Raw genomic sequence first — 57,671 nt, 5'->3', positions numbered from 1 at the left:
TTACTATTATGTCTTCCGTTGTTTTTATTTGATCCCAAATCATATCGCCAACACCTTTTTCGGTAGCGCTTTTGGCTTTATCTATTTTAAAAAAAGTGATAAAATCAATTTGAGACAGCAAAAACCAAATCCCAAAGAAAACAACCACTATTGATAACCCTCTAAATAGTGCTTTCATAATTGGTCTTGCAGATTAAATTAGTAATATCCGAAAAGAAATACATTTCTATATGATTCCCTTTTCTGGTTTGGGTAGCCAAATAAAGTGTGAAAATAAATTCAACCAAATTAAAGCCAACAATGGTAATAATGTAAGCTATATAGGGGTTCGTCACCTCAGCTCCATCAAAAACAATTGAAATAGTCCACCAAAATCCCACGGTATTAAAGAAAAACATACCCAATTGAGACAATAATGCCTGAGTACAATGCCATTTTACAAAAGCCGTGCTTTTCCTGTTTCCTAAATAAAAGAAAACTGATGCCAGCAAATTCATTATAGGTAATGGCAAACCACAAAGCACTACAACAAGTGACATCAAATAGCTGTTAGATGCTCTTTCCAACTCGCTGTCGTAAGGTTTATAATTAAATTTTTCTATTGTGATCATAAGTGCTTGTATATATTCCAAACCCAATTGAGAATAACCAATATAATCAATGGAATGGCAATTTCTTTTTTTCTAATTATACTCTCAATTTTAATGTAAAAATTGTAAAAAGACTGTCTCTTTGCAATAACATCCCAAAGAATCCAACCTGGAGATACAATCATAATTCCGGCAACTATGATTCCAAAAGGATTTAGAAACAATGACTTCACAATTTCACCATTAAACAAATAAGAAACTGCTCTGGTCGTACCGCATGACGGACATGGTAAACTGGTTACTCTTTTAAACACACAAACCGTCAAATCCAAACCTGAATTTTTCACGGGAGCTAATTTCAAAAAGAGTAACCAACTATAACCCAAAAAACAAGCAAATAAAATCAGTATATAAAGCTTGTTCTTTGACATATTTTAAAGGAATGTATTATTAAAAGCAATTGTGTTTTTTTCTTTTGTAGCTCCTTGGATTAAAAACCAATCCACAATAGCCCAAATCATAAAACCTCCACAGGTAAGTAACTTTCCAACACCCATTCCTGTATCACCAATGTAAAAACGATCAATTCCATAAGCTCCTGCAAAAATCGAAATCAACAATGCAGTAGTTGGGTCTTTAAATTGGGTTAACTGTAATCTTTGCCATTGACTTTCGTCTAAGCTGATTAGTTTTTCTCGGATGATATTTAGATGATGCCCTTCAAAATACTTAGCGTTCATCATCATGAACATGTCAACTTTTTGTGAATCCATTATAATAATTTGGTTATTGGTTAATTTCCTACTCTATTTGGGATTTTCGGATACTCCATGATTTTGCTAATATATAAATATTAACAGAAATGTCTTGTTATTAAAATAATTTATTGTGCTTTAACAAATTAAAATTGGCATAAAAAAATCCCGAAATTTCGGGATTCATATTTTTTTTATTTTTTTTAAAACCAGCCTTTCTTACCTACCTGATAGGTTTGATAAAATTCTTCATCTGTTTTAGTCAAATAAATAATTCCTTCCACAAGGCCAATTATACTCCCAATTCCACAAGTAACAACTCCTATAATAAGTTGGATTATTCCTTCTTGCGTATATCCTAAAATAAATTTGTGCACCCCTAATCCTCCTAATACGATTGCTAGAACGCCCGCTAAAATTTTTTTATTTTCTTGATGAATTGGTTGTGGTTTATTCCAATCTTCTTGTTTTGAATTCTCCATAGTTGAAAATTAAATTGGTTAATTAATAGACAACTAATTTATAAAAAATATCATAAGATTCTATTTTTTAGACAATTAAAAATCTTACAGACTTAATTTTTTCCATATAGGGCCTTAATTTTGTCAACTATCACTTGCGCCAAACGCTCATGACTTTCGTAAGTCCAGCCAGCAATATGTGGAGTTAATATCACTTTTCGGCCATCCAATAAATACTGAAAAGCTTCTGGTGTGTTTTTATCTTGAAATAATGTTTCAAAAGATAATTTCTCGTATTCCAAAACATCTAATCCAGCCCCAAGAACTTTTCCGGATTGCATGGCGGTAACCAAATCGGCAGTTATGATATTCTTGCCTCTAGAGGTGTTGATAATCCAAATGTCTTTTGCGAAAGCATTAATAAAATCCGAATTCACCATCTTATCGGTTTCCGGAGTCCACGGAATGTGTAAACTTAGTACATCTGTTTTTTGCTGTAATTCCTGTAGTGAAACTTGTCTGGCATTAGCATCTCCAACATTCTCTTTAATATCGTAGCACAATACCTCAACATCAAAACCACGAAGTTTTTTGGAAAAAGCTTTTCCCATGTTACCATATCCTATGATTCCAACTGTTTTACCATCAAGCTCATGTCCCCGATTTTTCTCTCTGTTCCATTCGCCGGAACGAATTTCGCTGTCAGCTATGTTCAACTTATTAAAAAGAGACAGAATCATCCCTAAAGTATGCTCCGCAACAGCATTACAATTACCTTCGGGAGCTGCAATCAGTGCAACATTCTTGGAAGTTGCATAGTCGCAGTCGATGCTTTCCAATCCTGCTCCTACCCTTGCGATGAACTGCAGATTGGTTGCTTTGTCTAAAAACTGTTTGTCTATTTTAAAACGGCTGCGAATAACAATTCCGTTGTAATCTTGAATTTTGGATTCAATTTCTTGTTTGGAAGAAGTAAAATCAGCGTGATTAATAAAACCCGCCTGTTCCAATTGTTCCCAAAGAATGGGATTATTACTGTCAATATGAAGGATTTTGATGTCCATATAAAAGGATTACTAAATTAGAGTTTCAAAATTAATTAAAAAATCACGGTTTATGGTTCGAACCCAGATTAATTAGCCTACAATGCTTAAATTAGCATTTATATTTAAAGCAAATTATAGAAATGAAATTAACCAAAACATTTACTGCCTTTTTTCAAAGTGAAAAAGCAAGTGGTCTATTGCTTCTTTTTGTAACAGTTGTCTCTTTATTGCTAGCTAATTCATTAGTTCAAACTGAATATATTGCTTTTTGGAACACCGAAATTGGACACCATTCCATTACACATTGGATAAATGATGGACTAATGACTATTTTCTTTTTAATGATTGGTTTGGAATTGGAACGGGAAATATATCATGGTGAATTAGCCAATATCAAAAACGCCTTTCTTCCCATTTTTGGTGCTCTAGGTGGAATGATTGTTCCAGCTGGAATTTTTTTGGCATTAAATTATGGAACTCAAACGCAAAATGGAGCCGGAATCCCTATGGCTACAGACATTGCTTTTGCTATCGGCGTCTTGTCTTTATTGGGTAATCGAATTCCATCCTCTTTAAAAGTATTCCTAACAGCTCTTGCGGTGATCGATGATTTAGGCGCTATTTTGGTCATTGCCATATTTTACACTCAAACCATTGCATTTGATAATTTATTAATTGCATTTGCCATTTTGGGTTTTCTATTTATCTTGAACAGACGCAAAGTACATCATCTTGCTCCTTACTTAATTGGCGGTGTTTTTATGTGGTATTTTATGCTGAATTCTGGTGTTCACGCGACCATTACGGGCGTATTATTGGCCTTTGTGATTCCGTTTGGAGATGGCGGAAAAAACACGGCGTCCTATAGACTGCAACATTTTCTACACGAACCTGTAGCTTTTATTATCCTTCCTCTTTTTGCTATCGCCAATACCTGTATTGCCATTAATTCGGACTGGCGCGAAGGATTGAGCCACGAAAATTCAATCGGAATTATATTGGGGCTTGTAGTGGGAAAACCACTGGGGATTTGGCTTTTTTCCTTTCTCGCTGTCACATTAGGCATTTGTAAATTGCCTAAAGATTTGAAATGGAAAAACATTTTGGGAGCTGGAATGCTGGGTGGAATAGGATTTACGATGTCAATTTTTATCACCCTTTTGGCTTTCAAAAATGATGGTGAAGAAGTTATTACTTTTTCTAAAATCGCCATTTTGATTGCTTCTTTTCTGTCTGGAATTATTGGTTTTTTATGGTTAAAAATGACATTTAAATCTTCAAAAAAATTCGATTAAAGTCAAATAAATAAGATAAAAAACGTGTTAAATAAATCTAAAAAAGAAATTTAATTCTTTCCTTTGTAGCTCCATTGATTACAGGTATTGGCCTAAAAACCTTGTAACAAAACATACAATGAAAAAAGTATATTTTATCCCCTTATTGTGTTTGGTCTTTTTGTTCCAAAGTTGCTTTGAAGTGATTGAAGAATTAAAAATGAAGGATGATGGATCGGGGCATTTTAATTTCGTGATTAATTTTAGCCAAAGCAAAACTAAAATAAATTCGGTTTTAAAGATGCAAAAAATCAATGGCTACAACATTCCTTCCAAAGAAGAAATAAAAAAAGAAGCATCCAAACTGGAAGCAATAGCTAAAAATACAGATGGAATTTCGAATGTAAAAACCAATATAGATTTAACGAATTACATTTTTGCGATTGATTTTGATTTTCAAAAAATTGCCAATCTGAATACGGTTTTTTTAAAACTAAAAAACAGCAAAAAATTAAACCCAACAATTGCAACGGATTATTTTACATACAGTGACAAAAAGTTTGTTCGCAGCCAAAAAGCTCCAATAAAAGCCCTATACGATAAATTGGAAAAAGCCGACAAGGAAGTTTTTCAAACCGCCAAATACACTTCCGTTTACAAATTTGATTCGACCATCAAATCTTTTTCCAACAAAAATGCAGTTACATCCAAGAGCAACAAAGCCATCAAACTTAATGGTTCTGTCATCAATGTGATTAATGGAAATGAAAAGATCGAAAATACAATCACACTCAACTAAAATAGATATGAAAAAAATTTTCCTATTCCTAGTTATTTGTTTCTACACAACAATGTATTCACAGGATTTAGCCAACAAAGTTCCAGATAATGCTCCTTTTGCGTTATGCTTTAATGGAAAAAACCTAAACGATAAAGTAGCCATCAAAACCATTCAGGAATACCCTTGGATGCAAGCTTTACAGGAAAAAGAATTAAACTTTTTGCCAAAAGATTTAAGCCAAACAGGAATTGATTTTACCAATAAACAATACCAATATTACACCAACAAAGACTCTGTGATGAGTTATGTAGTCTTGCTTCCGCTAAATAATGCTGCATTATTCGAAAAATTGATTCAAAGCAAATATGGAGACAGTGTTAAAGTAAAAAAACAAGGAACATACAATAGCGTAACTACTTCAAAAACGCATCATTTGGCATGGAATGACAAGTTTGCTGTTTTGGTGAATGCAACATATTCAAAACTCAATAAAAACAATTATAACGAAACAGACCCGTACGCTGATTTATCAAGTATGGACACGACAGGATTTCTCACAGACTCAACTGCAGTAGTTGATTCGGTAGATCCTAATTACCGTGAAGAAGTAAATCCAGTTTTAGTTGGTGAAGAAATAAAACCAACTCCTGATCCTGAGAAGAAGGAAAAAAAAGGAAAAGGGAAAAAGGGAAATAAATCCAAAAAAGCAACCGAAGATCTCAAAATTATTGAACCTACCGAAGAAGAAATTTATGCTACACAGGAAAGAGCCAATGCCGAATTAGAAGAAACCAACAGAAAATTATTGGAACTCGAACTAAGAAGAACTGATTCCATCGAAAGTTTAAAAATCAATCCTGTTGTTGATTTGATTTTCATAAAAGCTTTCGATTCCAAAACAGAAACGACAGCGGTAAGTCCCTCTATTTTTAAAAACAATAATCCTAAATCTGACTTTTATATTTTCGCCGATTTGGATGCATTGACAACCCAATTGTATTCTGGATTTGTAGGCTCGAATTCCGCTTTGATGGGAATTTACAAAAACGGATTCCTAAATAGTAATTTTCATATGAATGGCTATTTTGAAAAGGATAGAATTCGATTGAATCAGGTTATGACACCCAAAAACGAAGAAACTAAAAAATCGTATCAGGAAATATGCGATTCGAAAATTGACAAAAACCTATTGAATTATATAGGCAATAATGTTATGGGATATTACTCCATTTCGATGGATACACAAGCCATTATGAACTACGAATACAAAGTCTTAAAAAACACTTTAAATTCTGTTTACCAATCCTACACCAAAGACGCCAGTGGCAACGAAGCAGATGTATTGATTGATGCCGTTGCATTGTTTTTGGACGAAAAAGCCATTGCAGATCTAATTCCAGGTAATGCCATTTTTGTACTTCATGATCTCAAAAAAGTGCAACGAGATTATGTGAAAATCGATTATGATGAAAATTATCAGCAAATAGAAACCAAAGGCATCAAAGATGAACTACAGCCTGACTTTACATTTCTTATAAATACCAGAAATGAATCATTCGTCAACAAATTGCTGCAACTTCCTTTGAATAAAAGTAAATTTACCGCTACCGATTATCAATTAACCAATGGCTATTACACCATTCATTTTGAAAAAGATAATCTGCTCGAAAACTTATACATTGGAATGAAAAACGGCGTGGTAATCTTGACTACATCAAAAATAAATGTAGAAAACTTGATCCAACAAACAGTAATGCCATTACAGGCTGATTTTAAAAAATCCATCTCTAAAAATAATTCTGCTGCTTGGTTTGATATTCAAAAAATAATTTCAGCATCTAAAACGGAATTTGGTAATGATACCAAAAGCAGTTACTATGATATTGCATTGAAAAATGCTGGCGAAATTACAGTAGAATCCAAATTTAAAAATGGTGCTATTGTTTCTGATGCATCGTACACCATTAAAGGGGAACACGCTAATAGTTTGCAATATTTCTTTGATGTAATCAATGAATTATATGCAGAAAGCAAAAAGGAAACAATCGTTACTGAATAATAATGAAAAGCCCAAAAAGCTATCCTTTCAGAATTACCATACTTCTTATTGCCATTGGGAGTATGGTTTTTTTGTATTGGTATGGCTATCATAAAGCTTTTGAAGAAAAATACATTCCGAAGAATGCTGATGCTATCGCAATGGTAGATGTGAAAAACATTCGAAATTATTTTGTTTTTTCCTGTCTAAAGAATCCTTCAGAATGGAAATGGGATAATACAGAATCAGAATTTATAAATCGTTTTGAGTTTTCTAATTTCGGAATAAAACCAACTGATTATTTAGCTTTTTTCCACATTGAAAACCAACCAATTTCCCAGTGGTTTCTCTCTGCCAAAATTGAAACCGAAACTACGTTTGAAAAAGCATTAAACAAAGCACAATTTCGAAAGGATACAGTACAAAATGGAATGAATTTTTATTATTCCAATTCATTGAATCTTTGCATTATAAAATATTCAAACCAAATTCTAGTCTCGAACATTTCTGAGAAGCAAAAGCATATTGCGATAAAAGTAGCCGACGATTTATTTTTGAAAAAGCTTTTTTTAGATGCTAAAAAAACAGAAAAAACGATTAACACGAACAATGCAGTAACGTTTTGGGTCAAAAAAAATGGTTTGCTGAAAGAAGATGGGATTCTAAATCTAAAATTGGAAGACTCCGAAATAACGGTTGATGGACAACTACAATTCAAATCGAAGTATAAAAAAGAATCGCAATTTCTTCAAAATCCAAACGCTTTATTGTCATTGGGTTTTGATTTTGAAATGATTCGGAACCAAGATTTTCTCAAACATCATTCAGATAAAATCAACAAAATGATTGGCTTTGATTTGGACTCTATTTTGGCTCAAAACCCAAGTAAAACAGAATTGTTTCTAAATGAAATAGTTGAAAAGAAAGATTCTGCAATCAGTTACGACTATGATGACGATTTTAATCCAATAAAAAAAGTGATAGTTCATACCAGCCGAGAACCTTCTTTTTACTTCTCGATGCAGACCACGAATTCTAAAAAGGTTTATGATTTCCTGAAAGCCAAAAATGTCATTGACAATCATCAGGTGTTTGTAAATTTTCCTTTGGCACAAACAAAAACTTCAATCCGTAATAATGCCTTGGTATTAGAAGCGAATTCCTTAAAAAATTGGGTCTCCCAATCTTCTGCTCCTAAAATTGGATATTTTCGGATGCAATTCAACAAACTTCAGCCAAAAGATTGGCGATTCATTATTGCTAAGAATAAAAATTTCTCTTTCTTAAAACACTTTGAAACCTTTGAAATTGATCTTTCAAAAGAAAATAAAGCTTCCCGTTTTAAAGCTTGTTTGAAAATAAACACTGAGAAAAGCCTGATTTCGATTGTGAAATAAAAAAAGCGCTACTTACTGCCTCGAATCATGAAATGTATTAAAGTAATGAGACTTACTTATATTAATTCCATAACCAACATTTTTAATCGATTTTAAATTATTCACCAACCCCAGTTGAATTCTTCTTTTATTAATAGATTTTGCCTAAAACTTTCCAAATGGGTTTATTTTTTATTAAAAAAATTATGTTTCCCTAATCTTTTCATTAAAAAACAATTAACATTTATACCAATAAGTAGTCTTTTATTTACCTAATTAATTTTAATATGTGTTTTGTCGATTATTTTCACATTTTAAACGTTCATCCGTAAACTTTTGGCACGGAAATTGAAAATACCATAAAAAATTAAATCTTAGTTTCTCACTTCTTACAAAAGTGTCCTAAACGAAAAACAAAAAATATGAAAAAGATTATTTTAGTAGCTTTTATAGCTCTCGGAATTGTTTCCTGTTCAAGTGAAGATGATTCTCCTGAAGATATCTCAGGAATAAACACAGCCACCGTAACAGCAAAAATTGGTGTAGGAAAAGATGCTTTTCCAGGTACGACAGGTAAGAATGTAAATAGAGGAACGATCCCTACGACTATTAACACCATTACAGTAGATGTAGTTAATAACAATCCTGCCATACCCTCAAACCAAACCATATTTGATTTGGTTGGTTCAGGAGGAGCAAATCAGTTTTTAATAGAAAATGTTGCTTCTGGTTCAAATACATTTACAGCAAAAGCAACTACTACAGGCACGCCTAAACTAACCGTAGAACCTTATAACCATACAAATGATGCCACTACAGATGCAATGCTAAAAGGAGAAAAGGATGCGGTACCATATGCAAAATATGAAGCTGTAGTAGGGATGAGTATCACATTAGGTACACCGCAAGAGATTGTTTTCCCATTATTGACAAATCATGGTAGAATAATTGGTACTGTAGAAACAGCGGCACTGTTATCTGCTACTGACCGTAGAGTAGAAGTAATCGCCGAAAGATTTTATGCAAATAACACCCCTGTATTAGGACCAATCACAATTGATCTTACCGGAAACAAGAGTGTAATTGCTGCATGGAATGATGATACTGCTGTAAAAGGTAATTATATGAAGTACATTGTAAATGTTTATGGCCCTGATGGACTAACTATTGAGAAAACATTTAACAAGACTATTACAATAATAGAATCCACTGGAATCACTTCAAAAATAACCATAACAAATGATGGATTAACAGAATCAATCAACTATGGTACTTTTACAATACCTGCTTGGACTGAAATAAGCCAATAAGTAATACTGAAGAGGATTGAATGTCCGAAACTACCGTCAAAAAACGGTAGTCTATTACAAAGTAGAAACAAAAACAATGAAAAAGGTATTATTAATTATTGTATTATTGATTGCAATACCGTCTTGTTCCAATGAAGATGATGAAACATTCATTGAAACCACAACTGTTGCAATTTCTACAGATAATGAAATCATCGCCTCAACTACAGGAAAAAACGTTCAAAGAGGTTCAATGTTTGCTTGGATTAGCGAAATGCAAATCATAGCTACCCATACAAGTGGTTATGTAAGTACTACAGATTTTACTTTGGTTAACAATGGAACTTCGGGAGCTGGCACTAAATTCATTATGGACAATGTCATGATAGGAAATAATACATTTACAGCCACATCCAAAACTACTGAACCTGAAAGACTCGAAACCTCACAAGTCTATAGAAATGAATCATTTGCTACTACAATTTCCAATTTAAACGCACGTAATCCATATGCTCTTTACGTCAATAAAAATCCCGTCAATTTCAATATCACACTAGGCACTGCCCAAAATGTAAATATCCCCCTGAAAACAGACAACAGTCGTTTTATAGCCTTGTTTAATATTGATGATTTTAATTTAAACACCTACACTGTCACCTGCTATGTAAATGGAGTAAAATTTGGCCCTTCAACAACTTGTACTTGGTTAAGAAATGCGACTTTTTATTGGTCAAACAGTAATTCAATAGCAGGCAAATCCATATATTTTAAAATAGTTAGCGGAAGTGACACTTATACTACAGCTTCAAAAGTACTAATTGCATCAAACACTGCAAAAATGAGATATACTATAGTTAATAATTCATTAGTTACAACTCCAATGTAAAACATTGCACAAATTATTATCAATAACTCTTACTTAATTTTTAAATAACACAAAACTCAAAAAATAATATATTTGTATTATTTTACTTACGTAGTACGTAAAACCACGTGTTTTACCCCCTTTATTATTCCTCTCATACCGATTTCTATATATTTGCGTTTGTATTTTATCATTACGATAAAACACTTAAAATTTGAAATCATCTTTTATTGGAAACATTACTCTGACTAGGCGAGCCTTATTCTCCAAATTACTGAAAAGGCTGTTGGTAAGTGCCCAAGAAAAAGATCCTTTATTCGAAAAATACTCGCGTAAAATATACAATGGAAGACGTTATTCATCCTTAACGAACCCTAAGAAAGAAATAACGGGTAAATCTGGTTTAGAAACTGAAAGAGTTATAAATGTCACAAGCAATCGGAGCTTTTCAGGAAGATTTGAAATTGATGGGGAAAGCAGATATTGTGACCGGAATGACTTTTAGCGAATTTGGACGTAGAATCAAAAGCAATGACAGCTCAGGAACCGATCATGGCTCTGCAGCACCAGTTCTCTTTTTTGGCGCAGCCTTAAATACAGGCAGAGGCACAGTCGAAGGAACACCAAACCCAGTTTCAGGAATGATTGGAACCTCTGCCAATTTGCCCCAAACGGCTACCGTAAATGATCAGGTTCCTATGCAACATGACTTTAGACAAATTTACGCTACCATCATGCAAGATTGGTTGTGTATGACCGAAGTGCAGTAGGATGCGGTTTTGGGAGGTTCATTTGAAAAATTACCCATTTTCAAAACAGACAAATCAATTTATTATCCGAATACCGATTTCGTGAGGATTTTTCCAAATCCTGTGACTACTAGCTAAATAAATCTTCAGTTTTATAATTTTATAAATGCAACAGTTCAAGTTGCAATATATACACTATTAGGTTCCAAAATTTTTGGAAATGCATATGCTGTTGATGGTGATATTCTGAGTTTTAATACCAATCAGATATTATCTTCTGGAGTTTATATTGTATAGGTAGTCTATAATGGGACCAAGTTCAATGCTAAAATGATTGTTCTGTAACTCCGCCTATCTTTTGATGAACACATAGATATTTTTTCTTTCATTCAATAAAAAACGAATAAAGGTAAACTTGTAAAATTCACAGAAATACTCCTATTTTATCCAAAATCAAAAGGGAAGCTATAATAAAATCCTATTTTTGCGTTGTAATTAAAAATTAAAAAATATGAAAAAAATTATTCTAATGTTTGCAATTGGTATTCTATCAACTGGGGCATTTGCACAAGCTCCTCTTGAAGAAGGAAGAACACAATTAAACGCTGGTCTAGGACTTTCAGGCTGGGGTGTTCCTGTATATTTTGGTCTTGATTACGGAATCGCAAAAGATTGGACTCTTGGGGGTCAACTATCTTTTCAAACTGATGAAGATCCATACCATAATAGTAACAATAACAATACCTATTACTATGATAATTCTGTAGTAGGAATTGGAGCTAACGGTAATTACCATTTCAACAGAATATTAGATATGCCAAGCAAATTTGATTTCTATGCCGGTGCCAGTCTTACGTATTACATTTGGGATTACGATGATTACGGTAGTGGCGCACATCCTGACAATGATGCATTAGGACTTGGACTTCAAGTAGGTGGTCGTTATTTCTTTACCGATAAATTTGGTATTAATCTAGAATTAGGAGGAAACACAGGTACTAGCGGTGCAAAATTTGGAGTGACTTTTAAACTTTAGCATTATCAAATATAAATTTCAAAAGCCATCTGAGAAATCAGGTGGCTTTTTTTATTGTATTTCTGAAATCAAGTTCAAAGGATGAGAAGAAACCATTAAAAAGTCTAATATTTTTCCAAAAAAAATAAAATTGGGAACCTATATAGAGTCGTAATATTATTTTTCATTAAGTTTAATAGAATAAGTTCCTGCTTCTAGTTGTATAACTTCATACAATCCCTCATTAACAGTAATAATTTCTTTTGGACTAATACTAAGACTCATTCCATGTTTTAAATACAAACTTGCACTTGCATTTGGTGGGATAGTTACTTTATAAAGGATTTTTCCGTTTTTTCGTTTCCAACTAGACACAATTTCCCCATATGAAGATTGGTATTTGGCTTCAAAAGAATCTAAACCTGTAACAAAGTTAGGTTTCAAAAGAATATGCTTAAAGCCTGGTATTTCTTCATCAGGAAAAATCCCCCCCAAACCTTTGTACATCCATGCACCAATTTCCCCAAACATAATATGATTGAGCGAAGCGTCATTTTTCTCCACATCTAGTGGCCAATTTTCATATAAAGTAGTCGCTCCATTTTTTATCCAATATCCCCAAGATGGAAAATCTTCTTGAGAAGCAATTTTATAAGCAGCATCCGCATAGCCATTTTCACTTAATGCATTGAGTAATGCTTTGGTTCCTAATAAACCAACATCCAAATGAAAATTGGTTTCTTGCACTTTTTTATACAAATTATCGGCAACTTTTTGCCTAAATTCATCAGGAACCAATCCCCAATATAGCGGTCCCGCTAATTCAGTTTGTGTACCACTACAATAAATGGCAGTTGTTTTATTTAAAAACTGATCATTTACAGCATTTTTTATTTTTTGTGCCAAATGAAAATAGTGCTCAGAATCAGTTGTTTTTCCTAACAATTTTGCTGTTTTTGCCAAAATTAATGCATCCGCATAATAATACATTGAGGAAGTAAGAGGCTTGGAACTGGTGCTTTTTACAGGAACCCAATCTCCTAATCCCCAATCAGTAACACCACTTGGGTATCGTTTATCAATCAAATCAACATATTTTTTTATGTTTGGATACATTTTGGTCAGCAAACTAATATCCCCATAAAAAGTATATATTTTCCAAGGAATAATGGCCACCGAGCTAGTCCAATCGGGCCCTGTGGCAAATTCGTAACCAAACTTACCTGGATTGGGAATGATATTAGACAATTCCCCATCCTCTTTTTGTTCATCTTGATGATCAGCTAACCATTTTTCATAAATCGTTATTCCGTCAAAATTATACAATCCTGTTTCTACAGCAGTATGCGCATCGCCAGTCCAACCATTTTTTTCTCGTTGCGGACAATCAGTTGGATAACCAAATAAGTTAGATAAATAACTGCTATTGGTAGCTTCCCAAACCTTATTAAATACCTCATTGGATGTCTTTATAGTACCTACTGCAGGAACATCACTATTAATTACGAATGCCAAAATATTATTTCTATCTAAAGCGAAAGGTTTACTTGATGATATTTCTACGTATTGAAATCCTTTGTAATTAAATTTAGGAGAAAAACTCTCATTCCCTTTTCCATTGGCAATATAAATGTCGGTTTGAAAAGGATCGGAATTATCAGTTGGACGATAATGCAAATCGATATTAGACATATCAACTCTTCCATTTTTGTACAAACGCTCTCCATGCTTAATCCTGAAAACAGTTCCTGCAACAGCATTTTTTATCGAAAGTTGAGTTGTTCCGGCTATATTTCTAGGAAACGTAAACACATACAAAGTGTCGTTAATTTTTTCAACTTTGGCTGGCTTTAGTTTCGAAATTACGCGGATAGGATGTAGTTGTTGCGAGACCAAATTTGATGAAGGAGCTAAACTAATTTCAGCTTTTTTCCAACTGGTATCGTCAAAATTCGGTTTATTCCAATTGCTTATTTCTTTTCGAGCATCATAATGTTCGCCAGTGTAAATACTATTAAAAATTACAGGACTATCAGCTGTTTTCCATGATTCATCTGTCACTATTGTTTCAGAAGTATTATCCGTATAAGTAATTCTGATATTCACCAAACAACGAGGACGATTACGCCAAATTGCTTTATCAAAATTCCAAACAGCAGTCGATTGATGATTGTACCAACCGTTCCCTAACAGCATCCCAAAAGCATTTTTTCCTTTTTTTAAATCGGCCGTAATATCTAAAGTAGTATATAAATTTCGGCGATCAAATCTAGTATACATAGGATCTAGCATTCGATTTCCTACTTTATTCCCATTTATATAAAATTCATATAATCCACCAGTTGCTATATAGGCACGAGCCGATTTTATAGTTTTCAGAGTTGTTATTTCCTTTCTAAAATAAGGCGCAGGCTTGTAGTGCATATCATTAGCATCTGTTATCCAGCTTCCTTTCCAATCAATCATTTCCAACATTGCCGTTTCAAAACGCTGAATTTTAGAAATCGAAATCTTATTTTTTTTACCCCATACTTTTACTCGCCAAAAATAGGTTGTAAATGACTACATTTTTTTTCCTTTATAAGCAACTAAAATAGCATCTGAATCTATCTTTCCTGAATTCCAAAAAGAGGCTTCTCCTTTTGACAAGGCGATTGAATCAGTGCCTATTTCAATTTGATAGGATCTTTGCAAAGCGCCTCGTTTTGCGCCACTTAATTGCCAAGAAAATCGAGGTTCTAAAACATCAATCCCTAATGGATTAACAAGATGTTCGCAATGAAGATGAATAGGAGTTTGAGAATAGCCTACTGATTTTCCTAATAAACAAAAGGACAATAAAAGTATTGTATAAATAAATTTTTGCATCTTCATAATAAGGTCTTGTAATTTTTAAAAATTCCTCTTTGGAACTCGAACAAGTTCTTAATAAATTGGCTGAATAAAAAACTTTCCGTTCTGCATTTATTCACAAACACATAAGAAATCCCCACTTCCTGAACCTAATCTAAGATTTTTGCCTCGTTATTTCAGGACGGGACACAATCTTAAATAAAAAAGATGCTCATTCGATGAGCATCTTTTTTAATGAATAGATATTTAATACCCTCATGCAATAAAGTTCATGTCTCAGAATGTTTTAGAAACTGAAAGCAAAGCAAAACAGACTAAAGTGACTCATTATAACTATTTAAGCGACAAATATGTCTATTTGATTCTTCTGAAAGTGACATTGTATGATTTATTGTCGGAGCCGTCAACATAAGCGCCTATGAGTATGTCTTTTTCTGCAAGATACTGTAATGACAAACTATATCCCGAATTGTCGTCTTGTCTGTATATAACAAAAAGCCGTAAAACCTCTGAAGAATTAGTCCAACCCGCTTTTTCAATAAAAATAAATTTCGAATTCGAATACTTTATTTCCAATGAACCATTATCAAAAAGTCTAGAAATATGTAATTCAACCGCAGAATCGTCGCTTTGCCAATTCCCTTTGATTATATTTTTATCTTGAATTTTTGAATAAGAATTCTTTAGAGACTCTTTAAAAATAACCGGTAAGTTCGTTTTCTTTCCTTTTGCCTGAAGCGGAACAAGAATTATAACGGCACTCAAAAAAAGAAATAAAAACCCGCTAATTAGAATAGTAATTTTTTGCATAGATCCATTTTTACGTTAAACAATAAAACTGCATTTAGGACAAAGAAAAAAACAAAAAAAGCTTTGATTTTCGAACCATAAAGATATTCCTTTTTTGTTTGTATTACTTAAATTTAACACTACTTAATTGATTTACAATTGACTAAATCTAAAACAAAGATTAAATTAGTAGCATAACATTACTAAAATTCAACAAATCAGAAACTATAAAAGGTTAAAGCAAAATCATTAACTATATTTGATATGCAAATTGAATATTAAAATGAAAAAAAGGTACTTGATAGTATTATTGGCTGTAATGATTTCGGGTTATGCCCAAAAAAAGGAAAGTCAAACACAAGATATTGCAATCCTCGAACAGAAGATGGCAAGCAAGAAAATGAACTTGAGAGTCAATCCCAACACTCAAAATTATGACATTACCTATCATGAACTTCGTTTTTCTGTAGATCCTGCCAGTTATTACATTTCTGGGGTTGTAACTACCACTTTTACTGCATTATCCGATCTTACCACCGTTACTTTTGATTTATCGAATCAACTAACGGTAAGCAGTGTTACACAAAACGGATTGGCATTAGCATTTACACAAAATACCAATAACGAATTGGTAATTACTTTATCAAGCTTGCTCAATTTAGGCACTTCGGCAACCGTTGTAATTTCCTATTCTGGAGCACCTGCAACTGGCGAAGCAGCTTTCACTACTTCTACTCACAATAATTCACCTGTTTTATATACTTTGTCTGAGCCTTATGGCGCACGTGATTGGTGGCCCTGCAAGCAAGATTTGAATGACAAGGCAGATGCCATCGATGTTTATATTACAGCCCCTTCGCAATATGTAAGCGTTTCTAACGGTATTGAACCTGCCGCACCAGTAATTAATGGCACCAATAAAACAACCCATTTTCATCATGGCTACCCAATTCCAGCATATTTGGTTGCCATAGCCGTAACCAATTACAGCGTATACAACCAAACAGGCGGAACTGCTCCCAACCAATACCCGATAATCAACTACATTTATCCCGAAACATTGGCATCGGTACAAACACAACTGGATCAAACTCCCCTAATTTTGAATTTGTATGAAAGCCTATTCGAAATCTATCCTTTTCACACCGAAAAGTATGGTCATGCCCAATTTGGCTGGGGTGGCGGAATGGAGCACACCACGGTTTCATTTATGAATAGTTTTGGTAGAGGATTAATTGCCCACGAAATGGCTCACCAATGGTTTGGGGATAAAATCACTTGTGGTAGCTGGAAAGACATTTGGCTTAATGAAGGTTTTGCTACTTATGTGGCTGCTTTGGTAATTGAAAATTTTGATGGACAAGCTGCTTTTGTAACCGAAAAAGACAAAATGATTAACAATATTACTTCCAAAACTAATGGAGCTATCTATTTGACAGATGCTGAACTTAACAATGTCAACAGGATTTTCGACTCCCGATTAACGTATAATAAAGGAGCCATGGTTCTGAATATGCTTCGTTTCAAAATGGGGGATGCACTTTTTTTTCAAGGAATCAAGAATTATTTAAAAGATATTAATCTAGCCTACAAATATGCCAAAACCCCCGACTTACAATCGCACTTGGAAACTGTATATGGTAGTAGTCTAAGCGAATTCTTTAACGACTGGATTTACAATCAGGGTTATCCAGTTTATAATATCACAGTCCAAAATTTAGGAGGTGGTCAAGCCAAGTTTATCGTCAATCAAACACAATCGGACACTTCGGTTTCTTATTTTGAAATGCCGGTGCCTATACGAATTTTTGGAACTGGAGGCCAACAATTGGATTTAGTTTTAGACAATACCGTTAATGGGGAAACTTTTACAGAAAACGTTCCTTTTGCCATTTCTAGCATCACTTTCGATCCAAATAAAAACATCATTTCAAAAGGAAATACCGCAACTTTAAGTAAAGAAAAATTTGAATTGACTGCTGCGCAATTGTCGCTAAATCAAGCAAACGACATTCTTACACTAAACCTATTAAGCGGAATAACGATTGAAAAAACAGTCTTTTATAATGTGGCTGGACAAAGAATTAAAACAACTCGATCCACAACTACTTGGGATATAAGCTCCTGGTCGGCTGGGATTTATTTTATGAATGTACAAACGGATGCAGGTACCAAAAAATTGAAGTTTGTAAAAAATTAAGAAACAGTTTCGCGAAGATGCACAAAAGAAGCACAAAGATTTGCAAAGTTTTCTTTTAAAATTTTATAGAATTCTTTGTGAATCTTTGCAATTTTTCTTTGTGAGTTTTTGCGAAATGATTAAATTATTCTCTTTAAATCTCGCAACCGACAAACTCTTTTTTTTATTAACATGAAGGAGTATCTAGTTAACTGTCACGCTTTTAGTCTGTGACGAAGTACACGTTTCTTTACCATTTTTAATAGTAACATCTGCTTTTACCGTGAAAGTTCCTGCCCCGCTATAGATGTGAGAAACTGTATTTCCTGTAACTGTTTCAGTACTGCCATCACCAAAAGTCCATTTAACCGATGATAATGTATATTTGCCCGTATAATCAATCACAAAATCAACTTTTTTAGTATTTGCGGCATCTGTCGTGTGTTTTAATTTTACAAAAAACGATTCTCCCACACAATCAATTCCTTTACTGATATCATCTTTACTACAGGAAAAATTTAAAAATAGAATTATTACTGCGAATAAAATTGTGGTCTTAGTTTTCATAATTTTTCACTTTATTATTGAAAGATTTTACACCGTAAAGATATGTCTTTTTTTAAAATTATAGAATGATTTATTAAGCAAGCAAAAAACAATATCGTCTTTATCGAGTTAAAGTAAGAAGTCTTTGTACATCATAATCCTTCAGTCAGATATAGTAAAATTGAATAAATTATTCCCTTTTAATCTCATGACCTACAAATTCTTCCAAAGAGGCAAACATATCGTCTACAGAAAGCACTTCGAAATCAGGGTGTGATTTCAAAAAATTAGCATTCAAAGTAACCAGATTTTCTTCGATTTCGAAAAAAGTGTCGTTTATAAGCAAATCTCTTGTTGGGTTAACTCCTTCCAATTTCCCCTTCAGAAACTTATTGAGCTTTACACTGCTCATTAATTTTACTTTTTTGGAAAGCTGTTGAAATAATTCCAAATGTTTTTCGGCTCCAATCAATGCCAAACCTTCTTCTATCAATTCGTTCAACTCAGCATTCCAACCTGAATGATGCACAAATTGCGCAAAATTACCAGCAACATATTGGGAATAATAATAGTCTAGATAATAACTCATCAAGGCATCTTCATGAATAAATTCGTCGTTCACGCCTTCCTCGCGCATTAAGTTGATTACTGATATATTGGAGTGAATCACATCTTGAAGATTTTCACTGTTCATTGCCGTTTCCGAAACTATAATTCTACCGAATTCCATAGGTTTTGTGTTTAAATACTTTGTTGCAAATTTCCATTAAATAAAAACAGAAAAGAAATACAAAGTGATTTATATGTTATCAGATTCGTTATTATTCTTTTTCTGATTCATTTTTGCAACTAAAGCTTTAAGCCGTAATGCTTTTTCTTTTTTCTCTTCTTGAAGTTTAGTCTTCTTTCGATTTAGCAATTTGGTATGCAAAGCCTTATTTTTAGTGTTTTTTTCAGGTCCTTTTGCCATAATTTCTAGTCTTCAAAATTCGTTTACAAATATAAAGAAAGTAATGATTCATTGGATTATGAACATCAAACAAGGAAATCCAGATTTTTAACTCTTGAAAAGCAATAAATTTAAGTTGTGAGCAAAGACGAATGTTGTAAAAAACATAATTTTCACAACATTATTGCTTTGATCCAATGACAATTAGTAACTTTATTCGTTCAAAAATTAAAAAAGACACAAAATGGAAGAAAGAATTACATTAGAATATTACGTTTTGGATGTGTTTTCGAATAAAAGTTACAAAGGAAATCCATTGTCAGTCGTGTTTACAAACGGTAATTTGAAATTAGAAACCTATCAAAATATTGCAAAAGAGTTTGGTTATTCTGAAACTTCATTTATTTATTATTCAGCAACGCAAAAAGCATTGAATGTGCGTTCCTTTACACCTTCTGGTTTTGAAATAGAGGGGGCCGGACACAATTTGTTAGGCGCAGTTTGTGGTGCATTATTAATGCAAATACCAATATTTCACGAACAAAAAGAAACCGAACGTTTTGTTATTATGAAACATTCACCTATAAAATTAACGGTACGATTTGACCCTGTTAATCAATATCCTATTGTACAAATGCATCAAAAACCAATTGAAATTAAACAGGAAATACCAACTTATAAAATAGCCGTGGCACTTGGTTTAAAAATTGAAGATTTAGATGTAAATGATTTTGTTCCCACGATTGTCAAAACAGAAGTTGCTCACACCATGGTTCCAATCAAGAATAGTCAAATACTTAATGATTGTGTCCCTGACAACAAACTTTTAATTGAAATTTCAAAAGAATATGGGTTTGAAGGATTTTATTGTTTCACGATTTCGAAACAAGACCAAGAAAATATAGCCGAAGCTCGATTTTTCAATCCACTAATCGGAATAAATGAGGATCCAGCGACAGGAACAGCTGCAGGTCCTCTAATTGGTTTTTTGACAAAAAAGAAATATACACAACCTAATAAAGAATATAAAATTCTACAGGGTGTCAAATTAAATCAGCCTTCGTTGATTGAAGTTATGAATAGGGAAAATGATATTTTAGTTGGTGGTTCATCCGTTATAACAATGCGAGGCGAACTTTATATATAAAAAAAGCCGCATGATGTAATGCAGCTTTTATATATCCAAACTCAAAAATAGATTTAATTCGTTTTCATTGGTGGCAAATCAAATGCTTTTGAATCGTGTTCGAAATTATTACGGTGTCCTCCATCGCAAAAAGGCTTGTTTGCTGATAATCCACAACGGCAAAGACCTAATGCAGATCTTCCTTGCAGCCCGTAAACAGTACCTTCTTGATCCATAATTTCAAAATCACCTTCTATTTTTATAGATCCGTTTTTATTAATGATTAGCTTAGTCTTGCTCATAAGTTTGTTTTATTTTTTCGAGGGCAAAGGTTGCAAAATATATTCTGATTTATTATCCAAAACCACAGTTTACATTAATTCTATTTTATGCAAATTCTAAACTATCTATCATTGAATTCAAAACTTACGAATCATTTGGCAAAAGCCAAAGTGTAAAAATGCTATCAGATTTTGAATAAAAAGCATAATATCGCTGAAACATTATTTTGTAGATTTGAGGATTCATTTCTATCCAAAACATCAAACCAACAGTATGAAAAAATACGCTACATTAATAGCACTTGCTCTTCTTTTTAGCTTGACCTCTGCAACTAAAAACACGAATTCATCTGAAGATGGGTGGATAAATTTACTCGACAACAACCTCAGCAAATGGGATATGTATCTTAGTTACAAACACAAGAACGGATATTCCGGTAAAATTCCAACTGATGCTAACGGGGCCGAAATCTCTCCTATTGGCTACAATAAAAATGTAAACAATATGTTTACGGTGATTCAGGAAAACAACGAACCTGTACTTAAAGTTACGGGAGAATATTATGGTTGTGTTTTTACCAAAGAAAATTTCAAAAACTACCGCTTGAAGCTAAAAGTCAAATTTGGAACTAAAAAATGGGAACCTAGAACAGATAAACTCATGGATGCTGGCGTGCTATATCATTCGCAGGGCGAAGCGGGTGTTGATTACTGGCGTGCCTGGATGTTATCGCAAGAATTTCAAATAATGGAAGGTCATTTTGGTGATTACTGGAACATTGGCAAAGCGGCAATTGACATTAAAGCCTATCTTCCAGAAGGAGGAATGAATGCTGTGGCAGATGAAAGCCAACAATTTATTCCGTTTGGAACACATACTGAAAATACTGGTTTTTGTATGCGCAAAATGAGAGCTGAAACACCAAATAACGGTTGGACAGAGATAGAATTAGTTTGTTTTGAAGGTAAAAGTCTTCACATCATCAATGGTAAAGTGGTCATGGTTTTACAGAATTCTCGCTATTTTGACGGCGAAAAATTTCAACCTTTAACCGAAGGAAAAATTCAATTGCAAAGTGAAGCTGGTGAAGTTTACTATAAAAACATCAAAATAAAACCAATAACCAAAATGCCTGCTGAGTTTGAAAAATTATTTTAGGCAAGCATAATTCATACATGCATAAAAAAACGGGAATGACTTTTAAAAGTCATTCCCGTTTTTATGTTACATTCTTAAAGATGCAGGATCCAATACCAGAAATTAACTATCTGATATAAACTGAAATGGCGTTACCATTCTTTAGCTTCAAATCAGTAAGTGTAAGGTTAACAATGTCATAAGTTATAGTTACACCATTAATAACAGTTGTTAATTTACTATCTCCTTTGGAATACGTTCCTGACACAGTTGTTAGTGCACATGGACTAACTGTAGAATCATAATCTCCTGAAACTAATGTATTATTAATTTTTAGATCCATAAAATCATGGTCGCAGCCACTTACGTTTTGCGGCGGATCAGTCAATGTTTCTACACCACTAACATTGGTCCCTACTTTGACGATACTCCATTTCCCTTCTATAGGAGCTATTGTATCTCCTTCGTTTTCATCATTAGAATTACAAGACGTTGCAAATAATCCGATACTTAATGCCAATACAAATAATATGCTTTTAGTTTTCATGCTCTATTTATTTAAAATTAATAATGGCTAAATTAGCGTTAGAGCATCCGAAAACTGTTACATAATTATTGATATGATTTACATTATTATTGCTGAATTGCAAAATTATTGACCTATAACTTTATCAATTCAGATGATTTCCAATGATTTGTGCTAATTCATCTCCTTTTTGTGTCCCAATTAAGATTTTCTCCCCACTGTTCAACTCAATAGCCAGTCCCTTGTTTCCTTTGGTATTGTAAACTGTTCCATAAGAAGTGAATAATCGAATTCCATAGCCTACAAATTTATAATTCAAAACTGTGGCTGATTTTACATCCTCCCATTTAAATGATTTTTTCACCAATGGAGTAAACTTAATTCGTATTTCTTTTTGATCAATTTCTGTTTCCAGTTTCATATACCAAAACAAAATTATGATTCCAAACGGAAGTATTGTAAAGAGAATTAATCCTAAATCTGACATTGGTTTATCACCAAAATTCTCTCCTTTAACCAACTGTTGGAAAAGCCCATAAACTTGGAAAAGTCCGATTCCGATTAAAAACAACCATAACCACCATTGGGTAAACTTTTGTTTCTCTTTAAATTCTGATTCCATTGTATTGTTTATTTAGACATTATTAACTAAACTGATTTTTATACTTTTAAAGTATTTCAAATATAATCTTTTCTTACAAAAAATATTCATCTCAATTATTTCGAGGAATAATCTAGTCGGTCAAGGATAAATGTTGAACAGAACGAAATGCCATAGCCCCGATAGAAATGAAAATCCCATGCTTTTGGGGTGGATTGCAACGGGTGGCGGGATTAGCTCCTAATAAAAACCATTAAACTCTCAATTCTATTGCTTATTTTTGCACTCAATAAAATAGAATCATGATACAGAATCCAAAAAGATATACCATTACAGCGGCATTGCCTTATACGAACGGGCCTATACACATTGGGCATTTGGCGGGGGTTTACGTGCCTTCGGACATTTATACCCGTTATTTACGTTTGCAAGGAAGAGACGTTTTGTTTGTTTGCGGAAGCGATGAACACGGTGTTGCCATTTCGATGAAAGCCAAAAAAGAAGGCATTACGCCACAGGAAGTAATTGACAAATATGATGGAATTATTAGAAAATCATTCTCTGATTTCGGTATTTCATTCGACAATTACTCAAGAACTTCGGCGAAAATTCATCACGATACCGCTTCGGAATTTTTCAAGAAATTGTATGACAAAGGTGATTTTATTGAAGAAACAACGGAACAATTATATGATGCTAAAGCCGATCAGTTTTTGGCTGACCGTTTTGTAGTGGGAACTTGCCCAAAATGTGGAAATGAAGAAGCTTATGGTGACCAATGCGAAAAATGTGGTTCTACGCTAAATGCAACCGACTTAATCAACCCAAAATCGACTATTACGGGAGAAACTCCTATTTTGAAATCAACAAAACACTGGTTTTTGCCTTTGGATCGCTACTCGGATTTTTTGAATGAATGGATTCTTGTTGGTCATAAAAATGACTGGAAACCTAATGTTTATGGACAAGTAAAATCTTGGATCGACGGCGGATTGGAGCCTCGCGCTGTAACCCGCGACTTAGATTGGGGAATTGATGTTCCGGTTGAAGGAGCTGAAGGAAAAAAATTATACGTATGGTTTGATGCACCAATTGGCTATATCTCTTCTACTAAAGAATGGGCTTTACGCGAAGGAAAAGAATGGGAACCGTACTGGAAAGATCAAGACACAAAGTTGGTTCACTTCATTGGAAAAGACAATATTGTATTTCACTGCGTTATTTTCCCAGCAATGCTAAAAGCCGAAGGAAGCTACATTTTGCCGGATAATGTTCCTGCGAATGAGTTTTTGAATTTGGAAGGAAACAAATTGTCTACTTCTAAAAACTGGGCGGTTTGGTTGCACGAATACTTGGAAGAATTTCCAAACCAACAAGATGTTTTACGTTATGCATTAACGTCAAACGCACCAGAAACAAAAGACAATGATTTTACCTGGAAAGATTTTCAGGCGAGAAACAACAACGAATTGGTAGCGATTTATGGAAATTTCATCAATCGTGTGGTGGTTTTAACCAATAAATATTACAACGGAATTGTACCTCAACCAAATGAATTATCAGAAGTTGACGAACAAACTTTGACCGAATTGAAAGCATATCCAGCCGTGATTTCGAGTTCATTGGAAAGATATAGATTTAGAGAAGCACTGGGCGAAATGATGAATGTTGCCAGACTTGGAAACAAATATTTAGCCGACGAAGAGCCTTGGAAAATGATTAAAACTGATGAAGAACGTACAAAAACTCAAATGTATGTGGCGTTACAAATTGCAGCTGCTTTGAGTTCGCTTTGTGAGCCTTTCTTACCATTTACGGCTACAAAACTGTCTCGAATCTTGAAAATTGAATCGCCTTTAAATTGGAAAACAATAACTGATAGTTCTGATTTATTGCCAGCAGGTCATCAAATCGGTGAAGCAGAATTACTTTTCTCAAAAATCGAAGACGAGGAAATTCAAAAACAAATAGACAAGTTGGAAGCGACTAAAACCGCAAACAACGCCGAAAATAAAGTAGCTGAACCTCAGAAAGATTTAATCCAATTTGAGGATTTTGCCAAAATGGATATCCGTGTGGGAACAATCCTTGAAGCCGAAAAAATGCCGAAAGCCAACAAGCTTTTGATTTTGAAAGTGGATACCGGAATTGATATTCGCACGATAGTTTCTGGAATTGCTGAGAGTTTTAAGCCAGAAGATATTATTGGGAAACGCGTAACCGTTCTCGTAAACTTGGCTCCAAGAAACCTTCGTGGTGTAGAAAGTCAAGGAATGATTTTGATGACCACCAATGCCGAAGGGAAATTGGTTTTCGTAAATCCTGATGCAGATGGCGTTGGGAATGGAGAAACCATCAACTAATTTAAACTTAATTAACCCTTTTGGTTCTCAAAACTGAAAGGGTTTTTTATAACACACAAAAAATGAAAAACTTCATTGCCAAATTGCCAAAAGCCGAATTGCATTTGCATATTGAAGGCACCTTTGAGCCTGAATTGATGTTTGCCATTGCAAAACGAAACAATATTGAAATTCCATATAAAACTATTGAGGAAGTCAAAACGGCTTACCAATTTTCTTGCTTGCAGGACTTTCTAGACATCTATTATGCCGGAGCTGGAGTTCTGATTACGGAGTTGGATTTTTATGACCTGACCATGGCCTATTTCACAAAATGCAAAGAAGATAACATTCTACACGCCGAAATCATGTTTGACCCGCAGACGCATACCAAAAGAGGGGTTTCATTTGAAACGGTCATCAACGGAATTCATCTGGCCCGAGAGGAAGCGGAATCCAAATGGGGTATTACTTCTGAGTTAATCATGAGTTATTTGCGCCATCTTTCGGAGGAAGATGCTTTTGAAACCTTGTCGCAGTCATTGCCGTTCAAACATTTGATAAAAGCGGTTGGTTTGGATTCCTCCGAAAAAGGAAATCCACCGTCAAAGTTTTATAAAGTTTTCAAAGCTTCTGCTGAAGCCGGTTATGTTCTAGTAGCCCACGCAGGAGAAGAAGGCCCAGCCGAATACGTTTGGGAAGCCATAGACGGACTGCAAGTTATGAGAATAGACCACGGAAACAATTGTTTAACCGACGAAATTCTTGTTCAGGAAGTTATAAAAAGAGATTTAGCACTAACAGTTTGCCCACTTTCCAACTTGAAATTGCAGGTGGTAAAAGAACTGGATTCGCATCCGCTGCGCGAAATGATGAAAAGAGGAATTAAAGCCACGGTAAATTCAGATGATCCGGCTTATTTCGGAGGCTACCTCAATCAGAATTTTTATGCATTACAGGAAGCATTGGATTTGTCCAAGGAAGAATTGGTACTTTTGGCTAAAAATTCCTTTCAACATTCATTATTGGATGAGAAAAGAAAAAAGGAATTGTTGGAATTAACAGAAAATTATCACAAGGAAAATTAAAAAAAAGCAAATGAACCTAAAAGTAATAGCCTTCGATGCCGACGATACCCTATGGATCAACGAAACCTACTTTGATGAAACCGAGAAAAAATTCTGTGGTTTGATGGAAGATTATCTTTCGCATCAGGGGATTTCGAAAGAGTTATTCAAAATTGAAATCGACAATCTTAAATTGTACGGTTACGGAATCAAAGGGTATATTCTTTCGATGATTGAAGCAGCGATGAAAATTTCAGACAATACAATTCCGATTGAAATTATTGAAAAAATCATCCAATACGGGAAAGAATTACTCGAAAAACCGATTGTTTTATTAGATGGAGTTGAGGAAACTTTACACGCTTTACACGGAAAATACAAATTGGTGGTTGCCACCAAAGGTGATTTATTGGACCAACGTCGAAAATTACACAATTCAGGTTTGGGACATTATTTTCATCATATTGAGGTAATGTCAGACAAGCAGGAAGTGGATTATTCGGATTTAATCAAACGTTTGGAGATACAACCAGAGGAATTTTTTATGATTGGAAATTCTTTAAAATCTGACGTATTGCCTGTGTTGGCTATTGGTGGATATGCCGTTCACATTCCTTTTCACACCACTTGGGCTCATGAAAAAATTGACCATAAAGTGGAACACAAAAATTTTCAAGCTTTTGAAAAAATAACAGAAGTTTTGTCATTATTGGAGTTATAAAAAACACTTTTTTTAAATATACAGACCTAGTTAAAATGCTTTTTATTTAGTATTTTAGCTAGGTTTTTAATTTTAAAACGCATTTCTTCAAAACGTTCAGACCACTAAAGAATTGGACCACCCTAAATACTAAAAAATGAAAAAGCTTTTAGACCTAGACAATTGGAATCGAAAAGAACATTTCCTTTTCTTTAAACAAATGCAAGAACCTTTTTTTGGAGCAACTGTGGATATCAATTGTACCATAGCGTATGAAACATCCAAAGAGCAGGGCACTTCTTTTTTTATTTATTATTTACACAAAACTTTGATGGCTGTAAATGCTTTTGAAAATTTCAGATACCGAATTTCAAACACCCATATCTACATTCATGACCGTATTGATGCATCTCCTACCATAAGTCGCTCTGATGGTACTTTCGGATTTTCCTTAATTGAATATCACCCCGATTATACGATTTTTGAACAAAACGCAAAAAAAGAAATCGAACGAATTCAAAGTACAACAGGATTATTTACCCGAGAATTTAAAGAGGACAATGTCATTCACTTTTCGGCTATTCCTTGGCTGGATTTTACCTCGCTTTCCCATGCCCGTAACATGACATTCCCCGACAGCTGTCCCAAAATTTCTTTTGGAAAAATGACAGTTTCCAAAAAGGGAAAAAGAAAAATGTCAATGTCTATTCACGTGCATCATGGATTGATGGATGCCATGCATGTAGGCCAAATGGTAGACTATTTTCAAGAAATAATGAATCAATAAATCCAATCGACACAAAACAAAATCATCTTATCCGGCAAGCAATGAACTTATGAAAAAATTAATACTTTTTTTTATTCTAATCCAATGCAACTCCGTTTTTAGTCAAACCCTGTTGACCACATTCCCATTGGAACTCAAAAAAGCCAAAGAATACAAACAAATCGTGAATGCTGAAAATACTGCTACTCACGATGTTTTTGCTTTTATATCCGACAAAGAAACACTTACGATCCTAAAATACAATAGCGCCTTGTTCTTGACCAATCAATATTCGTTGCCAAGACCTGATATCGCTTATAAAGTTTTGGCTGGATATAGTTTTAATGACGAGGGAAACCCCATAATTTATTGGTCTTCACAGGATTTTAGCAAAATAATGGCTGTTCAGTATGATTTGAGTACCAAGACCAATTCTATTAATAGCTACGAACAGTCGTTTTTCAATCAAGCCATTATTACGCAATTTCAGGAGAACAACACATTTTACATTCTTTCGCAAAAACATTTTGAACAAAAATTAGTGTTATACATTTTTAAAAATGGCAAAAAAGAAGAAAAAACACTAGATTTCAATTCTTTTAAATTTAAAAATACTAGACATGAACCTATAACATTCAGCCAAATTCTGGGAGTTTGCCCTATTGAAAAAATAGAAACGAATCAGTTCAATCCATTGTTCAAAGGCTCGCAAAAAACGAAATTGTACATCTTAAAAAACAGAATGCTTCTCACTTTTGACCATAATGATAATGAAACACAGGCTTTCGAAATTGACTTGGCGACTTTTGAAATTTTGGAAAAAAACATTCCTAAAACCGCAACTAAGAATCATGTAAGTCTATCCAATTCCTATTACCACGAGAGCAAAATATACCAACTCAAGATCAATGATGAAGAATTACTGTTTGAAATAAAAGATTACAAATCGGGCGAAACCCTAAAAAGTATTCCTGTTTCAAAAACCGAAGCGATTCCCTTCAAAACCTCACCTTTATGGTTGCAATTGGAAGGACAAAAGCCAAAAGAATTAAAAACCACTGCCAAATTCTTGGATCAATTAATCTATTTGGAGGTAGGATTAACGGTTTACAAAACATCAAAATCTATCTTGATTACATTGGGGGGAACAGGTAATATCCAATTTACAGATTTCGGCCAAGACAACATAACTTTGGGACTCCGTAATGTCCCAACAACTATTTATTTTGAAAGTGCATTCGATAAAAAATTAGATAATATCAAGCAAGACCAAGACCCTCTTGCAGTTGATTTTATTTCCAGCTTTATACAAGAACATAGCGAAGTGATCTTACCAAGCATTATTCGATATAAAAACTACTATATCTTGGGATATTATGACACTTATGCCAAACAATATGCTATGCGTAAATTCATTGATGGATTTGATTCTTAGTTTTAAGATATTTTCACACTAAAAACACGATTTAAAAACTCATAATTCTAAAAACAGAAAGAGGCTGTCTATACTTTTAGACAACCTTTTTCTTTTCAAACTGATCAAGTTTAGCTATTTACTGCTTCGGGTTTAATAAAACCGGTTTCCCAAAACCTAATTGTTCTAATTTTTGCAATTGCGTTTCTGCATCACCAACCACCAAATAAATCATCTGATTGGCATTAAGATACTTGTCTGAAAGTTTTTTAATATCAGAAACGGTTACATTTTTGGTTTCTATTTCCTGTTTTTTAACGTAATCATTTGGGTAGTTGTAATTGCAGATTTTGTTTAACATATTGAGTTTTTCATCCAATGTTTCAAAAGCTCTGGCATTCCTTTTTATCAAATTACTTTGAGTAATTTCCAAATCATTGGAGTTAAAATTTTTACCGTAATCCTCCAGTATCGTTTTGATCAATTGTACCGCTTCAAAAGTAATATTCGAACGCGCACTACCATAGATTAAAAAAGGCCCCTTGTACTCAGTCCCGTCAAAGCGGGAATCAATATGGTAGACATAGCCCTTATTTTCTCTTAATTGCTGCGTTAGCTGCGAAGCAAATCCACCACCTCCAAAACGATAATTCAGAACTTTAGCCAAATGATAGTCTGAATCTGTCGCGGCCATAGCAATAGCACCAATTCGTAACACGGATTGCTTTGAGCCTGGAACGTCATAAAAATAAATAACAGATTTAGCTGGTTTGTCAGCTATAATTGGAGTTGGAACAGTTACTTTTTTACTTGCCCAATTTTTATTCAAATGATCTAATGATTCCAACACTTTCTTCATTGAAACAGCACCAACAATTTGAAAATTGGTAACCGCAGGCGAAAGATTTTGTTGATAAAAACTTTTTAAATCATCCATTGTAATAGCACTCACCGTTTGCTCTGTTCCAATTAAAGCATTTGAAAGTTTACTGTCCTGACCATAGACTAATTTTCTGAATTGGTTTTCAGCAATACTATTAGGATTTACTTTTCGCTGCTTAATTTGGCTTAATGTACTTTCTTTAATCAAATCAAATTCAGCTTTGTCCCAACGAGGTTGTGTTATGATTTCTTCGACCAATAGTATCGTTTTTTCGTAATTCTTAGCCAACGAAAAACCTGAAATAACAATCGCATCATCGGTTGCATTTACATTGATTGTAGCGCCTAAAATTTCAATGGCATTTTCAAGCTCTTGAGGCGTTTTATTTTGTGTTCCTTTGGTCATCAAATTTGCCAAAAGATTTGAAACTCCTATTTTATCATTAGTTTCTAAAAGTAAACCCCCTTTTATTTGCATTTGAAACTGAACCAAAGGAATTTCATTGTTTTCTATTCCATAAAGCTGCAAGCCAGAAGAAAGTTTCTCTTTCCACACATTTGGTGTTTTTACAACTGGATTTTCACCATATTGAGGCTCTTTGCTACGATCAAAAGTAGAAGGTGTTTTTGTATAAGTAGCCGCTACACTGGCATCAAAAGTCTCCTCATTCCCAGAAATAATCTTTTCTTCAACTATATCCGCCAAAGTGGAATTTTTGAGTGCTAAGTTAGCTTGGCCTTTTGGAACAAAACTCGAAGCAATAAAATTTTTCCCTTTAATGTATTTTTCATAAACACGCATTACATCTGCAGTGGTTACTGCCTGAATATTTTTGATATCCTGATTAATAAAACTTGGAGAGCCCGTAAAAATAATGTACTGTGCCAATTGGAAGCCTTTACCTAAAGCACTCGATAAATTGCTGTAAAAATCTGTTTCTTGTTTGGCTTTAATGCGATCTAGATCTTGTTGGGAAATACCTTCTTTTTCAAATTTAGCAAGCCCTTCTTCAATTCCATCTAAAACAAGGTTTAAATCTGTATTTTCGAAAGCTCTCACAGTAAGCATATATTGTCCCGCGATTTCCGAATTGTTTTGATAAGAGGAAACCTTATCTGTCAGTTTTTTATTTTCTACTAAAGATTGATACAAAGGCGCTTTTTTCCCTTTGGCTAAATAAGTAGCCAATACCTCCAAAGCATAACTGTCCGGATGGTACTCATAAACACTTGGCCATGCAATTGTAAGCTGAGGCAAACGAGCAAAATTATCTTCGTAATAGTATTTTTTGGTTTCGGCTAGAATAACTTCTTGTTTGGCAACTTTGGGTATATCATTTCCTCTTTTGATTTCGCCAAAATATTTTTCCACCCAGATTTTAGCTTGTTTGGTGTCAAAATCACCGGCAATTGTCAGGATTACATTGTTTGGCACATACCATTTATTGTAAAAAGTCTTAACATCGTCCAAAGTGGCGTTTTGCAAATCTTCCAAGGAACCTATTACTTCCCAATTGTAAGGATGATTGGTTGGATACAAATTTTTATCGATTACTTCAAAATTATGTCCGTAAGGGCTATTGTCAATATATTGTCTTTTTTCGTTTTTAACAACCTGTTTTTCTTTGGCCAAAACTGGATCCGTAACTGTATTTATAAAAAATCCCAACTTATCCGCTTCGGCCCAAATCATTTTTTCCAAGGCATCGTTGGGAACCGTTTGAAAATAATTGGTACGATCTCTATTAGTGGATCCATTTGCACCTGATCCGCCTATTTTAGCGCTCATTTTATCCAAACCTCCCTTCCCAAGATTTTCAGATTCCAAAAAAAGCAAGTGTTCAAATAAATGGGCAAAACCAGTGCGTCCCGGTATTTCTCTGGCAGAACCTACATGGCTGGTAAGCGCCACTGCAACCAAAGGATCTGATTTGTCCACGTGTAAAATCACACGCAATCCATTGGCTAGTGTGTATTCTTCAAAAGGAACATTAAAATCATTTTTAGCATTCGACTTGCTTTGAGCTTGACTGCCCAAACTAGTCAAAAATAACACTACGACTAACAGGATTGAGTTTGATTTCATTTGCAATTTTATTATAGATTTTTAAGGTATCTAATATAAATATTTAATAATGAAATTACAGCACAAAATGATAAATTCTGTAAAAAATAAATTACAGTCTATTTCATGTTGTCACCCTTATTGCTAATTCTCGCAAAAAGCCCCTATTTGCTGTAAATGTCTCTCTGTTTGGTATTTATTAAAGTTATCCCATTTTGGAGGAGAACTTGTTTTTTTACCATACATTGAATCCAAGCAAACATTGTTGTCCTTGTACTTTTCATGCAAGACAGCCAATATTTTAAAGAAAAAGGCATCAAGCATTACAATGTCTTCAAATTCAGATTTTAGTGTATTATAATTACTGTCTGACTCGTTTAATATCTGTAATAAATCTAAAACTTCATTCTTTTCAACTTCATTGATTTCGGTTAAGTAACCATTTTTTAAAGTCTTAAAAACTAAATTATTCCAAACAACACTGTCATGTCCCCATTGAACATCAGGTAAATTCAGAGAATGTTCACAAATCAGAATAATCGAAAAAAGAACATCATTTAAGTATTCAGCCGGAAATTCATCAAAACTTCTGAACTCAAAACCGCTTTGGTACATTTTCTCCTGATTGAAATCAAGACCAACTTCCGAAAGCATTTCATATTCCATATCAGCTTCAATCTGGTCACGCCACCAAATGTTTTCTTCTTTTTCGAACTTTAACAATTTTCTAAAATCATCAACATTGTACGTTAGGATTTTACCTTTTGGCATCGCTTTGTTATAAGTTCCCACGCCTATGTAACGAGACATTGCATTTCGCATAGAACCTAAAGTGAATTTTTTGTCCAAACTATACTTATCACTTATAACTCCCATAATGTCTGGGCTTCCAAGAGTTGCTATAAAGAAAGGCTCAAACCATTGCAACAAATAAATGGCATTGGAATGTGTCTTCTCAAAATCATTATAATCTATAATTCTACTGTCCTCAGTCAATGAAGGCAAGGTAATGTGAAAATGATAGGTCCCATTATTAAACAAAACAAGGTTTTCCTGATTGGTCATAAACATATTAAGGCCATTGTTGTAATCAGGGAAATTTAGTTTCCCGTTCAGAACAGAAGACTCATTGATTTTATCTAGAAATAATTTTTTGGTTGCTTTTAGTTCTTTGCAAGAATCAGCAATCGTTCTATTTTCAAAATATTTGGTCACAAATTCGATAGAATCCCCATCAAAATGTACAGAACCCATCGTTTTATTTCTTTGGGTAATCATACTTTGAATATTGTACGGTTGATCCTCAAGAAAAAGTTCCATGATAGATTTCCCAAGATATTCTGGATTTTCAAGCGGTTGTGGGTTTACCTCAGCAGATTCTGTAGATTTAACCGCTGATAATGTTTTATGCTGGTAATTTATATCAAGTTTTTCTAGCGAATGACTATTAATCATTCGGCTCACTTTGTAATTTTCATTCAATCCAAAAGCCTTTTTTAATATAGGGGCTAAGCTTTCTGGTTTGTAACATTTTCTGTAATCAATACTGTATTTCTCAAAACCAATTTTTTCTTGTATAAACTCACCAGAAACTATTAGGGATTCTTCAAATTGCATGTAGGTTTCGTTTTCTAATCCTATACCCCAATAATATTTTTTTGTCTGATTGTCTTTCATTTATACTAATTTTCTTTTTTATGGTTAATTGAACTTTTTAAAGTCTTCATTTTTATTCGGAAATACGAATCTTATCTGCTAAATCAAGAACAGAGACGATCCTTCTAACGAATTCAACAAATTGTTAAACTCATTCTCTTATTTAAATTATAGGAATTACATTCAGTATCAGAAATCCACACTTGTATCGACTGAACGATTGATAAAAAGTGAAATTTTATAAGGGGGCTATAAAATTAATATTGTCATTAATCACTTTATATCAATAATTTAAGCAAATGAATAGCCTTATTGTGACTTTTGCTATCCTTGTTTTTTCCAAGTTGCAAAAGTACTTCATTATTACCGTATTTCCAAGTAGTTAATTCACTGAAAATCAATAACAATTTGAAATAAAAAAGTTGTAAGATTTATTGTTTGGATTTAATCGTGGTAATAAAATACATAAGAGGAATAAAGCTCGTCATTCCACCAATCTTTCCTCACTTCCGAAAAGTAGTTGTAATTCTCCTTTCCAGCTTGTGATTGCAACGGATAAACAACCATTCCGTTCTCTCTGTATGCTTTATGCAAATCCGTTTCGGGAACAACGGGAACTATGTGTCCGGAGAGTCCTTTTTCTTTTCTTTTCGCACAAATTATACCGACTCCGCCATCAATGTTCACTTTATTTTGAATTTCTTCGGCAGTGAACATCCTTTCCCAACCAAAATTGGCTCCCCATTCCAAAAACCAATCATGTATGGCGCTCGAGTAAATACGATCCACTGTTTGTTCAAAAACAGCTTCAACTTCTTCTCCCTTCAATACTTTTTCCAGGGATTCATCCGTCCACCAAACCGTAGGCAGATACACTTTGCAGAAATGGCAATAATCATAAGAATACACATTACAGTAAGTGTCTTCTACCGTTCTTTGATACCTAGCATTTGAAGCAACATCCAGTTTATCAATAAGTCGACCAATACTTTCACGTTTAGCCGCTGAACTAGTCAAATCTCTAAATGGAATACTGGAATCCTCAATAGGTCTTTCCTTCATTTCCATTGAATCCAAACGAGATTCTGAATCAGGCAATAAATCTGCTTTTAATATTTGGCTATGCGCAATGGAATCCTCAATTGTTGGCATTGAATATATCGAATGGGTATCTTTCTTCATTTTGATTGATTTGAATCAATTGTTGTGAGTCTGTGGTAGCTTAAAACCACTAGTACATCCTTACTCTGAAAATCTTTTTCTAAAAATTTAAATGTAATCAAAAAACCCGCAAAAGGAAATTTAATTTCACTGCAAATCTCCGATAAATATTTCAACTAACTCAATAAATGGTAACAGCATTATTTTTTAGGCTTAGATCCCATATAAAATGTCAATTTACTTCCGGCCGTAATATCGCTATGATTGATAAAAAAAGTAGGCAAAGTTTTTCCGTTTAGCAGGATTTTTTGAACATACACATTAGCATCTTTTTGGTTTATTACCTCAACAGTAAACGTTTTTCCATTTTCTAAAGTCAATACTGCATTGTTAACCAAAGGCGATCCGATCGCATATTCATTTGAACCTGGAGCTACTGGGTAAAATCCTAAAGAAGAGAAAATATACCAAGCACTCATTTGTCCACAATCATCATTTCCACCCAAACCATCAGGTGTTGGTTTGTATTGCATTTTCAAAATTTTTCGAACCTGAGCTTGCGTTTTCCAAGGTTGATCTGTCCAATTGTAAAAATAGGCAACGTGATGCGCCGGCTCATTTCCGTGCACATATCCACCTATTATTCCTTCGCGCGTAATATCTTCTGTATGCGCAAAAAAGGAATCAGGCAGATGCATCGTGAACAAAGTATCCAAACGAGATGCAAAAGCTTTTTTACCTCCCATTTTGGCAATCAATTCGGTTGGATTATGGGGAACAAAAAAGCTATAATTCCAACTATTCCCTTCAATAAATCCTTGTCCCTCGGTTGACATTGAATCAAATTTGTCTTTAAAATTTCCATTCGCTAGTTTGGGTTGCATAAATCCTGTAGCTGAATTGTAATTATTTTTCCAATTATCAGAGCGTTTTATAAACTCATCGTATATATCTTGTTTGTTCAACTTTTTTGCCAATTGAGCAATACACCAATCATCATATGCATATTCTAATGTGTTGGAAACCGAAATTCCGCTTTTTTCGGCAGGAATAAAACCCAAATCCATATAAGAACCGATACCTTCATAATCTCGATGTTTCGCGGTTGTAACACAAGCATTCAAGGCTTCGTTTGGATCTCCATCATAAACTCCTTTAAGAATGGCATCAGCAATTACCGAAACGCTATGATATCCGCTCATACACCAATTATCGTTGGAATAATGTGACCAAATGGGCAGCATGTGCAAAGCGCTTTGATTATAATGTGCCATCATCGATTTCACCATATCATTATTACGCTTGGGCTGAATTATATTGAAAAAAGGATGCAGCGCACGATAAGTATCCCATAAAGAAAACGTGCTGTAATTGACAAAACCTTTGGCAACATAACTTTCCTGGTCCAAACCTTTGTATTGCCCATTTACATCAGTATAAACCGTTGGATTTATGAATGTGTGGTACATCGCGGTATAGAAATTTACCTTAACATCTTCTGGAGCGTCAATTTTGATTTTATTGAGTTCTTTGTTCCAAGATTTTTGAGCCTCCGTTTTTACTTTTTCAAAATCCCAACCTTTTATTTCGGCCTGCATATTTTCCAAGGCATTTCCTTGGCTCACGGATGATAATGCAAATTGTATTTTGATTTTTTCGGCCTCGGCAGTTTTAAAATCAAAATACATACGAATCTTTTTCCCTGCTATTTCCGGGAAGTTTTTGGTTTGATCAAATTTTCTCCAAAATCCTCGATACGGTTGTTTTCCATCATAATTTTCTTGACCGTAATTAACGAATGGTTTTGAAAATGACATGGCAAAATATACTGTTCTTGCACGCGCCCAGCCATTTGTTTGGCGATAACCGGTAATCAAAGTATCATTTACTACTCTCACATAAGTCCAAACATTTTTTTCATCGTAATTGTAAATGCCAGCCATTAAATCTAGAATTATATGACTCTCATCCGATTTTGGAAAAGTGTATTGATGCATTCCCACTCTAGTCGTTGCAGTCATTTCGGCAATGATATTGTCATCATCCAATTTGACTTTGTAATAACCCGCTTCAGCTATTTCATTGGAATGAGAAAACGCATAACGATACCCGCCTTTTGGATTTGACGCCGTTCCTGGATTCAATTGCAATTTTCCTTGTGTTGGCATTACCAAGAAATCCCCCAGATCAGAGTGGCCTGTTCCGTTTAAATGCGTGTGACTAAAACCAACAATGGTTTTGTCTTCGTATTTATATCCTGCACAATATTTGTATACCTCACCATTGTATTTTCCGTTGAGTTCATACGAAATGGTATCGGTTTCAGGACTTAATTGTACGGCTCCAAAAGGTACAGTTGCACCGGGATAAGTATGCCCCATTTTTTCGGTACCAATAATGGGTTTTACATATTTAACTAAATTTTCCTGTGCATTACTAAAACTAAAATGAAGTAAAAGAACTAAGGACAATGCATATTTCATTTGATAAAAATATTAAATCGTTGTTTAGAATAATTGTCAAGTTCTGAGAAGAATAAGCTTAAATATCTTTCTTATCAATCCATTTCCCTACTGTTGGCGGTACGTAATTTTCCATTTTGTCCAAAAGATCCTCGACTGAGTCGCTGACCAAAAGCATTTCTCGATTTACTTCTTTCAAAAGACCTTTGTCCGCCATATTTTGTATGAAAACAATTAAAGCGTCGAAATAACCGCCAACGTTTAAAATGGCAATTGGTTTTTTATGAAGTCCGAGTTGTGCCCAAGTCAGCATTTCAAAAAGTTCGTCCAATGTTCCAAAACCGCCCGGCAATGCGATTACGCCGTCGCAAAGATCATTCATTTTGGTCTTTCTTTCGTGCATTGTATCAACCAAAATCAATTCTGTGAGCTGTTTATGAGCAATTTCTTTTGATCTTAAAAAGTTCGGCAATACTCCTATTGCTTTTCCGCCATTATTCAAAACACCGTCAGCAACGGCACCCATAAGTCCAACATTCGCACCACCATACACTAATTCGATATTTCGTTTGGCTAAAGTTTTTCCAAGCAATGTTGCTTGCGAGGTGTAGATTTCTTCAGTTCCTGAACTAGAACCACAGAATACGGTTATTCTTTTCATCCTTTTTATTTTAGAATTTAATTCATTTGTAAAAAGTTATAGTGTTATAAAACTCATACATTCTTAAACCCAAATATAAACATTAACCATCAGAATAAGCAACAGTGTTATTGCTCTTAAAACCTAATATTTCTCATTATCTTCTGATGAAAAACGATTTGTTTGGTTTCAAAAACTTAATTTTGCCTTTCCATAATAGCTAAAAATAAAATCTATGTCTTTTCAACCTGTATTTGCCGAGTTTTGGGAAAAAGTAAAAGAAAGCATCGCCAATAAAACTTATGCCAAATTGACTTTGGCCAAAACCATAGGCGATACTGATTTGAAAAATATGTATGTACGTCCAGTTTTGAATGATGGAGTTTTTAGTCTTTCGATTACGGCGCGATACAAAACGGAGGAAATTGAAAGTTTTCACACCCTTGATGAAGCCTATATTGTCTTGGCTCCCTACATGAACAATCCGTTCTTGACTGCACTTTTATTCACCACAGAAAACGACATCACTTTCAAACTGAATAAAAAACGTGTGGGGACTATTATAGAACAAGCACCTACTTTTAAGAATGCTTCGGATGTGATTCTGGAAATGAAAGAGAGAGGGATGTAAATGTAGATAGCAGATTTTAGATGGCAGAATTCAGTTTTTGGATTTGGTACTTTCTGGGATCTGCAATCTAAATTCTGCCAACTGAAATCTACAGCTCACCGTCCCATTCAGCATAAAACTGAGCCAAAAATCCCTGCATATACTGATGTCTTTGTTCAGCAATTTCTTTACCAGTTTGGGTATTCATTTTGTCTTTCAGCAACAACAACTTTTCATAAAAATGGTTGATTGTCGGAGCTTGACTTTTTTTGTATTCTTCTTTGCTCATGTGCAAATTTGGTGCGATTTGAGGATCATACATCGCTCTATTCTTGAATCCTCCATAATTAAACGCTCTGGCAATTCCAATTGCTCCTATGGCATCCAATCGGTCTGCATCCTGAACGATATCCAATTCTATTGACGAGAAGGTCTTTTCAGTTTTCCCACCTTTAAAAGAGATATTATCAATAATTTGGATAACATGTGAAATAATAGTTTCCGAAACACCTTCACTTTCCAAAAACTTACGAGCCACTTTTGGCCCTACTGTTTCGTCACCAGCGTGAAATTTACTGTCGGCTATATCATGCAACAAGGCGCCAAGCTTAACAACAGTTTCGTCACAGTTTTCTCCTCTCGCAATTAATAATGCATTCTTATACACCCTTTGAATATGAAACCAATCATGACCTCCTTCGGCATTGGCTAATTGTTCTTTTACAAAAAGGATGGTTTTATTTATCAAATCCAGATTACTCATTTGCTGTTTATTTTTATAAAAAAAGCTGATTTTTAAAGTCTAAACCTCAAAAATCAGCAATATTAATTTCAATTTTAAAATTCTACAATCTTGCCGGTTCCACCCATTTGAATTGGAATGACTCACTAGGAATAACCAATCTTTCAGATATTCTTGCCATTCTAGCTGGCAATTTCATCAAGTAATCACGCGCTTTTTCGGCTTCATCTGTTAAACCTACTATTTTATCAATTTCCCATTTGTCAATTAATTTTTGCATGATTTCTACATAATCGTTAGCGGTATAAACCCCGATACGTTGTGCTGAATCTGAAAAATGTTCGAATGCCGAACTAATTTTATTCCCAGATTCTCTCAAGAAATGAGCTGGCATCACGATTTTTGCTTTCATCATGTATTGAAAAGCAAGCATCATTTCGCTTGGATCTACTTTGAAAATTTCAGTAACAAAATGGCTATATGCATGGTGGTGGCGCATTTCGTCACCTGCAATCATTTTGCACATTTTTGACAATTTCTTATCCCCATAACTTTTGGCCAATTGCGAAACTCTATTATGAGATACATAAGTAGCTAACTCTTGGAAACTCGTGTACACAAAGTTTTTATATGGATCTCTACCCGTTCCGATATCAAAACCATCATTGATTAAATGTTGTGTTGTCATTTCGATTTCGCGCATGTTCACACGCCCCGACAGATATAGGTATTTATTCAATAAATCACCGTGACGATTCTCTTCTCCAGTCCATTGACGAACCCATTGGGCCCAACCATTTCTTTCTAGATTATCGACTCCTTCCACTTCCATCAACCAATTTTCGTAAGTTGGCAAAGCTTCTTCTGTGATCATATCTCCTACCATGGCTACCCAAAAATCATAAGGCAAATCTTTGGAGATTTCTCTAAGTTCTTTTACTTCTTCCAAAAAATTATCACTTTCAGAATTAGGTAAAAAATCCGAAGGCTGCCATATACTTTCTACAGGTATCAGATACTGCTCCATAAATCCTTCAACCTTGTTTTCTAGAAATTGCATAACTTCTAGACGAATATTTTTTATAGACATTATATATAAATTTTTAAATTTTTATTCCGTTTACGACTGCTGATTCAGTCTTTTGCATGATATCCTTAAACTCAAAATCCTTTACAGCGAATGCTTCATGCACTACAAAGGTAATATGATTTCCTAAACCATAGGGAAAAGTTCCGTATTTTAAGAGTTTCCATGAATTATTGATACTGATGGGAACTATATAAGCCGATTGTGCATTTTTGCATAAAATCTTCAAACCCGTTTGCGCAAATTCCTTTGGTACTCCATTACGGCTACGTGTTCCTTCTGGAAAAATCACCGCTGAACGTTTATGCTTTTCAATGTAATCTGCCATTTTTTTGATAGCAGGTATGGCTTGTTTTGGATCTTTTCTATCTATAACTACCGATCCACCATGCCTTAAATTATAAGAAACACTTGGAATTCCTTTTGCTAATTCTTTTTTACTGACAAATTTAGGATGAGATCTTCTCAAAAACCAAATCATCGCAATAATATCATACAAACTCTGATGGTTCGCAACAAAAATAACTGGCACTCCTTTTGGTATACTTTCTCTATTTTCAAAACTAAAAGTTGTTCCTAAAATGATAACGATTTTCAGTAAAATAAAATTCAGATAATCAACACTTTTTTTGTGCGCTTGATAACCAAATACGTGTAAACAAATCCATTGAATAGGGTGAAACACTACCAAACTCAGCAATACTAATACTAAAACAATAAAAGATAAGGGATACGAAATTAACTTTTGCATACTTTTAAATTTAGCACAAAAGTAATAAATATATACTTTACTTATAGCCATTTCCTAAAACAGCTGCGTTTTCATTAACACATTCTTTTAATCCTGTGTTATGAAGTAAAAGAGACAATAGCCGATTCTTTAAATTTTTATCCCTTGTACAATCTCAGCTTCTGTTTTTTTCATTATATCTGCAAATGAAAAATCACTTACTCTCAATGGCTTATGCACTGTGAAGATAAGATTATTTCCAAAACTTAAAGGAAAATAACCATATTGATACACTTTCCATGAATTGTTAATGCTTATGGGAACAATGTAAGCTGATGGTGCATATTTACATAAAATTTTAAGTCCGCTTTCTGCAAATTCTTTTGGTTCTCCTGTTTTGCTTCGAGTTCCTTCTGGAAAAATAACTGCAGAATATTTTTCTTTTTCAATATATTCTGCCAAAGATTTTATTTTTGGTATAGCCTGTTTGGGATTATTGCGGTCAATAAGTACATATTTACCATTGCGCAAAAAATAAGAAACACACGGTATTCCTTTAGACAGTTCTTTTTTAGTAACAAAAAGACAATTAAATTTTCTCAAATACCAAATAATTCCAGCGGTATCTAATAAACTTTGATGATTAGCGACAAATATAACAGGAACATCTTTTGGAATAAATTCTATGTTTTCAAAAGTGAATCTTGTGCCTAAAATATGATTGCATTTTAAACTTAAATAGGCCACACAATCAAACGCTTTTTGCAATCCTATATTTCCAAAAATCTTAAAAGCTACCCACTGAATTGGATGTACAGTACACATAACTATAAAATAGACCAAATAATACACCCCCGTTATTGGATATAATAAAATCTTCTTCATTGTTCTAAAAAAATTATGCACTAAAATAATAAATCTCTTTTATTACTCAACTTTAAAGCAGAACGATTATGCCGTTTAGCGTTTAATTGTACCTTTGTCTGCTATAAAACGGCATAACTTTATAAAATGAACTTCACCTATCCCAAAAACGAAAAACTCAAAAGCAAAATAGCCATTGGATTATTATTTACTGAAGGCAAATCGGTATCAAAATATCCATTGCGATTGGTTTACAATACAGGGACTTTTGGAGAAGGCGAAAAAATAAAAATTGGCGTTTCTGTTTCCAAGAAGTATTTCAAAAAAGCGGTTGACCGTAATTATTTCAAAAGAGTGCTCCGCGAAACTTATAGGCTAAACAAACATTTACTTGTAGACAATCTGGATCAACCCTACTCTTTTATGTTTTTTTACCAAAGTAAAGATCGATTGTCTTATGAGGAAATCAACATCAAAACCATTCAGTTGTTTGAGAAATTCCTATTGCAAATAAAAAAAGAAGAATAACAATTCGAACATTCTCATCCGAAAGAAGCATAACTTCAACTTAGTTTACATTCAGAATTAATTTTGTATTTTTAAAAATAAATTATTGTCTATGAAATCAAAATTAGTAATTGCTCTATTATTTTTCACATTAATAAATTGTAAAAAAGCGGAAGACGTAGCGGCTGAAGAAATGTCTATCCAAGCAATAAAGTTACCTGCTAAACAAAAGTTTACTGAGGCAGATGCTAATTCTGAATCCCCGAATGTAGAAGACAAAATCGTAGAACAAAAAATAATCAGGAATGGTAATCTTAAGTTTGAAACCGATAATTTAGAAACCACTTATGAACAAATAAAAATTGCTGTAAAAAAAGGGAAAGCCTTCATACAAAACGATAGTGAAGGAAAAGAATATGCTTCCATTTACAGAAGAATAACTGTTCGCATTCCAAGTGATAATTTTGATTCTTTCATAAAAAACATTTTGACTGGAGTTGCTTATTTTGACAATAAAGAGATTAATTCACAAGATGTAACGGAAGAATACATCGACATTGATGCCCGATTGAAAGCCAAAAAAAAACTGGAAAACAGGTATCTTGAACTTTTGGCAAAAGCAACAAAAATATCTGAAATGTTAGCTATTGAAGCTCAACTTTCAACCATTCGAGAAGAAATTGAAGCCAAAGAAGGACAATTAAGATACATGCAAAATCAAGTCTCTTTGAGCACGATTACAATAGAGTTCTATAAAACAATTGCCGAAGAAAGCGGTATCACTATTTCCTATGGAGCTAAAATATGGAATGCCTTTAAATCTGGATTTTATAGTATTTCAAGCTTCTTTTTAGGATTATTAGAGATTTGGCCTTTTATCATTATAGCAATGGCTCTATTTTATTTTATAAGAAAACGTTTCAAGAAAAAAAACATATAATCATGCGTACATTTTTTCAAAAAAAAATCATAATTCCAATTGTAGCTTCTGCCTTTTTATTTGTTGGGGTAAGTTTCAAAGACGACTATTTTGAGATTGCCAAACAATTGGAAATTTTCACGACGCTATTCAAGGAATTGAACAAAAATTATGTCGATGAAACCACTCCGGCAGAACTGATGAACAACGCTGTTAAGGGAATGCTAAGTTCTCTTGACCCCTATACCGTTTATTTTAACGAACAGGAAGTACTCAAATTCAAAATCAACAATACGGGTGAATACACTGGAATTGGGGCATTGATAACTCGAAAAGACGACAAGCTAATTATAAAAGAGCCTTATAAAAATTTTCCTGCTGATAAAGCTGGGTTAAAAGCAGGCGACGAAATCATCCAGATAGGTGACACACCTTTGGCTGATTTCAAAGATGATGCTTCGCAGTTATTGAAAGGTTCCAAAAACACCAAAATCGACATCAAATACATTCGCCAAGGTAAAACCAATTCTACCGTAATCACATTGGACGAAGTAGAAATCAAATCGGTTCCTTATTTTGCCATGATTGATGACAAAACAGGTTATATCGTATTGGATCACTTTAACCGAAAGGCTTCAACTGAAACTAGAGAAGCATTGGAACAATTGAAAAAAGAAGGCGCCGAAAGAATTGTATTGGATCTAAGAGGAAATCCCGGTGGATTATTGAACGAAGCGGTAAATATCTGTAATCTTTTTGTAGCAAAAAACGAAGTTATTGTTACAACAAAATCGAAAATAGAGAAACACAACAACACCTACAAAACTTCCAGAGAACCTATAGACACTACGATCCCTTTGGTGATTTTAGTCAACGGACGAAGTGCTTCGGCTTCCGAAATTGTTTCGGGAGCTTTACAGGATTTGGATCGTGCGGTAGTTTTGGGAAGTCGCAGTTTCGGAAAAGGTTTGGTTCAAAGACCAGTGGAATTGACCTATGGCACGCAGCTTAAAGTAACCATTTCCCGTTATTACACTCCTTCGGGAAGATGCATTCAGGCGCTGGATTATGCGCATAAAGACAAAAACGGAGTGGCCATCAGAACCGATGCCAAAAACTACAACGCCTTTAAAACCAGAAAAGGAAGAACTGTTTATGATGGTGGTGGAATTTTACCAGACATCGAAATGGAAGAAACCAAAACCAGTCCGATTGCCAATGCACTATTAAAAAACGACGGAATTTTTAATTATGCAACTCACTATTACTATAAAAACCCAAATTTAGGCACAAAAATTCCAGTAATTACCGATGCCGATTATGCTGATTTCAAACAATATCTTAAAACCCAAAAAATAACTTTTGACACTGAAACCGAAGTTGCACTGAAAAACACTTTGGCAACTGCCAAAAAAGAAAAATTGGATGAATCTATTGCGGTAGAGTACCAAAATTTGCTTATTGCGCTTCAAAAATCCGAAAATGCTTTATTGGATAAAAACCAAAAAGAAATTAAAGGATTGCTATTGGACGAAATCATCAAACGCTATCAATATCAAGAAGGTCTTTATAATTATTATATCAAAAATAATGCTGAAATCAAAAAAGCTGTTAACATTCTAAACACTTCAGCTGAGTATAATTCAATTTTAAAAATTTAGAAAAACCAAAAGATTATAAAATTAAATTGGGTTGTTTTGATCATAAAAAGACCAAAAACAACCCAATTTTATATTTTTATCTAACTGCTAAAAAGCAACCGAATTACTCCCTTCTCATTTCAATATGCGGAATGTCATCCTCCAAGTACATTTCGCTAGATTGCACAAAACCATGACTTTCATAGAATTTTTTCAGGTATAGTTGAGCTCCAATAGTAATTTGGCTTTCGCCAAAGTGTTCCAAAACACCAGCAATAGCTTCTTTCATCAAATCATGTCCCCATTTTCGGTCCCTATAATCAGGATCAACAGTTACCCTTCCAATGGATGCATTGTCAAAAGAAATTCCAGATTTAAAAAGTCGTGCATGAGCCACAATTTTTCCATCAAAAGTTCCAAAAAGATGCAAAGCCACTTTATCCTTGCCATCAAGATCAAGATAGACGCAATTTTGTTCCACTACAAAGATCCTGCTTCGCAATTGGAGTATATCATACAATTCGTTAACTGATAATGCCTCAAAAGGCTTTATTTTCCATTCTATAGTCATTCTTGGAATCTTAATTATTTTCTGATTTAAGCTTGCAAATATAAAGCTCAAAACGATTAGTATTCAAAACAAAATCAATTTATCCTTACCTCTTTTAAAATCGTTTCCAATTCATGCATAAAATCACGCCTATCTTTGGAGGGAACATAGCAAAATCCTACTAGGTAAGTAATTCTGTTCTTTTGGGTATCCACTATGAGATAACTCACAAAAGCACCAAACATAAAGCTATCTTTCAATCGCCAAGTACCTCGAGTTTCGTAAGTTCTTTTTCCATCCAAACTAGTTTCCAAAAGATAAATTGGATAAGAAGTGTCAATATACATCTTGGATGAAGGCTCTTCACCCTTAACATAGACCGCTCCAATAGAATCTTGAATTTTAACAATCTGACTTAAAACATTCTCCTCTAGATTAAAGCTATTAATAGGGAATTGGGCAAGCAAAATACTCGTGCTGCCACTGGAAAATTCTCTTTTTAGCCAAACGAAATTATTGTTTTTAATACTGAAAGAATAACTCTTTGGAACTTTCAGATCAAGTTGAAATTGTTCATGAATTATTTTAGAAGTTATCACAGAATCCTTTAACAATTCCCAGTGGGCAGCTATTTCCGCTTTTTTTATACTTTGGATTATATATGGAGTGTGTTTTTCGATTAATTTCAGAAGTGCCGCAACTGATTTTCCTGTAATATGAAATACATTTTGAGGCGTGGCATATTGGTTTTTTTGAACAACAAACCGATTCTCGATTCCCAATTTGATAACGATAATGGTTCTGCTTTTGGTTACAAAACCTTCCATTACATCTGTTGGATATTGATTTATGTCAAAAATAGGTTCTTCTTTCGGCAGACCTTCCACAGGACTAGCAAACTTATTCCTGATGCTGTCACCAACAACACCATTCCACAATTGATTATCAATAACAATTGAAATAGCATTAATCTTGCCTGAAGATTGTCTCGAGCTGTTTTCTTTTTTCTTAGAACAAGAAAAAAGGATTCCGATAGTTAATAAAAATAAAAAAACAGTTTTATTCATTTTGAAAAGTCTGAATAGACTTCAAATATACTGTAGTTTATTCAATTATCCTTTTATTTTCAAACCCATTCCAGGTTTTAAATCATCACCTGTGATATTGTTCCATTTTTGCAAATCAGAAACTGTAACACCTGGATATTTCTTGGAAATACTAAACAATGAATCTCCTTTTTGTACTAAATAATTAATTTCTTTTTTGGACGAAGAAACAGCATTATCTTTTTTCTTAAATGTATTTACTGAAGCGTAGTTGGTATTAATTGCTACAGCATTTTTTGCTACAATCAATGTATTCCCAACAGTAATATTATTTGAGTGCAAATTATTCCAAAGCTTTAAATCAGCTAAAGTAGCTCCAAATTTTTTGGAAATACTTCCAAGATTGTCTCCTTTTTGAACTTCATATTGAATGTCTTTAAGTTCTGGAGTTACTACAGCTACCGCAACAGCCGTGTCATTTGTCACAGGTACAAAATTACCAACTTGCAATGAAGCTCCTAATTTTATACTTTGAGAAGTAAGATGATTCCACTCTTTAATCTCTGCCACTGTTGTGTTATGCTTTTTGGCAATAGTATTTAAATTGTCACCTTTTTGAACGATATAAAAACTTGACCCATTGACAACAAGTGTATCTTTTTTATCAATAGTTGTTTTACTTTCCCTACTTGCAACACTAGTGCTTTCTTTTGCAATTAAAACTTTATTTTTATCATCATTTGAGGCCAATTGACTACTGCTCAAATCCGAATCGTTTTCAATGATTATTTTCAATGATTTACCAGCGACAACTGAATTTCCTTTGAGACGATTCCATTTCTTTAGATCCGTTACTGAAACGTCATTTCTTTTTGCGATATCACCAAGGTTGTCGCCACGCTTGACCTTGTAATATTTCACTTTGTTATTGGATGCTAATGCCGTAACCGAAGAATCCTTAATAAAATTAGACTTTCTACCCTCATTAGTTTTCTCCCTTTTGTCCATTTCATTTTGTACATAAGCATAGATTTTATCCTCATTCGAAGTAAAAACAGCTACTTTACAAGAAGGCAATGTCAAATAATGACTTTTACCCTCATAATTTGGAATCACATTGCGTTTATAAGATGGATTTAATGCTTGTAGTTGCTCAACTGGGATATCTAATAAATTGGAAATTTGAGCAAAAGACATCTCTTTTTTAACCATTACAGTATCGGTAGCAAAATGTTTCACTAAAGCTTTTTTAGGAACGATACCGTGTTCTTTGTGGTATTCATAAATGTACATTGTGGCAAGAAAAGCGGGAACATATCCTTGGGTTTCCTGAGGAAGGTGTTTTTTTATGTTCCAAAAGTTTTGCTGCCCACCAGAACGGCGAATAGCTTTGGTTACATTTCCTGGCCCAGAATTATAAGAAGCTAAAACCAAGTCCCAATCGTTGAAAATCGCGTACATATTGGTCATATATTGCGCTGCTGCTGCCGAAGATTTCAAAGGATCAGAACGTTCATCAACATATGAATCAATATTTAGATTGTACTGTTTCCCCGTATGATACATAAACTGCCACAATCCTGTAGCTCCCATTTTTGACACAGCTTTTGGATTTAAAGCCGATTCCACTACGGCTAGGTATTTAATTTCCAACGGTACATTTTGCTTAGCTAATGCCTCTTCGAAAAGAGGGAAATAATATTCAGCTACAGCCATTTGATTGGCGAAAGCTTTACGTCTATTTTTAAGGAATGACTTAATTAAATTTTCTAAGCCTTGATTGTATTCAATATTAAAAGGAGATTTAGCATCCATCGCTGCCAGTCGTTGCTTCAGCAATTCGGTAGGAAGCTCATTATCTATATCCTTGTCAATGTTAATAGTATTGATTTCGGTTTCTAAATTATTATAAATATCAAGGGTACTTCCGATTTGATTCATCCATAAACTATCTGTTTTGACAGTTCGATCGTATTTTACAAAAGAATTTTTTATGGAATCTAAATAGGAAATAGGTTTTTCGTAACTGACTGTTTCTGAACTATCCATAGGGTTCTGGGAGAACACTGCTAAAGAAAGCAATAGAAAAAACGTAATGGTGGTATTTTTTATTATCATAACTGTAATTTCAATTCGCTATTATCCAAACGATTAGAATTAAATTTTCGCAAACTTATTGTCTATTTTTTAATTCAATTCAAAAATAATGTTAAAAATACAAAAATATTCGACATTTGACCAAATTTTTGAAGATTTGTGAGTAAATAATTTCAAAAAATTAAATCAAATACAATTTAACTTCTTCCAAAAAAACTTGAAAAATAAAACGTTTTCTTTTATCGAAAGAAATTGCACTTTAGTTAAAAAAAGGAATGTTTCGAAAAAAACTACCATTCATAACATACAGTATTAACTATACAACGTAAAATATTGTAAAATAGTACATTATATATAAAAACAAAAACCTTTAGTCACAAATAAAGCGACTAAAGGTTAAATTGATTTTCAAAAAAGTATAACTAACAATTTAAAAATTCAAAGGAAAGGCATTGATGCCAATATCAAAACTTTTAGTCTAATATTGCAGCAATTCCAGGTAATGTTCTACCTTCTAACATTTCTAACATAGCACCACCACCAGTAGAAACATAACTCATTTTATCTTCAAAACCGAATTGTTTAACTGCAGCTACAGAATCCCCTCCACCAACAAGTGAGAAAGCACCGTTTTCAGTAGATGCAGCAATATAATTTCCAAGTGCAATAGTTCCTTTGGCAAATGTTTCCATTTCAAAAACACCCAATGGTCCGTTCCAAAGGATAGTTTTAGATTCCAAAATCACTTTTTCAAAATTCTCTAAGGATTTTGGTCCTGCATCAAGACCTTGCCATCCATCAGGAATTTCTCTTACATCAACTATTTGTGTCTCTGCAGTATTTGAAAAATCATTAGCAGCAACAACATCAACAGGGATATGAATTTGAACTCCTTTTTCTTTGGCCAATCTCAAAATTTCAAGTGCTAACTCTTGTTTATCATCTTCACAAATAGAATCTCCAATTTTTCCACCCAATGCTTTTACAAACGTAAATGTCATTCCACCACCAATAATCATGTGATCTACTTTGTCAAGAATATTTTCGATAACTGTAATTTTAGAAGATACTTTTGAACCTCCTAAAACAGCAGTAACTGGTTTTTCACTGTTTTTCAAAACTTTATTTAAGCTTTCAATTTCTTTAGCCAATAATAATCCAAAACATTTACTAGTTGGAAAAAACTGAGCAATAATCGTAGTCGAAGCATGTGCTCTGTGAGCAGTACCAAAAGCATCATTTACATAAATATCTCCAAGTGAAGCTAATTCTTTTGCAAAAGCAACATCTCCAGCCTCTTCTTCATCATGAAAACGCAAATTTTCCAATAACAAAACTTGACCTGGTTTTAAATTTTTAGCAGCATCCTGAGCTTCAGCTCCAACACAATTAGTTGCAAACTGAACTGATACGCCTAAAATTTCAGAAGTTGTTTTTAAGATATGCTTTAAAGAATATTTGTCTTGAGCTCCTTTTGGTCTTCCTAAGTGCGACATTAAGATTACGCTTCCACCTTGGGCCAAAATAGCATCAATAGTAGGTTTTGCAGCTTCAATACGAGTAGCATCGGTAACATTAAAGTTTTCGTCTAAAGGAACATTAAAATCAACTCTTATTATTGCCTTTTTATTATTGAAATCAAAGTTATTCAAAGTCTTCATGGTTCTTTTTTTTAGTTGTTTTTGAAAGAATAACAAAGATATAACTTTTAAATAAGTATTAAATTTGAAAATTCTAAAAAAATTATGAATTTACTAACGAAATCGATGTAAGTATAGAATAAGTACAGCCCAAATCTATATTTTTAAATTAATATGCATTAACAAATACAAAGTATACATAAAAGTTAAACTCTTTCAGCAATTAAACACAAACAAAAAAAGCACAAATTATTTCCAGTAAACTAGAACTAATTTGTGCTTTTGTATTTTTTAAAATTATTATCTATTCATGCACAGGACTTTGAGTACAAGGACAATTACTCAAACCTTGCAAGAATCTAAATCCAATAGTCAAGGAATGCGTTCCTGAATTATGAGAAGCTATATTATTATCCAAAGTAACTTGGTATGAATAGCCCATTGAGACATATCCTTTTGTAAATCCAACCATAGGGCCTACTCCTAATGGTTTACCGATTTGATCATTCAAAAAACGATAAGTAGCTCCTACCCAATAATAGTCTTCATATCTGTTGTATTTTCTGTACTTTAAATTCAAATCCGTATTAGAACGTCCATCACTTTGAAACACTTGATAATATGCAGATGGTTCCAATTCTGACCGATTTCCTATGTCAAATATATAACCTGAATACACTTGGTAATTAGCAAGTAAATTAGGCTCCACTTTTGTTGTTGTGAAATCGATATCTTTTTCCAAAATATTGGTAGCCGTTGCACTCACATAAAAAGCTTTATTACGATATAAAAGTCCTACTTCAAAGTTATGGTTATTGGCAGAGCGATCACCATTAATTCCCATATCAGGAGGAATGTTGGTTAAATCTGGAAGATCTATTCGAAACGAATTATAAATATATGAAAGACCAAACGAAAGATACTGTTTGGAATAATAGTCCAAAATAATGTGGTGAGCAAAAGTAAGCTTACCCCCAGTTTGTTTGGTATTTCCGTTGGAATCATTATACAAAGTCAAGCCCACACCTGATTGATCTAACACTCTAAAATCGGCATAAAGAGCCTGACTTCGAGGCGAATCTTCAATTCCAACCCATTGTTGATAACCATTAAGATTGATTCTAAAATTATCACCAATACCAGCATAACTAGGTGAAATCACATAAGGGTTGTCTGCTAAATATTGTGTAGCTACAGGAACATTCAACTCTTGACTGTAACTTGCTGTTACAGTCAAAAGAAAAATGCTAATTAAGATCTTTTTCATTTTATTTTTCATTTTGGATAACTAATCACTCTCTAATATCTTTCTACAAATGTTATCTATATAAAGTAAAGTGGCCTATAAACTCACGATCATCTTGAGTGTGTCTCAATTTCAATACATACCAGTAATCACCCATTGGCAACTCCGTTCCGTTGTATTTACCATCCCAAGATTGTCCTGCGCCAAAAACACCAACTTCACGCCCATAACGATCATACACCACGAATTTAATATCTGGATAATTTTCTGTATTAGTTGGCTTCCAACTATCATTAGTACCATCTCCAGTTGGTGTAAATATTGGTGGTATTTTAATATCAATAAACTCAAAATATTTAGTAATTGATGCGGAACAACCATTACTGTCAATTACTGTCACAGTATAATCTCCTGATCTATAATAAAAATATTTATTGTTAGAACCTATTGATTCACCATTAATCATGTATTGATAAATTCCAGAACCTCCAGTAACAGTAGCCACTATCTCATTTAATCCACCAAGATCAATTGAAATTGTTAATGGATCTATTTGGTCAATAGTGAACGCTTCTGTTGCATCAATACAAGTATTTTTATGATGTACCATTACGTAATGGTCTCCTGGAGCTAGATTCGTAAAGACATTGCTGACTTGTTCAATACCAGTATCATCTAAAGAGTACGTAACATCAGCTGCATTATTACTTTCATCTATTTCTACAATAACTTTGTTAGCTGGCGAATTATTAACACATTCATTCGATACCATTGCCACTGGATTTAGAATAACAGCTTTATCCAATGGTACTTCCAATTCAGATTCACATAAATTTGCATCTTTAACAATTACCATATGATTTCCTCCTGAAAGTCCAGAAAATGTAATTCTATTTGGTACAAATGGATCACCATCAATACTAGTACTATAAGGAGGAATACCCCCAACTATAGTAATATCAAAGGCGCCAGTTTTTTCGCCAACGCAAATTTCTTGCTGAATTGAACTTGGAACTACATTAGCAACAATTAGATTTGGCTCTGTAATAGTTGCCTGGTCTTTGACAAAACAACCATTTTTATCTTGAGTTACAATGTCATAAACTCCAGGTTTCAGGTTAATGAAAGATCCTGTATCAAAATATTGATTCAAATTTGGCGATATAGCATAACCAATCGGATTAGTCCCTCCGCTACCAATAACCACAATTGTACCATTACCTATTCCATTACAAGTTACAGGTGTGGTAGTAACAACAGTACCTAATGCAGTAGTTGGCTGAGCAATCGTAATTACATCTGAATCATACTGGCAATCACCACTATCTACACGTACATAATAAGTACCCGCAAGAAGTGCATCAAAATAACCAGTTGCCTGAGCAGGACTAATTGGATTCTTTGTAGCATTTAACAATGTGTACACATAATTTCCTAAACCTCCAAAAGCTTTTGAATCAATAGCTCCAGTTGCTGCACCATTACAATTAATAATGGCATTACTTAAATCTAGATCTAATGATAAAGGTGTTAGAGCATTTATTTTTACGGTGTTTGAAATAAAACCAACACAACCATTAACATCTCTAACATAATACTGATGATCACCCAATCCAACTGAGAAAGGCACCGATGTCAATGTTGTAAGTGAACCTGGAGCAAAATTCTTATCAGTACTATATTCATAAGGTCCAGTACCTCCTGTTACACTTAAAGTAACTGTGGCACTCGATAGACAAGTTATTGCAGTTGCAAGTACTAAGCTCGCTTCAACTTTTGTTGGTTCTGCTATTATTATATCAGCAGAAGGTGCTGATACACAACCAAGCCCATCAATGACAGTAATTGTATATGTTCCTGCCCCTAATCCAGAGAAAACAGGACTAGTTTGAGGCGCAGAAGATATAACCGGATTAGCTGAAGCATAATTTAAAATATAAGAATAATTACTTCCTTGACCACCTGTTGGAGTATTAACTCTTATTTCTCCACTTGTATCTCCATTGCACAATAAAAGACTTGAAGTTGCAGATGCACTAACAAGTATTGGACTTGGCACACTTAATGTTACTGTTGTTGTTGCAACACAACCATTAACATCTTTAACATTTAAGATGTATGTTCCTGCTTTTAAATTGTCGAAATAAAAATCTGTAGAATAAGCCACATTTACTGGTCCAACCAATTCATATTGATAAGTACCTGGCCATCCACCATCAGCAGTTACAGAAATCGTTCCATCATTACCTGGATCACAAGTGATTGGAGTATGATTTTCAGAAATTGTCAATGCTAAAGTTGGTTGATCAATTGTAAATGTAGTTACAACATCACAACTTGGTAACCCTACTAGTTTTGCAGTAACCGTATAAACACCTGCAGGCAAATTCGGAATAGTAATTGGTCCTGCATCTGTTGACCTTGCACTAATACTAACTGGACCGGCAATAGTGTAATCAAAAACTCCAGCATCATTAGTAGGAACCAATTGATTATCAACAAAATTCAAATCAACACTACCTGTTGCAGAACCGTAACAAACTACATTTTTAATATTAGATACTGCTAAATCAAATGTATTAGGCTCATTTACATAATGAATTGTTTTAATACTACATCCAGTTGAAGGGTTTTTCACAGTAATGATATAACTTCCAACTGTTAGATTTGTGAACTGACCAGAAGTGTTCGTTACTGAAGCATAAGGTTTCGCATTAGTTGCTGACGCTACAATAGTATAATCTAACGGAACTGGTGCACCGCCTTTAATAACAACATTTACCTGAATGTCTTCATCATTAATACAAGTTATCGCTTTAGTAACATTTATCGAAGAAGGAGTGGCAAAATCAATACCAATAAACGCATCGATAGTAGTACTAGTTGTTCCTACACATCCTCTATTGTCATAAACATTGATAATATAGTTTCCTCCCAATAAATCGCTTTCAATATAAACAGGATTAACTCCTTTTTGAACCGGATTAGGATTTCCATCTCTTAAAAACTCATAAACAGTATAAGTTCCTGAACCTCCAGTTGGCAAACCAACCGAAATAGTTGCATAATTGGTTCCGTTTCCTGTTGTACAACCATACTCCGTTACAATTGGAGTTGCTACCGAAATAGCTAATGGTTCACCTACGGTTACAACTTTAGAAACTGGACATCCTTTTCCTGAAGTTACAGTAACTGTATAAGTATTGGCAGGAAGATTTGTAAATACATTACCTACTAACACCATACCAATTGGAGAAGGACTAATTGCGTATGTATAAACAGGATTGTTATTCACTGTTGTGGTTGTGGTTGCCATTGCAACAGTAACAGTACCATTGCTTTCTCCTTTGCAAATTACATCTGTTTTAGGCAAAGTGAAATCAATAGCCCTATTTGGTGTTTCAATAACAGCCGTTACAGATTTTGTACAAGCAGTTCCAGTGTCTCTAACACTAAAAATATACATATTAGGTATTAATCCAGCAAATACTGGTGAACTCTGAGACGTAACCCAATTATCTTTACTATAAACATAGTTTGCAGCAACTGTTCCTCCTGTGACTGTCAGCGTCACTACACCTTCATTTCCATTACAAATAGGAGATGTGGTAATGTCGAATTTCAACTGTAAAGGATCTAAAATAGTTACCGCAGTCGGAGCTGAAGAACATCCATTAGCATCTTTAACTATAACATTATAATTTCCAGGTGTATTCACAGTAATGATGTTGCCCGTTTGGAAACTAACACCCCCCACACTGTATTGTAATGCAGTACTAAAACCTGTGGCCGATACTGTAATGTTATAAGTACCCGTTGAACTAGGACATTGCGTTGCAACAGCACTAGTTATCATTGGAGTAACATCCAAAAGAATAGTTTTCAATTTACTCAATGAACAACCGTTTCTATCTTTCACATATACATCCCAACCCATAACCGTACCATTATTAGTATCGACTAATAATCGATTATCTGCACTGTAAGCAGTTGGAGCACCAGTACCTGTTGGTACAGCTGCATAACTATAAGAAACTGTTCCTCCTGTAGCTGTAACCGTTATTAATGACGTTTTCACATCACAATTGATATTTGTTGCTACTGCTGTAAAATCAAGTACTGCAGCAGGCTGACTAATGGTAAAATTAGTAACCGAAGCCACACATCCCGAAACACCATCAGTTACATTGAAGGTATAATTACCAGCTGGTAATCCAGTGTATTTTATTATGTCTCCAGTTTTTGTAAAAGCTCCAGCAGCTGGTGTCAAACCGAAACTGTAGCTTCCAGCAGTAATATAATTTGACACTGTGAAATTCACTGCCCCATTAAATCCTCCTCTACAAGATACATCATTGATTAATTGAGCAATTACAGAAATATTATTCGCTTTTTTAATTAAAATCGCTTTAGTCGTACTACAACCATTGGCATCAGTAACTTTTACAATATAAGTATTTGGAGCAAGATTAGAGAAAGTTCCTGTTGTGTTGGTCGCAGAGACTATAGGTGAAATAATACCATAAGTATATGGAGCAACCCCTCCTGTAACTGAATTTACAGTAAGTGTAGCAACAGTCCCTGGTGTGTTACAATAGATAGGAGTTACAGCCAAATTCATATCAGTTGGCGGCGTGTATGCCGTCACAACTGCAGAACCGCTAGCAGTACAACCATTTGCATCCTGAATTACATAGTTAATAGTCTTAGCAGCATTAACAACAAATGAAGCCGAAGCTTGGTAAGTAGCTCCACCATTAAAACTATACTTATACCCTGGAGTTCCACCACCTGGTGTTAAAGTGACAATTGCATCTTGTTGTGTATTTGCAGTATTACAACCAAATGGCGTCACAACGGCTCTTGCTGTCACGGCAGTTGGTTGTGTAATATCTACTGGAATAGCAACTGATGTACACAACTTAGCATCTTTAACCACAACTTTATAAACACCCGCATCTGTCAATCCTGTAAAGTAATTTGATGCTTGGAAACTTACTCCATTATTGATGCTATACAAATATGGCTCAACACCATTAGATCCAGTTATTGTAATTGTTCCATCTGCTCCTCCATTACAGCTAACATTAGTTTGAACAAATGCAGCCCTTGGCGTGCTAGGCGTTGTCACAACAACATTTGCAGTTGTAACTGAACATTTCACGGCATTACTGTCGGTAATTACAAAACTATAAGTACCCCCTGCCGAAACAGAAGCTGTGAAGCTTGAACCCGTTACAGGTGTCAAACTGCCCGTGGAAACTCCTCCAACATACATTTGATAAGAATATGGCGCAACACCGTCTGTTATAGCAACAGCGATTGTTGCATTTATTGGTGCAGCGCAAAATAATTCCTTAGTTACTCTGGCAAAAGCTGTTAATTGTTTTTCAATTTTATACGTTACAAAAGCCTCACATCCGTTATCGTCCTTAATACCCAAAGTATAAGTGCCCGGCCCATTGAAAGTAGCCGTAGGACCTGTAATAGCCGAATTGTTTACTGTGTAAGATTTGACCCCATTATAAGTAGTGGTCAATGTACTTAAATTGACAGTCAAATTACTTCCTGTATAGCATTGTTGCGTCGGAACTGTAATCGTTGGTGGAAG

General features: G+C 34.1%; 50 protein-coding genes (1 of these 50 running past the window's edge). 20 read left to right on the top strand and 30 right to left on the bottom strand.

The annotated features are described in order from the left end of the window. The 6 genes from J2W95_RS09355 to J2W95_RS09330 all read right to left on the bottom strand — a co-directional run. Window positions 1-178: the start of a M48 family metallopeptidase gene (locus J2W95_RS09355; protein ID WP_310006262.1), read on the bottom strand. The gene continues 623 nt to the left of window position 1, outside the view; only the first 178 of its 801 coding nucleotides appear in the window; it begins with the start codon at window positions 176-178; the stop codon falls past the left edge of the window. Beyond that, a complete protein-coding gene (locus J2W95_RS09350) occupies window positions 162-611 on the bottom strand; it encodes a magnetosome magnetite crystal formation protein family (protein WP_310006260.1) in 450 nt (149 codons plus the stop codon). The genes J2W95_RS09355 and J2W95_RS09350 overlap by 17 nt, the downstream gene beginning before the upstream one ends. Further along, window positions 608-1,021 (bottom strand): DUF2752 domain-containing protein, encoded by a 414-nt coding sequence (locus J2W95_RS09345; protein WP_310006258.1) that lies wholly within the window; start codon window positions 1,019-1,021, stop codon window positions 608-610. Before J2W95_RS09345 ends, J2W95_RS09350 begins: the two co-directional genes overlap by 4 nt. Before the next feature lie 3 nt (window positions 1,022-1,024). After that, entirely contained in the window at window positions 1,025-1,363 is a 339-nt protein-coding gene (locus J2W95_RS09340) for a TM2 domain-containing protein (protein WP_310006256.1), read from the bottom strand. 185 nt (window positions 1,364-1,548) lie between these two features. Next, window positions 1,549-1,827, bottom strand: coding sequence for a TM2 domain-containing protein (locus J2W95_RS09335; RefSeq protein ID WP_310006254.1), 279 nt, complete (start codon window positions 1,825-1,827; stop codon window positions 1,549-1,551). A gap of 92 nt (window positions 1,828-1,919) precedes the next feature. Next, window positions 1,920-2,870: a 2-hydroxyacid dehydrogenase gene (locus tag J2W95_RS09330; RefSeq protein ID WP_310006252.1), complete on the bottom strand. Its 951-nt coding sequence runs from the start codon at window positions 2,868-2,870 to the stop codon at window positions 1,920-1,922. A 122-nt stretch (window positions 2,871-2,992) separates the two neighbouring features. On the opposite strand from J2W95_RS09330, the gene nhaA reads away from it, so the two are divergent. The 8 genes from nhaA to J2W95_RS09290 all read left to right on the top strand — a co-directional run bounded on the left by nhaA (window position 2,993) and on the right by J2W95_RS09290 (window position 12,260). Then, complete coding sequence (nhaA, locus tag J2W95_RS09325; RefSeq protein ID WP_310006250.1) at window positions 2,993-4,147, top strand: Na+/H+ antiporter NhaA; 1,155 nt, start codon at window positions 2,993-2,995, stop codon at window positions 4,145-4,147. A gap of 118 nt (window positions 4,148-4,265) precedes the next feature. Further along, window positions 4,266-4,925, top strand: a complete 660-nt coding sequence (locus J2W95_RS09320) for a hypothetical protein (protein WP_310006247.1) — start codon at window positions 4,266-4,268, stop codon at window positions 4,923-4,925. 7 nt (window positions 4,926-4,932) lie between these two features. Beyond that, window positions 4,933-6,966: a hypothetical protein gene (locus tag J2W95_RS09315; RefSeq protein ID WP_310006245.1), complete on the top strand. Its 2,034-nt coding sequence runs from the start codon at window positions 4,933-4,935 to the stop codon at window positions 6,964-6,966. A 2-nt stretch (window positions 6,967-6,968) separates the two neighbouring features. Continuing rightward, window positions 6,969-8,342, top strand: coding sequence for a hypothetical protein (locus J2W95_RS09310; RefSeq protein WP_310006242.1), 1,374 nt, complete (start codon window positions 6,969-6,971; stop codon window positions 8,340-8,342). Between the two features lie 401 nt (window positions 8,343-8,743). After that, window positions 8,744-9,631, top strand: coding sequence for a hypothetical protein (locus J2W95_RS09305; RefSeq protein WP_310006240.1), 888 nt, complete (start codon window positions 8,744-8,746; stop codon window positions 9,629-9,631). Between the two features lie 76 nt (window positions 9,632-9,707). After that, window positions 9,708-10,496 carry a hypothetical protein gene (locus J2W95_RS09300; protein ID WP_310006238.1) on the top strand — a complete coding sequence of 263 codons (789 nt, stop codon included), beginning with the start codon at window positions 9,708-9,710 and terminating at the stop codon, window positions 10,494-10,496. A 404-nt stretch (window positions 10,497-10,900) separates the two neighbouring features. Then, window positions 10,901-11,245: a DUF1501 domain-containing protein gene (locus J2W95_RS09295; protein ID WP_310006236.1), complete on the top strand. Its 345-nt coding sequence runs from the start codon at window positions 10,901-10,903 to the stop codon at window positions 11,243-11,245. Between the two features lie 490 nt (window positions 11,246-11,735). Continuing rightward, complete coding sequence (locus J2W95_RS09290; RefSeq protein ID WP_310006234.1) at window positions 11,736-12,260, top strand: outer membrane beta-barrel protein; 525 nt, start codon at window positions 11,736-11,738, stop codon at window positions 12,258-12,260. A gap of 156 nt (window positions 12,261-12,416) precedes the next feature. Here J2W95_RS09290 and J2W95_RS09285 read toward each other — a convergent pair whose 3' ends face one another. The 3 genes from J2W95_RS09285 to J2W95_RS09275 form a co-directional block, all read right to left on the bottom strand. Beyond that, the gene (locus J2W95_RS09285) at window positions 12,417-14,705 is read right to left on the bottom strand and encodes a glycoside hydrolase family 78 protein (protein WP_310006233.1); all 2,289 of its coding nucleotides are present in this window, start codon (window positions 14,703-14,705) and stop codon (window positions 12,417-12,419) included. Window positions 14,706-14,801: 96 nt separating this feature from the next. Then, window positions 14,802-15,113: a glycoside hydrolase family 78 protein gene (locus J2W95_RS09280; RefSeq protein ID WP_310006231.1), complete on the bottom strand. Its 312-nt coding sequence runs from the start codon at window positions 15,111-15,113 to the stop codon at window positions 14,802-14,804. A gap of 333 nt (window positions 15,114-15,446) precedes the next feature. Continuing rightward, the gene (locus tag J2W95_RS09275) at window positions 15,447-15,902 is read right to left on the bottom strand and encodes a hypothetical protein (protein WP_310006229.1); all 456 of its coding nucleotides are present in this window, start codon (window positions 15,900-15,902) and stop codon (window positions 15,447-15,449) included. Window positions 15,903-16,164: 262 nt separating this feature from the next. Here J2W95_RS09275 and J2W95_RS09270 point away from each other — a divergent pair, with 262 nt between their 5' ends. Beyond that, a complete protein-coding gene (locus J2W95_RS09270; RefSeq protein WP_310006227.1) occupies window positions 16,165-18,081 on the top strand; it encodes a M1 family metallopeptidase in 1,917 nt (638 codons plus the stop codon). Between the two features lie 183 nt (window positions 18,082-18,264). Here the strand turns inward: J2W95_RS09270 and J2W95_RS09265 are convergent, their stop codons facing one another. The 3 genes from J2W95_RS09265 to J2W95_RS09255 form a co-directional block, all read right to left on the bottom strand. Beyond that, window positions 18,265-18,627 (bottom strand): PKD domain-containing protein, encoded by a 363-nt coding sequence (locus J2W95_RS09265; protein ID WP_310006225.1) that lies wholly within the window; start codon window positions 18,625-18,627, stop codon window positions 18,265-18,267. 169 nt (window positions 18,628-18,796) lie between these two features. Continuing rightward, a complete protein-coding gene (locus J2W95_RS09260; RefSeq protein ID WP_310006223.1) occupies window positions 18,797-19,336 on the bottom strand; it encodes a DMP19 family protein in 540 nt (179 codons plus the stop codon). 69 nt (window positions 19,337-19,405) lie between these two features. Continuing rightward, window positions 19,406-19,576, bottom strand: a complete 171-nt coding sequence (locus tag J2W95_RS09255) for a hypothetical protein (protein WP_310006221.1) — start codon at window positions 19,574-19,576, stop codon at window positions 19,406-19,408. 223 nt (window positions 19,577-19,799) lie between these two features. On the opposite strand from J2W95_RS09255, the gene J2W95_RS09250 reads away from it, so the two are divergent. Next, on the top strand, window positions 19,800-20,702 hold the full coding sequence (locus J2W95_RS09250) for a PhzF family phenazine biosynthesis protein (RefSeq protein WP_310006219.1): 903 nt from the start codon (window positions 19,800-19,802) through the stop codon (window positions 20,700-20,702). 53 nt (window positions 20,703-20,755) lie between these two features. Here the strand turns inward: J2W95_RS09250 and J2W95_RS09245 are convergent, their stop codons facing one another. Further along, window positions 20,756-20,983: a CDGSH iron-sulfur domain-containing protein gene (locus tag J2W95_RS09245; protein ID WP_111408501.1), complete on the bottom strand. Its 228-nt coding sequence runs from the start codon at window positions 20,981-20,983 to the stop codon at window positions 20,756-20,758. A 253-nt stretch (window positions 20,984-21,236) separates the two neighbouring features. On the opposite strand from J2W95_RS09245, the gene J2W95_RS09240 reads away from it, so the two are divergent. Next, entirely contained in the window at window positions 21,237-22,121 is an 885-nt protein-coding gene (locus J2W95_RS09240) for a 3-keto-disaccharide hydrolase (protein ID WP_310006216.1), read from the top strand. Window positions 22,122-22,227: 106 nt separating this feature from the next. Here the strand turns inward: J2W95_RS09240 and J2W95_RS09235 are convergent, their stop codons facing one another. Both J2W95_RS09235 and J2W95_RS09230 read right to left on the bottom strand, forming a co-directional pair. Beyond that, entirely contained in the window at window positions 22,228-22,647 is a 420-nt protein-coding gene (locus J2W95_RS09235; RefSeq protein ID WP_310006214.1) for a lipocalin family protein, read from the bottom strand. A 124-nt stretch (window positions 22,648-22,771) separates the two neighbouring features. Then, window positions 22,772-23,248, bottom strand: a complete 477-nt coding sequence (locus J2W95_RS09230; protein WP_310006212.1) for a hypothetical protein — start codon at window positions 23,246-23,248, stop codon at window positions 22,772-22,774. Window positions 23,249-23,529: 281 nt separating this feature from the next. Between J2W95_RS09230 and metG the strand changes: the two genes are divergently transcribed. The 5 genes from metG to J2W95_RS09205 all read left to right on the top strand — a co-directional run bounded on the left by metG (window position 23,530) and on the right by J2W95_RS09205 (window position 29,537). Continuing rightward, the gene (gene metG / locus J2W95_RS09225; protein ID WP_310006210.1) at window positions 23,530-25,590 is read left to right on the top strand and encodes a methionine--tRNA ligase; all 2,061 of its coding nucleotides are present in this window, start codon (window positions 23,530-23,532) and stop codon (window positions 25,588-25,590) included. A 62-nt stretch (window positions 25,591-25,652) separates the two neighbouring features. Beyond that, the gene (locus tag J2W95_RS09220) at window positions 25,653-26,657 is read left to right on the top strand and encodes an adenosine deaminase (protein WP_310006208.1); all 1,005 of its coding nucleotides are present in this window, start codon (window positions 25,653-25,655) and stop codon (window positions 26,655-26,657) included. Window positions 26,658-26,667: 10 nt separating this feature from the next. Further along, window positions 26,668-27,357, top strand: a complete 690-nt coding sequence (locus J2W95_RS09215; RefSeq protein ID WP_310006206.1) for an HAD family hydrolase — start codon at window positions 26,668-26,670, stop codon at window positions 27,355-27,357. A gap of 136 nt (window positions 27,358-27,493) precedes the next feature. After that, a complete protein-coding gene (locus J2W95_RS09210; protein ID WP_310006205.1) occupies window positions 27,494-28,123 on the top strand; it encodes a CatA-like O-acetyltransferase in 630 nt (209 codons plus the stop codon). A 49-nt stretch (window positions 28,124-28,172) separates the two neighbouring features. Continuing rightward, window positions 28,173-29,537, top strand: coding sequence for a hypothetical protein (locus J2W95_RS09205; RefSeq protein WP_310006203.1), 1,365 nt, complete (start codon window positions 28,173-28,175; stop codon window positions 29,535-29,537). A 118-nt stretch (window positions 29,538-29,655) separates the two neighbouring features. Here J2W95_RS09205 and J2W95_RS09200 read toward each other — a convergent pair whose 3' ends face one another. From J2W95_RS09200 to J2W95_RS09180, 5 genes are all read right to left on the bottom strand, one after another. Beyond that, entirely contained in the window at window positions 29,656-32,484 is a 2,829-nt protein-coding gene (locus J2W95_RS09200; protein WP_310006201.1) for a M16 family metallopeptidase, read from the bottom strand. Between the two features lie 123 nt (window positions 32,485-32,607). Next, a complete protein-coding gene (locus tag J2W95_RS09195) occupies window positions 32,608-34,140 on the bottom strand; it encodes a hypothetical protein (protein ID WP_310006199.1) in 1,533 nt (510 codons plus the stop codon). 423 nt (window positions 34,141-34,563) lie between these two features. Next, the gene (locus J2W95_RS09190; RefSeq protein ID WP_310006196.1) at window positions 34,564-35,301 is read right to left on the bottom strand and encodes a hypothetical protein; all 738 of its coding nucleotides are present in this window, start codon (window positions 35,299-35,301) and stop codon (window positions 34,564-34,566) included. Window positions 35,302-35,480: 179 nt separating this feature from the next. Then, a complete protein-coding gene (locus J2W95_RS09185) occupies window positions 35,481-37,763 on the bottom strand; it encodes a GH92 family glycosyl hydrolase (RefSeq protein WP_310006194.1) in 2,283 nt (760 codons plus the stop codon). A 58-nt stretch (window positions 37,764-37,821) separates the two neighbouring features. Next, on the bottom strand, window positions 37,822-38,403 hold the full coding sequence (locus tag J2W95_RS09180) for an LOG family protein (RefSeq protein ID WP_310006192.1): 582 nt from the start codon (window positions 38,401-38,403) through the stop codon (window positions 37,822-37,824). Window positions 38,404-38,617: 214 nt separating this feature from the next. On the opposite strand from J2W95_RS09180, the gene J2W95_RS09175 reads away from it, so the two are divergent. Then, window positions 38,618-39,013: a hypothetical protein gene (locus J2W95_RS09175; RefSeq protein ID WP_310006190.1), complete on the top strand. Its 396-nt coding sequence runs from the start codon at window positions 38,618-38,620 to the stop codon at window positions 39,011-39,013. An 88-nt stretch (window positions 39,014-39,101) separates the two neighbouring features. Here the strand turns inward: J2W95_RS09175 and J2W95_RS09170 are convergent, their stop codons facing one another. The 4 genes from J2W95_RS09170 to J2W95_RS09155 form a co-directional block, all read right to left on the bottom strand. Next, a complete protein-coding gene (locus tag J2W95_RS09170; protein WP_310006188.1) occupies window positions 39,102-39,755 on the bottom strand; it encodes an HD domain-containing protein in 654 nt (217 codons plus the stop codon). A gap of 82 nt (window positions 39,756-39,837) precedes the next feature. After that, entirely contained in the window at window positions 39,838-40,824 is a 987-nt protein-coding gene (locus J2W95_RS09165; RefSeq protein ID WP_310006186.1) for an acyl-ACP desaturase, read from the bottom strand. A 13-nt stretch (window positions 40,825-40,837) separates the two neighbouring features. After that, window positions 40,838-41,572 carry a lysophospholipid acyltransferase family protein gene (locus J2W95_RS09160; protein ID WP_310006184.1) on the bottom strand — a complete coding sequence of 245 codons (735 nt, stop codon included), beginning with the start codon at window positions 41,570-41,572 and terminating at the stop codon, window positions 40,838-40,840. Window positions 41,573-41,701: 129 nt separating this feature from the next. Continuing rightward, complete coding sequence (locus tag J2W95_RS09155; protein WP_310006183.1) at window positions 41,702-42,436, bottom strand: lysophospholipid acyltransferase family protein; 735 nt, start codon at window positions 42,434-42,436, stop codon at window positions 41,702-41,704. A gap of 126 nt (window positions 42,437-42,562) precedes the next feature. On the opposite strand from J2W95_RS09155, the gene J2W95_RS09150 reads away from it, so the two are divergent. From J2W95_RS09150 to J2W95_RS09140, 3 genes are all read left to right on the top strand, one after another. Beyond that, complete coding sequence (locus J2W95_RS09150; protein WP_310006181.1) at window positions 42,563-42,943, top strand: ribonuclease P protein component; 381 nt, start codon at window positions 42,563-42,565, stop codon at window positions 42,941-42,943. Window positions 42,944-43,034: 91 nt separating this feature from the next. Beyond that, window positions 43,035-43,862, top strand: a complete 828-nt coding sequence (locus J2W95_RS09145) for a DUF4349 domain-containing protein (RefSeq protein WP_310006179.1) — start codon at window positions 43,035-43,037, stop codon at window positions 43,860-43,862. A 2-nt stretch (window positions 43,863-43,864) separates the two neighbouring features. After that, complete coding sequence (locus J2W95_RS09140) at window positions 43,865-45,502, top strand: S41 family peptidase (protein ID WP_310006177.1); 1,638 nt, start codon at window positions 43,865-43,867, stop codon at window positions 45,500-45,502. A gap of 103 nt (window positions 45,503-45,605) precedes the next feature. Here the strand turns inward: J2W95_RS09140 and J2W95_RS09135 are convergent, their stop codons facing one another. From J2W95_RS09135 to J2W95_RS09110, 6 genes are all read right to left on the bottom strand, one after another. Then, on the bottom strand, window positions 45,606-46,052 hold the full coding sequence (locus J2W95_RS09135) for a GNAT family N-acetyltransferase (RefSeq protein WP_310006176.1): 447 nt from the start codon (window positions 46,050-46,052) through the stop codon (window positions 45,606-45,608). 74 nt (window positions 46,053-46,126) lie between these two features. After that, window positions 46,127-47,098: a DUF4837 family protein gene (locus J2W95_RS09130; RefSeq protein WP_310006174.1), complete on the bottom strand. Its 972-nt coding sequence runs from the start codon at window positions 47,096-47,098 to the stop codon at window positions 46,127-46,129. A 45-nt stretch (window positions 47,099-47,143) separates the two neighbouring features. Next, a complete protein-coding gene (locus J2W95_RS09125; protein ID WP_310006172.1) occupies window positions 47,144-49,195 on the bottom strand; it encodes a LysM peptidoglycan-binding domain-containing protein in 2,052 nt (683 codons plus the stop codon). 452 nt (window positions 49,196-49,647) lie between these two features. After that, window positions 49,648-50,835, bottom strand: coding sequence for a phosphoglycerate kinase (locus tag J2W95_RS09120; protein ID WP_310006169.1), 1,188 nt, complete (start codon window positions 50,833-50,835; stop codon window positions 49,648-49,650). Window positions 50,836-51,118: 283 nt separating this feature from the next. Then, the gene (locus tag J2W95_RS09115) at window positions 51,119-52,081 is read right to left on the bottom strand and encodes a PorP/SprF family type IX secretion system membrane protein (RefSeq protein WP_310006167.1); all 963 of its coding nucleotides are present in this window, start codon (window positions 52,079-52,081) and stop codon (window positions 51,119-51,121) included. A gap of 52 nt (window positions 52,082-52,133) precedes the next feature. Beyond that, window positions 52,134-57,671, bottom strand: a 5,538-nt coding sequence (locus J2W95_RS09110) for a T9SS type B sorting domain-containing protein (protein ID WP_310006165.1), incomplete at its 5' end; no start/stop codon positions are given.

Origin of the sequence: Flavobacterium granuli (assembly GCF_031456055.1) — a bacterium.
In the GTDB taxonomy this organism is placed as follows: Bacteria; Bacteroidota; Bacteroidia; order Flavobacteriales; family Flavobacteriaceae; genus Flavobacterium; species Flavobacterium granuli_A.
The sequence above is the reverse complement of the archived record's forward strand: the minus strand, read 5'-3'. Positions and strand labels throughout refer to the sequence as shown.

What these genes read in the sequence shown, in the direction of transcription:
- J2W95_RS09350 (WP_310006260.1), bottom strand. Translation starts at nt 611, where the DNA reads ATGATCACAATAGAAAAATTTAATTATAAACCTTACGACAGCGAGTTG.
- J2W95_RS09345 (WP_310006258.1), bottom strand. Translation starts at nt 1,021, where the DNA reads ATGTCAAAGAACAAGCTTTATATACTGATTTTATTTGCTTGTTTTTTG.
- J2W95_RS09340 (WP_310006256.1), bottom strand. Translation starts at nt 1,363, where the DNA reads ATGGATTCACAAAAAGTTGACATGTTCATGATGATGAACGCTAAGTAT.
- J2W95_RS09335 (WP_310006254.1), bottom strand. Translation starts at nt 1,827, where the DNA reads ATGGAGAATTCAAAACAAGAAGATTGGAATAAACCACAACCAATTCAT.
- J2W95_RS09330 (WP_310006252.1), bottom strand. Translation starts at nt 2,870, where the DNA reads ATGGACATCAAAATCCTTCATATTGACAGTAATAATCCCATTCTTTGG.
- nhaA (WP_310006250.1), top strand. Translation starts at nt 2,993, where the DNA reads ATGAAATTAACCAAAACATTTACTGCCTTTTTTCAAAGTGAAAAAGCA.
- J2W95_RS09320 (WP_310006247.1), top strand. Translation starts at nt 4,266, where the DNA reads ATGAAAAAAGTATATTTTATCCCCTTATTGTGTTTGGTCTTTTTGTTC.
- J2W95_RS09315 (WP_310006245.1), top strand. Translation starts at nt 4,933, where the DNA reads ATGAAAAAAATTTTCCTATTCCTAGTTATTTGTTTCTACACAACAATG.
- J2W95_RS09310 (WP_310006242.1), top strand. Translation starts at nt 6,969, where the DNA reads ATGAAAAGCCCAAAAAGCTATCCTTTCAGAATTACCATACTTCTTATT.
- J2W95_RS09305 (WP_310006240.1), top strand. Translation starts at nt 8,744, where the DNA reads ATGAAAAAGATTATTTTAGTAGCTTTTATAGCTCTCGGAATTGTTTCC.
- J2W95_RS09300 (WP_310006238.1), top strand. Translation starts at nt 9,708, where the DNA reads ATGAAAAAGGTATTATTAATTATTGTATTATTGATTGCAATACCGTCT.
- J2W95_RS09295 (WP_310006236.1), top strand. Translation starts at nt 10,901, where the DNA reads ATGTCACAAGCAATCGGAGCTTTTCAGGAAGATTTGAAATTGATGGGG.
- J2W95_RS09290 (WP_310006234.1), top strand. Translation starts at nt 11,736, where the DNA reads ATGAAAAAAATTATTCTAATGTTTGCAATTGGTATTCTATCAACTGGG.
- J2W95_RS09285 (WP_310006233.1), bottom strand. Translation starts at nt 14,705, where the DNA reads ATGATTGATTGGAAAGGAAGCTGGATAACAGATGCTAATGATATGCAC.
- J2W95_RS09280 (WP_310006231.1), bottom strand. Translation starts at nt 15,113, where the DNA reads ATGAAGATGCAAAAATTTATTTATACAATACTTTTATTGTCCTTTTGT.
- J2W95_RS09275 (WP_310006229.1), bottom strand. Translation starts at nt 15,902, where the DNA reads ATGCAAAAAATTACTATTCTAATTAGCGGGTTTTTATTTCTTTTTTTG.
- J2W95_RS09270 (WP_310006227.1), top strand. Translation starts at nt 16,165, where the DNA reads ATGAAAAAAAGGTACTTGATAGTATTATTGGCTGTAATGATTTCGGGT.
- J2W95_RS09265 (WP_310006225.1), bottom strand. Translation starts at nt 18,627, where the DNA reads ATGAAAACTAAGACCACAATTTTATTCGCAGTAATAATTCTATTTTTA.
- J2W95_RS09260 (WP_310006223.1), bottom strand. Translation starts at nt 19,336, where the DNA reads ATGGAATTCGGTAGAATTATAGTTTCGGAAACGGCAATGAACAGTGAA.
- J2W95_RS09255 (WP_310006221.1), bottom strand. Translation starts at nt 19,576, where the DNA reads ATGGCAAAAGGACCTGAAAAAAACACTAAAAATAAGGCTTTGCATACC.
- J2W95_RS09250 (WP_310006219.1), top strand. Translation starts at nt 19,800, where the DNA reads ATGGAAGAAAGAATTACATTAGAATATTACGTTTTGGATGTGTTTTCG.
- J2W95_RS09245 (WP_111408501.1), bottom strand. Translation starts at nt 20,983, where the DNA reads ATGAGCAAGACTAAGCTAATCATTAATAAAAACGGATCTATAAAAATA.
- J2W95_RS09240 (WP_310006216.1), top strand. Translation starts at nt 21,237, where the DNA reads ATGAAAAAATACGCTACATTAATAGCACTTGCTCTTCTTTTTAGCTTG.
- J2W95_RS09235 (WP_310006214.1), bottom strand. Translation starts at nt 22,647, where the DNA reads ATGAAAACTAAAAGCATATTATTTGTATTGGCATTAAGTATCGGATTA.
- J2W95_RS09230 (WP_310006212.1), bottom strand. Translation starts at nt 23,248, where the DNA reads ATGGAATCAGAATTTAAAGAGAAACAAAAGTTTACCCAATGGTGGTTA.
- metG (WP_310006210.1), top strand. Translation starts at nt 23,530, where the DNA reads ATGATACAGAATCCAAAAAGATATACCATTACAGCGGCATTGCCTTAT.
- J2W95_RS09220 (WP_310006208.1), top strand. Translation starts at nt 25,653, where the DNA reads ATGAAAAACTTCATTGCCAAATTGCCAAAAGCCGAATTGCATTTGCAT.
- J2W95_RS09215 (WP_310006206.1), top strand. Translation starts at nt 26,668, where the DNA reads ATGAACCTAAAAGTAATAGCCTTCGATGCCGACGATACCCTATGGATC.
- J2W95_RS09210 (WP_310006205.1), top strand. Translation starts at nt 27,494, where the DNA reads ATGAAAAAGCTTTTAGACCTAGACAATTGGAATCGAAAAGAACATTTC.
- J2W95_RS09205 (WP_310006203.1), top strand. Translation starts at nt 28,173, where the DNA reads ATGAAAAAATTAATACTTTTTTTTATTCTAATCCAATGCAACTCCGTT.
- J2W95_RS09200 (WP_310006201.1), bottom strand. Translation starts at nt 32,484, where the DNA reads ATGAAATCAAACTCAATCCTGTTAGTCGTAGTGTTATTTTTGACTAGT.
- J2W95_RS09195 (WP_310006199.1), bottom strand. Translation starts at nt 34,140, where the DNA reads ATGAAAGACAATCAGACAAAAAAATATTATTGGGGTATAGGATTAGAA.
- J2W95_RS09190 (WP_310006196.1), bottom strand. Translation starts at nt 35,301, where the DNA reads ATGAAGAAAGATACCCATTCGATATATTCAATGCCAACAATTGAGGAT.
- J2W95_RS09185 (WP_310006194.1), bottom strand. Translation starts at nt 37,763, where the DNA reads ATGAAATATGCATTGTCCTTAGTTCTTTTACTTCATTTTAGTTTTAGT.
- J2W95_RS09180 (WP_310006192.1), bottom strand. Translation starts at nt 38,403, where the DNA reads ATGAAAAGAATAACCGTATTCTGTGGTTCTAGTTCAGGAACTGAAGAA.
- J2W95_RS09175 (WP_310006190.1), top strand. Translation starts at nt 38,618, where the DNA reads ATGTCTTTTCAACCTGTATTTGCCGAGTTTTGGGAAAAAGTAAAAGAA.
- J2W95_RS09170 (WP_310006188.1), bottom strand. Translation starts at nt 39,755, where the DNA reads ATGAGTAATCTGGATTTGATAAATAAAACCATCCTTTTTGTAAAAGAA.
- J2W95_RS09165 (WP_310006186.1), bottom strand. Translation starts at nt 40,824, where the DNA reads ATGTCTATAAAAAATATTCGTCTAGAAGTTATGCAATTTCTAGAAAAC.
- J2W95_RS09160 (WP_310006184.1), bottom strand. Translation starts at nt 41,572, where the DNA reads ATGCAAAAGTTAATTTCGTATCCCTTATCTTTTATTGTTTTAGTATTA.
- J2W95_RS09155 (WP_310006183.1), bottom strand. Translation starts at nt 42,436, where the DNA reads ATGAAGAAGATTTTATTATATCCAATAACGGGGGTGTATTATTTGGTC.
- J2W95_RS09150 (WP_310006181.1), top strand. Translation starts at nt 42,563, where the DNA reads ATGAACTTCACCTATCCCAAAAACGAAAAACTCAAAAGCAAAATAGCC.
- J2W95_RS09145 (WP_310006179.1), top strand. Translation starts at nt 43,035, where the DNA reads ATGAAATCAAAATTAGTAATTGCTCTATTATTTTTCACATTAATAAAT.
- J2W95_RS09140 (WP_310006177.1), top strand. Translation starts at nt 43,865, where the DNA reads ATGCGTACATTTTTTCAAAAAAAAATCATAATTCCAATTGTAGCTTCT.
- J2W95_RS09135 (WP_310006176.1), bottom strand. Translation starts at nt 46,052, where the DNA reads ATGACTATAGAATGGAAAATAAAGCCTTTTGAGGCATTATCAGTTAAC.
- J2W95_RS09130 (WP_310006174.1), bottom strand. Translation starts at nt 47,098, where the DNA reads ATGAATAAAACTGTTTTTTTATTTTTATTAACTATCGGAATCCTTTTT.
- J2W95_RS09125 (WP_310006172.1), bottom strand. Translation starts at nt 49,195, where the DNA reads ATGATAATAAAAAATACCACCATTACGTTTTTTCTATTGCTTTCTTTA.
- J2W95_RS09120 (WP_310006169.1), bottom strand. Translation starts at nt 50,835, where the DNA reads ATGAAGACTTTGAATAACTTTGATTTCAATAATAAAAAGGCAATAATA.
- J2W95_RS09115 (WP_310006167.1), bottom strand. Translation starts at nt 52,081, where the DNA reads ATGAAAAAGATCTTAATTAGCATTTTTCTTTTGACTGTAACAGCAAGT.